45 protein-coding genes, 2 tRNA genes and 1 pseudogene are annotated in these 57,671 nt (G+C 70.2%); 22 read left to right on the forward strand and 26 right to left on the reverse strand.

Going from position 1 to position 57,671, the window contains the following annotated elements:
* Window positions 1-628: 628 nt before the first annotated feature.
* The 5 genes from ACWD12_RS29480 to ACWD12_RS29500 form a co-directional block, all read right to left on the reverse strand.
* Window positions 629-991, reverse strand: a complete 363-nt coding sequence (locus ACWD12_RS29480; protein WP_450102108.1) for a hypothetical protein — start codon at window positions 989-991, stop codon at window positions 629-631.
* Window positions 988-3,468 carry an AAA family ATPase gene (locus ACWD12_RS29485; RefSeq protein WP_450102109.1) on the reverse strand — a complete coding sequence of 827 codons (2,481 nt, stop codon included), beginning with the start codon at window positions 3,466-3,468 and terminating at the stop codon, window positions 988-990. Before ACWD12_RS29485 ends, ACWD12_RS29480 begins: the two co-directional genes overlap by 4 nt.
* A gap of 583 nt (window positions 3,469-4,051) precedes the next feature.
* The gene (locus tag ACWD12_RS29490; protein ID WP_450102110.1) at window positions 4,052-4,411 is read right to left on the reverse strand and encodes a hypothetical protein; all 360 of its coding nucleotides are present in this window, start codon (window positions 4,409-4,411) and stop codon (window positions 4,052-4,054) included.
* 354 nt (window positions 4,412-4,765) lie between these two features.
* Window positions 4,766-5,062 carry a hypothetical protein gene (locus tag ACWD12_RS29495; protein WP_450102111.1) on the reverse strand — a complete coding sequence of 99 codons (297 nt, stop codon included), beginning with the start codon at window positions 5,060-5,062 and terminating at the stop codon, window positions 4,766-4,768.
* Window positions 5,063-5,136: 74 nt separating this feature from the next.
* Window positions 5,137-5,397, reverse strand: a complete 261-nt coding sequence (locus ACWD12_RS29500; RefSeq protein WP_450102112.1) for a hypothetical protein — start codon at window positions 5,395-5,397, stop codon at window positions 5,137-5,139.
* A 228-nt stretch (window positions 5,398-5,625) separates the two neighbouring features.
* Here ACWD12_RS29500 and ACWD12_RS29505 point away from each other — a divergent pair, with 228 nt between their 5' ends.
* Genes ACWD12_RS29505 through ACWD12_RS29520 form a run of 4 tightly spaced genes read left to right on the forward strand, consistent with a single transcriptional unit; the run spans window position 5,626 to window position 13,907 of the window.
* Window positions 5,626-7,803, forward strand: coding sequence for a hypothetical protein (locus ACWD12_RS29505; protein WP_450102113.1), 2,178 nt, complete (start codon window positions 5,626-5,628; stop codon window positions 7,801-7,803).
* A gap of 17 nt (window positions 7,804-7,820) precedes the next feature.
* Complete coding sequence (locus ACWD12_RS29510) at window positions 7,821-9,443, forward strand: class I SAM-dependent DNA methyltransferase (RefSeq protein ID WP_450102212.1); 1,623 nt, start codon at window positions 7,821-7,823, stop codon at window positions 9,441-9,443.
* Window positions 9,436-10,650: a restriction endonuclease subunit S gene (locus tag ACWD12_RS29515; protein ID WP_450102114.1), complete on the forward strand. Its 1,215-nt coding sequence runs from the start codon at window positions 9,436-9,438 to the stop codon at window positions 10,648-10,650. The genes ACWD12_RS29510 and ACWD12_RS29515 overlap by 8 nt, the downstream gene beginning before the upstream one ends.
* On the forward strand, window positions 10,647-13,907 hold the full coding sequence (locus ACWD12_RS29520) for a type I restriction endonuclease subunit R (RefSeq protein WP_450102115.1): 3,261 nt from the start codon (window positions 10,647-10,649) through the stop codon (window positions 13,905-13,907). The genes ACWD12_RS29515 and ACWD12_RS29520 overlap by 4 nt, the downstream gene beginning before the upstream one ends.
* 71 nt (window positions 13,908-13,978) lie before the next feature.
* Here ACWD12_RS29520 and ACWD12_RS29525 read toward each other — a convergent pair whose 3' ends face one another.
* From ACWD12_RS29525 to ACWD12_RS29555, 7 genes are all read right to left on the reverse strand, one after another.
* Window positions 13,979-15,589: a hypothetical protein gene (locus ACWD12_RS29525; RefSeq protein ID WP_450102116.1), complete on the reverse strand. Its 1,611-nt coding sequence runs from the start codon at window positions 15,587-15,589 to the stop codon at window positions 13,979-13,981.
* A gap of 145 nt (window positions 15,590-15,734) precedes the next feature.
* Complete coding sequence (locus tag ACWD12_RS29530; protein WP_450102117.1) at window positions 15,735-16,529, reverse strand: phosphotransferase; 795 nt, start codon at window positions 16,527-16,529, stop codon at window positions 15,735-15,737.
* 19 nt (window positions 16,530-16,548) lie between these two features.
* Entirely contained in the window at window positions 16,549-17,445 is an 897-nt protein-coding gene (locus tag ACWD12_RS29535) for an aldo/keto reductase (protein ID WP_450102118.1), read from the reverse strand.
* Complete coding sequence (locus tag ACWD12_RS29540; RefSeq protein ID WP_450102119.1) at window positions 17,442-18,623, reverse strand: cupin domain-containing protein; 1,182 nt, start codon at window positions 18,621-18,623, stop codon at window positions 17,442-17,444. The genes ACWD12_RS29535 and ACWD12_RS29540 overlap by 4 nt, the downstream gene beginning before the upstream one ends.
* Window positions 18,624-18,654: 31 nt before the next feature.
* Window positions 18,655-18,792, reverse strand: coding sequence for a hypothetical protein (locus ACWD12_RS29545; RefSeq protein ID WP_450102120.1), 138 nt, complete (start codon window positions 18,790-18,792; stop codon window positions 18,655-18,657).
* Window positions 18,793-19,026: 234 nt separating this feature from the next.
* Window positions 19,027-19,518: an ATP-binding protein gene (locus tag ACWD12_RS29550; protein ID WP_450102121.1), complete on the reverse strand. Its 492-nt coding sequence runs from the start codon at window positions 19,516-19,518 to the stop codon at window positions 19,027-19,029.
* Window positions 19,519-19,524: 6 nt separating this feature from the next.
* Window positions 19,525-19,941: a hypothetical protein gene (locus ACWD12_RS29555; protein WP_450102122.1), complete on the reverse strand. Its 417-nt coding sequence runs from the start codon at window positions 19,939-19,941 to the stop codon at window positions 19,525-19,527.
* 171 nt (window positions 19,942-20,112) lie between these two features.
* Between ACWD12_RS29555 and ACWD12_RS29560 the strand changes: the two genes are divergently transcribed.
* The 5 genes from ACWD12_RS29560 (at window position 20,113) to ACWD12_RS29580 (ending at window position 27,050) form a co-directional block, all read left to right on the forward strand.
* A complete protein-coding gene (locus ACWD12_RS29560) occupies window positions 20,113-21,201 on the forward strand; it encodes a hypothetical protein (protein WP_450102123.1) in 1,089 nt (362 codons plus the stop codon).
* A gap of 14 nt (window positions 21,202-21,215) precedes the next feature.
* Window positions 21,216-21,884 (forward strand): YdcF family protein, encoded by a 669-nt coding sequence (locus tag ACWD12_RS29565; RefSeq protein ID WP_450102124.1) that lies wholly within the window; start codon window positions 21,216-21,218, stop codon window positions 21,882-21,884.
* Window positions 21,826-22,635, forward strand: a complete 810-nt coding sequence (locus ACWD12_RS29570; protein WP_450102125.1) for a WbqC family protein — start codon at window positions 21,826-21,828, stop codon at window positions 22,633-22,635. Before ACWD12_RS29565 ends, ACWD12_RS29570 begins: the two co-directional genes overlap by 59 nt.
* 654 nt (window positions 22,636-23,289) lie before the next feature.
* Window positions 23,290-24,222, forward strand: coding sequence for a replication-relaxation family protein (locus tag ACWD12_RS29575; protein WP_450102126.1), 933 nt, complete (start codon window positions 23,290-23,292; stop codon window positions 24,220-24,222).
* 1,106 nt (window positions 24,223-25,328) lie between these two features.
* The gene (locus ACWD12_RS29580) at window positions 25,329-27,050 is read left to right on the forward strand and encodes a tyrosine-type recombinase/integrase (RefSeq protein ID WP_450102127.1); all 1,722 of its coding nucleotides are present in this window, start codon (window positions 25,329-25,331) and stop codon (window positions 27,048-27,050) included.
* Between the two features lie 262 nt (window positions 27,051-27,312).
* On the opposite strand, the gene ACWD12_RS29585 is transcribed toward ACWD12_RS29580, so the two are convergent.
* A tRNA-Lys gene (locus ACWD12_RS29585) sits at window positions 27,313-27,386 on the reverse strand.
* 268 nt (window positions 27,387-27,654) lie between these two features.
* On the opposite strand from ACWD12_RS29585, the gene ACWD12_RS29590 reads away from it, so the two are divergent.
* From ACWD12_RS29590 to ACWD12_RS29610, 5 genes are all read left to right on the forward strand, one after another.
* Entirely contained in the window at window positions 27,655-29,397 is a 1,743-nt protein-coding gene (locus ACWD12_RS29590; RefSeq protein ID WP_450102128.1) for a hypothetical protein, read from the forward strand.
* Between the two features lie 108 nt (window positions 29,398-29,505).
* Window positions 29,506-30,894, forward strand: a complete 1,389-nt coding sequence (locus tag ACWD12_RS29595; RefSeq protein ID WP_450102129.1) for a hypothetical protein — start codon at window positions 29,506-29,508, stop codon at window positions 30,892-30,894.
* Window positions 30,891-32,432: a hypothetical protein gene (locus ACWD12_RS29600; RefSeq protein WP_450102130.1), complete on the forward strand. Its 1,542-nt coding sequence runs from the start codon at window positions 30,891-30,893 to the stop codon at window positions 32,430-32,432. The genes ACWD12_RS29595 and ACWD12_RS29600 overlap by 4 nt, the downstream gene beginning before the upstream one ends.
* Complete coding sequence (locus ACWD12_RS29605) at window positions 32,429-32,563, forward strand: hypothetical protein (RefSeq protein WP_450102131.1); 135 nt, start codon at window positions 32,429-32,431, stop codon at window positions 32,561-32,563. The genes ACWD12_RS29600 and ACWD12_RS29605 overlap by 4 nt, the downstream gene beginning before the upstream one ends.
* On the forward strand, window positions 32,560-33,891 hold the full coding sequence (locus tag ACWD12_RS29610; RefSeq protein WP_450102132.1) for an AAA family ATPase: 1,332 nt from the start codon (window positions 32,560-32,562) through the stop codon (window positions 33,889-33,891). Before ACWD12_RS29605 ends, ACWD12_RS29610 begins: the two co-directional genes overlap by 4 nt.
* A 6-nt stretch (window positions 33,892-33,897) precedes the next feature.
* On the opposite strand, the gene ACWD12_RS29615 is transcribed toward ACWD12_RS29610, so the two are convergent.
* Window positions 33,898-34,233 (reverse strand): hypothetical protein, encoded by a 336-nt coding sequence (locus ACWD12_RS29615; RefSeq protein WP_358349229.1) that lies wholly within the window; start codon window positions 34,231-34,233, stop codon window positions 33,898-33,900.
* 961 nt (window positions 34,234-35,194) lie between these two features.
* Window positions 35,195-35,341, reverse strand: coding sequence for a hypothetical protein (locus tag ACWD12_RS29620; protein WP_450102133.1), 147 nt, complete (start codon window positions 35,339-35,341; stop codon window positions 35,195-35,197).
* Between the two features lie 843 nt (window positions 35,342-36,184).
* Between ACWD12_RS29620 and ACWD12_RS29625 the strand changes: the two genes are divergently transcribed.
* Window positions 36,185-37,354, forward strand: coding sequence for a transcriptional regulator (locus ACWD12_RS29625; RefSeq protein WP_450102134.1), 1,170 nt, complete (start codon window positions 36,185-36,187; stop codon window positions 37,352-37,354).
* A gap of 379 nt (window positions 37,355-37,733) precedes the next feature.
* On the opposite strand, the pseudogene ACWD12_RS29630 reads toward ACWD12_RS29625, so the two are convergent.
* Window positions 37,734-38,375, reverse strand: a pseudogene (locus tag ACWD12_RS29630) (HAD family hydrolase); the annotation flags it as partial.
* Between the two features lie 391 nt (window positions 38,376-38,766).
* Here ACWD12_RS29630 and ACWD12_RS29635 point away from each other — a divergent pair.
* The 3 genes from ACWD12_RS29635 (at window position 38,767) to ACWD12_RS29645 (ending at window position 43,636) form a co-directional block, all read left to right on the forward strand.
* Window positions 38,767-39,942 (forward strand): phosphotransferase family protein, encoded by a 1,176-nt coding sequence (locus ACWD12_RS29635; RefSeq protein ID WP_358349238.1) that lies wholly within the window; start codon window positions 38,767-38,769, stop codon window positions 39,940-39,942.
* On the forward strand, window positions 39,939-41,093 hold the full coding sequence (locus tag ACWD12_RS29640; RefSeq protein WP_450102135.1) for a hypothetical protein: 1,155 nt from the start codon (window positions 39,939-39,941) through the stop codon (window positions 41,091-41,093). The genes ACWD12_RS29635 and ACWD12_RS29640 overlap by 4 nt, the downstream gene beginning before the upstream one ends.
* A gap of 242 nt (window positions 41,094-41,335) precedes the next feature.
* Complete coding sequence (locus ACWD12_RS29645; RefSeq protein WP_450102136.1) at window positions 41,336-43,636, forward strand: RelA/SpoT family protein; 2,301 nt, start codon at window positions 41,336-41,338, stop codon at window positions 43,634-43,636.
* Window positions 43,637-43,724: 88 nt separating this feature from the next.
* On the opposite strand, the gene ACWD12_RS29650 is transcribed toward ACWD12_RS29645, so the two are convergent.
* Entirely contained in the window at window positions 43,725-44,147 is a 423-nt protein-coding gene (locus ACWD12_RS29650) for a MarR family winged helix-turn-helix transcriptional regulator (protein ID WP_358349247.1), read from the reverse strand.
* Between the two features lie 243 nt (window positions 44,148-44,390).
* Window positions 44,391-45,257 (reverse strand): enoyl-CoA hydratase-related protein, encoded by an 867-nt coding sequence (locus ACWD12_RS29655; protein WP_358349250.1) that lies wholly within the window; start codon window positions 45,255-45,257, stop codon window positions 44,391-44,393.
* Window positions 45,258-45,467: 210 nt separating this feature from the next.
* Here ACWD12_RS29655 and ACWD12_RS29660 point away from each other — a divergent pair, with 210 nt between their 5' ends.
* Window positions 45,468-47,234: a class I adenylate-forming enzyme family protein gene (locus ACWD12_RS29660; RefSeq protein ID WP_450102137.1), complete on the forward strand. Its 1,767-nt coding sequence runs from the start codon at window positions 45,468-45,470 to the stop codon at window positions 47,232-47,234.
* A 164-nt stretch (window positions 47,235-47,398) separates the two neighbouring features.
* Here the strand turns inward: ACWD12_RS29660 and ACWD12_RS29665 are convergent, their stop codons facing one another.
* Entirely contained in the window at window positions 47,399-48,922 is a 1,524-nt protein-coding gene (locus ACWD12_RS29665) for a protein kinase domain-containing protein (protein WP_450102138.1), read from the reverse strand.
* A 201-nt stretch (window positions 48,923-49,123) separates the two neighbouring features.
* On the opposite strand from ACWD12_RS29665, the gene ACWD12_RS29670 reads away from it, so the two are divergent.
* Window positions 49,124-51,160: an FUSC family protein gene (locus ACWD12_RS29670; protein WP_450102139.1), complete on the forward strand. Its 2,037-nt coding sequence runs from the start codon at window positions 49,124-49,126 to the stop codon at window positions 51,158-51,160.
* A gap of 69 nt (window positions 51,161-51,229) precedes the next feature.
* A complete protein-coding gene (locus ACWD12_RS29675) occupies window positions 51,230-52,441 on the forward strand; it encodes an NUDIX hydrolase (protein WP_450102140.1) in 1,212 nt (403 codons plus the stop codon).
* On the opposite strand, the gene ACWD12_RS29680 is transcribed toward ACWD12_RS29675, so the two are convergent.
* Window positions 52,435-52,647: a hypothetical protein gene (locus tag ACWD12_RS29680; protein ID WP_358349262.1), complete on the reverse strand. Its 213-nt coding sequence runs from the start codon at window positions 52,645-52,647 to the stop codon at window positions 52,435-52,437. The two genes, ACWD12_RS29675 and ACWD12_RS29680, sit on opposite strands and share 7 nt — an antisense overlap.
* Before the next feature lie 179 nt (window positions 52,648-52,826).
* Here ACWD12_RS29680 and ACWD12_RS29685 point away from each other — a divergent pair, with 179 nt between their 5' ends.
* Window positions 52,827-53,075 carry a hypothetical protein gene (locus ACWD12_RS29685; RefSeq protein ID WP_358349264.1) on the forward strand — a complete coding sequence of 83 codons (249 nt, stop codon included), beginning with the start codon at window positions 52,827-52,829 and terminating at the stop codon, window positions 53,073-53,075.
* On the opposite strand, the gene ACWD12_RS29690 is transcribed toward ACWD12_RS29685, so the two are convergent.
* From ACWD12_RS29690 to ACWD12_RS29715, 6 genes are all read right to left on the reverse strand, one after another.
* Window positions 53,046-53,636 carry a VanZ family protein gene (locus tag ACWD12_RS29690; protein ID WP_450102141.1) on the reverse strand — a complete coding sequence of 197 codons (591 nt, stop codon included), beginning with the start codon at window positions 53,634-53,636 and terminating at the stop codon, window positions 53,046-53,048. The genes ACWD12_RS29685 and ACWD12_RS29690 overlap by 30 nt on opposite strands.
* A gap of 34 nt (window positions 53,637-53,670) precedes the next feature.
* Window positions 53,671-54,606, reverse strand: coding sequence for a hydroxymethylbilane synthase (gene hemC, locus ACWD12_RS29695; protein WP_358349269.1), 936 nt, complete (start codon window positions 54,604-54,606; stop codon window positions 53,671-53,673).
* A gap of 180 nt (window positions 54,607-54,786) precedes the next feature.
* A tRNA-His gene (locus ACWD12_RS29700) sits at window positions 54,787-54,862 on the reverse strand.
* A 118-nt stretch (window positions 54,863-54,980) separates the two neighbouring features.
* Window positions 54,981-55,592, reverse strand: coding sequence for an oligoribonuclease (gene orn / locus ACWD12_RS29705; RefSeq protein ID WP_450102142.1), 612 nt, complete (start codon window positions 55,590-55,592; stop codon window positions 54,981-54,983).
* A gap of 54 nt (window positions 55,593-55,646) precedes the next feature.
* Window positions 55,647-56,714: a GlxA family transcriptional regulator gene (locus tag ACWD12_RS29710; protein ID WP_450102213.1), complete on the reverse strand. Its 1,068-nt coding sequence runs from the start codon at window positions 56,712-56,714 to the stop codon at window positions 55,647-55,649.
* A gap of 637 nt (window positions 56,715-57,351) precedes the next feature.
* Complete coding sequence (locus ACWD12_RS29715) at window positions 57,352-57,660, reverse strand: hypothetical protein (RefSeq protein WP_450102143.1); 309 nt, start codon at window positions 57,658-57,660, stop codon at window positions 57,352-57,354.
* Window positions 57,661-57,671 lie beyond the last annotated feature (11 nt).

Below are 57,671 nucleotides of genomic sequence, written 5' to 3' on the forward strand. Positions count from 1 at the left end.
AACGTCACCCGCTCCCGCCTGGGCCGACTCGTACGCCAAGGACTCCTCGAACAACCCGGACGCGGCCAGTACAAGAAACGGACTTAACGCCCTCTGAAGCTCCCACTCTGCGGGATCGTGGCCGCTGAGACGGACAGCAAGGACGACTCGCAGCGCGGGTATGAAGATGCCGGCACCTGTCGCGGCCGGGTCGCCATAGCGCGTGTCGCTGGCCAAGCCCAAGTCGGAGAGCCAGCGCACCAACGCATGGCGCACATAAAGGTGGTCCGCACTGTGCTCGTCGATGTGAGTACGCGAGCACGGGCGCCGGCGCCCGTGCGCGTCTGGATGGTGCCTGAAGTGCGCGACCCTATCCCCAGGTATCCGGGCCGACAGCTGTGCGCCGCACCCGCCGAGGAGTTCTCCGCACCAGAAGGTGTGATGTCCGTACCTTCGCCGGAACTGCAAGGCGGAGTCGCGCTCTTGAGGCAGCAGCGCGGGCTCGTCCGATCCCGCGCTGCCGATGATGGCGGTTTGGACCTTGCGGTTGTCCAAGCTGTCGAAAGTGCGACGATTCATCGTTCCCCCCACAGACACGATGTCGACTGCTCGCAGGCAGCGGAACTATAGGTGCGTCTGACGCTGTGGGCTATGTGTTCAGGCAGCCCAGCAGGGCCACCACATCCGCATGCCAGGACTGCACCTGCTCCTTGCTCGGGCCGAGTTCGTAATGGTGGTAGTGGCAAGCAAGGCAGAGCGCGCCCCACACCGCCTTGGCGCGCTGAGCGGTACTCGCATCGACGCACACACGAAGGCCGAGGAATCGGGCCCGGGACCCACCGGCCGTCACCTCCACCGCCGCGGCGGACAGGGTTGCCGCGACCGCGGCTTCGAGTGCCGCGCGGAGCGCGAAGGCGGCCCCGCGGAAGCGGAGCGCGGCCGCCGTGCTCGAAGCATCGTCGTGGATCAACTGCTCCGCGGTCGCCAGCCACTGCTTCACCACGGGGTTCACTGCGCCTCCTCGGGCTTGCGGACGATCTCGGCCATGCGGGCGATCGCCGTGACGAACTGCTGCGGGAGCAACACGGCCGCCACCTGCCCGTGCGCCCCCTCCTGGCAGCGCTTCAGGTCGTCGATGGCATCGGCCCCGCAGCGGCGACGCAGCTCGGCGTAGACGTCGCCGGTACGCGTCGAGTTTCCGAACAGCCCCAAGGCAGCAAGCTCCATGAGCGCCGAACACCGCTCGATGGCCGCTGCGATGCCGGCCTCCGACGTCCCGGACCGATGCAGCCGCCGCCACGCCGCCTCCGCGAACGCCGTCTCCAGCACCACCCGGCACAGCGCAGGCAGCACATTCCGCGTCGTCGCGGTCGGGTTCTGCGACGAGGCCCACGCCCGGGCGTCGGCGATCGCCTGGGCGACCGGGTCCCCCACCTTGCGTACGTTGACGACGGAGCCTTCCGAGCGCACCACCTCCAGGACGGTCACCGGCAGCTCCTGTGCAGTGAACGCCCGCTGCAGCCGCGTGTCGTGGGTGAACACGACGACCTGCCTGGTCTCCCCGAGGGCATGCAGCACCTGGGCAAGGCCGTACACCTTCGCGGGATCCATGGACTGCACCGGGTCGTCGATGACGACGAACCCGAAGGGGCTCTCAACGGCGGTCGCCCGCGGCAAGAAGAGCGCGAGCGCGAGGGAGTGCAACTCGCCCTGGCTCATGACGCTCAGAGCCGAAGCCTCCTGGCCGTCGACCGCTACGTCCATGACGAGCTTGCGCACACTGGCCTTGTCGCTGCCGGCCAGGCGCACCGACCGGAGGTCGACGTTGCTCTGCTGCCGCAACTCCTCCCAGATCCGCTGGGACCGCTCCGCGAACGGCCGCAGCCGCTCCCCCCGCAGCTCGCCGGCCGCTTCCCGGAGCCATTTCCGGGCCGTCTTGAGGTCGCGCAGCCGCGGCTTACCGGCGTGCGCAGTACGGGCGCGGTGCAGCCAACCCGCGAGTCGTCCCGCGGCTCGTCGCCAGCTCTCGTCGAGCTCCGCCAGCTCCTGGGCGGCCTTCTCCCGCAATGCCTGGCACGCGCCCGCCAGGACCAGCGCGGCATCCTCGGCGCGGTCGGCGAGCTGCCGAGGATCGTTGAGTTCGCAGCACGCCGTCCAGTCGCGCCACGGCACGGCCAGCGCCGTGGGGACCCATTCCGGTCGCGGCGCGACCAGGTGACGGACCGTGTCGATCGCGGCGCGCAACTCGTCGCGCGCCTCGCGCGCGGCGGCGGCCTCCGACCGCAGAGTGTCGATGCGTTCGACGGTCCATTCCGCCCAGGTCTCCTCCAGTAGCCGATCTGAGCCGCAGGCGGGGCAGGAAACCTCCTCAGGGTGCCGGCGCCGGTGCTCCAGGGTCAGCGCCAGCAACTCGGCACGCTGGTGGGCCTCTTCGGCATCGGAGACACGAATGTCGTCCATTACCGCCGCCGCCTCGCGCAGCCGCGCGGCAGCGGATCCGACGACATCCAGGTCCGGACCCACGAGTGCCGAGGTGGCACGGAGCTCCCGCAGATGGTCGTCGTCGGCGTCCGGGAGGCCGTCGACCAGCGCCTCAAGCGTTGCGAAGTCGGGCCGCCCCGCAGGCGTGAGTGCCGTGACCGCGGTTGCAGCTCGGTGGTCGTTCAGCGTGGACATCAGCTCTACGAGCTCCGGAACCTCGCCCTCCGTCTCCTTCAGCGCGTTCGTGAGTGCCTTCTCCTCGGCCTGGAGCCGCCCGTCCGCGGCGTTAAGCCCGCCGAGTCCCAGAATGACCGCGACCGCGTCGTACATCTCGCTGGGCTTGCCGCCGATGACCCGTTCCAGGTCGGAGTACGACAGGAACGGCCGGTGGTCGGTCAAGGCCTGGTCCCAGCCGGCCTCTGCGAGAGGACGGCGTCCGTGGCCGGGACGACGGAACTCCGCCTGGGAGTTGGCGACATCGTCACCGTCCCAGGTGCGGGTGATGAGGCTCGACCGGCAGTCGCCGACCAGGCTGAGCTTGAGCTCTACCTTCGGGTCCCCACTGTGGTGCAGGTTGCGCCAGTTGCTCCGCCAGACCGCGCTGCGGTCCTCCCACCTGCTGCTCGTGCCGGTGAAGGCGGTCTCGACGGCCTCGGCGAAGCTGGACTTGCCGCAGCCGTTCCGCCCGACGACGAGCGTCACGCCCGGCGCGGGGCGGAGCCGGAGTCGGGCGGTAGGCCCGATGCCGCGGAAGCCCGTCACGGCGACCGAATCCACGTAGACACGAGGGGAGTTGCCTGCGGCACCCGCGCATTCGCCGACGGATTCAGCCAGCACGTCGGCAAGCAGCGCCTTGGTGGTGGGGGACAGCGTCGAGGACGCCAGGCGGGCGCGGATCAGCTCGGTCGGCGACGGGTCGCTCTCGGCCGATGACCGGCCGTGGCCGATCGCCGCCGACGGCTGTGAGTCCGCCGGCTGGTCGAGCTCCGCTCCAGGGTTGTCGGTCATGGCTGCCTCCCGCGCTCGGGGTTGTCGGCTTTTGTAGGGGCCACCGGTGTCCGGGAGGAGGCACGGGAGTGTGTTGCCCTCCGTTGCCCCGGTTCACCGGCCGGGAGCAACCTTACGAAGGAGTAGGGAAGTTGATGCGCTGTTTTATTGGTAACCTGGGTTATCAGGTCTATGGATTAACGGCGACGAAACCTCCGCGAGTACGGTTCTTTTCTGAGGGCGGCGTACGGGGGCTCACGCCTCACCGTGCAGCCACGGTATGGACGATCGCGAGCTCGCGACCGCTGTCGGCGTACGCGGAGCCGCCCACCCCAGCGGATCACCAGGTGCGCGCAGCAGGCCAGGTCGGCCGTACGACACCTCGACACGAATGACCGCCCGCTCTGTGTTCCAGGGAGCCGCAGTTCGAAGTCGCCGACGGTGTGGAGATCGCCGTCCGATCGGACGAGGTCAGGGTGAGGGACTCCGAAGAAGTACGCCCGTCCCCTTGCCGTGACCCCTGCGGCCTTCTTCGGCGCAGCAGCGACGGCCTCCACAGAAGCAAACGCCCCGGGAGCCCAACAGGGCCGCCGGGGCGCCACTTTCACTTGGGGCCGGCCTTGGCGGACTCCGCCCGGCGGCGCCGGTACGCCTCCAAGCCGCCGGCGGCCCACAGCGCCAAGAGGCCGAGAATGTCGGCTCCCGCTGCCCTGCCCGACACCGCGCGCAGGCCGAGCTTGGCCAGCGAATCTGCAGTCTCGTTCAATGGGTTCCCGGTGTGTGCCTTCTCGTGGACGAAGGTCAGGTTCGGCGTGTACTCGGCGACCATCTGCAGCTGGTGGAGCGACGGCGGGGAAGCGTTCGCGCGTACGCCCTTGGCGTAGCCGTGGGGCATGCGCGTGTCCCCCTCCTGCCAGGCATGTAGATGACGCAGGGCGTCGAGGCTGTCGACGCGTATCTCCACCGGTCTGCTCGGATGGGCCGCGAGCACCGGCTGAGTCCCCAATACACGGCCCGGAGTTTGGTTACGACAACGCGTGCGCCAGTGCGTGCGAGATGCGCGGGGTACAGGTGTGCGCGCAGCCCCGCGTGTCCGGTGGTGGCGACGTAGCCGATGGACACATGCCGTGCCCCCACGGACGCGTCGGTCGCCAGGACGATTGGCCCAGGTATGCCCGCAACCTGGTCGCTGACGTCCATGCCTTGCCGGGGTCGGACATGCGGTCGGCGTGTGCGGGCGAGCGGAGAGCGGTGGCCCATGTCGTATCTCCAAGTCTCGGGAGATTCTGCGCGTCCCGTGTCCGGGCGGGGTGCCGATTCAACCGACCTTGTCCCAGGTGTGACAGCCGTTCGTCTCGAAGTACTCGCCTTTGCGGACAGTGACGCGGGTCGGCCCCTGGACGTTGCCGTTGGCGATGATGGCGCCGAACTCCCCGGAGGCGTCCTTGAGCCGCGCCCAGTAGCAGTTGGGGAAGACTCCGCCGGCCGGGCCGGCCGTCTTGTATGTGCCGGCCTCCATCTCCTCGCCGACGAGGTACTGGCCCTCGCCCTGGACGGATCTCGCCGGACCGGACGCCGCCGGCGGTGCGCTTGCGGCAACGGTGGTCGCGGTCACCGCAGGCGGAGCTGGCGGAGTAGTCGCGATGGTCTGGGCGGGCGCCGGTGTCGTGGCACTTTCGGTCGGTGAGGTCACGGCGGCGGGTGACGTTGCCGCAGCGGCGTCGGCCGGACGTGCGTCGCGCCGTCGGCTTCGGACTTGCCGCTCGCGCCGATCGCCACCCCGATGATCAGAGCGACGACCGCGGTCAGACCGTGGGTGAGCCACGTCTTGCGGCGAGACGGCCGGCGCGTGGGCTGCGGTACGGCCGGGCCGGGTGAGCCGCCCAGGCTCGGGACGTTGCCGAATCCGTCCGGCCTGGGGGCGTCGGGTGCTGAGGGGAAGCCGGTCATGTCGTGGACCTCCGAGCGTCGTGGATCCCGCACCGGGCTGGCCGGTTGCGGCTGATGATGCTCAGGGTCACAAGTGAAGCGCTCTTCAGGGCTTCCCAAACCTGATAACCCGAGTTATCAGCATGACTATGAGATGAGTCGGAGGTGTTCGATATGGTTCGGTGATTGGTCCCGCGCAGGGTGCCCATGGGTGCCGCGGGTGAGATGGCAAAAGGGGGATGAGAGCCGGTGGGCACCGCACTTGACGCGCAATCCCTCATCCTGCCGGACCCGTCCGTGTGGCGGATCACATACGGAGAAATCGCCGCCCTCGCCCGTGTCCGCCGACCGGTGCCGACCACGTGGAGCCGTCGGCATGCCGACTTCCCACGCCCGGTCGCCCGCGAGGACGGGCGCCCGCTCTTCGACGCCCGGGAAGTCGTCGCCTGGTTGACGGCCACGGGGCACGGCAACGCCGAGCCCCGGCAGCTCAAGGCCGAGCTGGCCCTGCACACACTGTCCGCCTGGCGGAGACAGGGGTTGCCAGCTCCGGTCCTCGTCGGGGCGCTGACCGCGCTCGTCTGCCTGCGGCAGCAGCTTGATGCCCCCGTTTCCGGCCAGACCTGGGACGCCCTCATGGAGCGGGCCACGGAGCTCGACTCCGAGGACACCTTCCTGCTCGCCGAGCTGCGCGCGGTGCCCGATCCGGGGCACGCCGGTCTCGCGCTGGCTGCCCTCGCCGACGAGCTGACCGAATCCGCGTTCACCCCCGCTGAGGCGTTCGACTGGATCGTTGACGCTCGCCGGCGCCTCGGCTCGCACGAGCTCGCCGCCGATGAGCCGACGCCGGCCGTGGTCCGCACCCTTGCCGCGCTGTCGGGCGTCGACGTCCTGGACGACGCCGCCGTCATCGCCACTCCATACGCCCGCGCGGGCGACCTGCTCGCCGCGCTTCACTCAGCGGCGTTGGAGGACTCCGGCCACACATATCTCGCGGCGGATCCTGACCCGGACCGCGTGCGGCTGGTCCGCCGCCGGATGCTCGTACGGGGGGTGTACGAGTTTCACCTTGATGTGGCGGAGGGCGAGGAACTGACCGCCGACGACTGGGGCTACCCGAACGTGCTGGCGTGCGTACTGCCCTACGAAGCGGCAGAGACGCGTAGTCCGAGCGCCGTGTTGCGGCGCGTGGAGGGGCTTGCCGACTACCTCGACACCGGGTCCACGGCTGTCGTTCTGGGATCCGCGGACGCCCTGGTACAGGAACTGTCCGCACACTCCGAGGCCGACCGCCTGCGCCGCGGCTTCCTGCGCGACGGCTTGCTCAAGGCCGCGATCAGCCTGCCTGACGGGGTGTTTCCGTACCGCCCCGGATATCGGACCGCGGTCTGGGTGCTCTCGCGTACCCCCGAGGACAAGCGGGCGGGCCTTGTGTTCCTGGCTGACCTCTCGTCACGGCCTCTCACCGAGGCGGTGCTCGACGGCCTGGCCGAGGACGTTGCGATGTGGCGGGCGTCAGACTGGCGGGGGGACCGACGCCACGAACCCCGTAACGCGGTGATAGTTCCCGCCAAGAGCCTGGACGACCGTCCGGGTACGCCGTTTCTGCCGCAACACCGGTCGGCCGAGGCGCGGTACACCCGTCGTGTTGTCGAACGTCCCGTCCGCCTCAGCGAGTTGGAGCAACAGCTGACCGCGCTTCAGGACCGGTCCCGGCACCAGACCGACTTGCGGACCGCTGTAGGCGCCCTGGCGGTACTGCGCCCCGCGAGCGAGACGGTGAAGCGTACGAGCGTGCGGCGATTGATGAAGCAGGGACGGCTGCGCAAGCGGCCCGGTCATCGATTCGCGGCGGAGCACCTAACGGTCGACGGTCACTATCGAGTGATCACGCCGGACGAGATCCTTGGTGCGGTACGCCCAGGCGCCGTGCGCATCGACCGCGGAGTCCTGCTTACGGGGTATGGACACGCGCAATTCACCGAGCCCGGCGATGTCGTCGTCACCACCAGTCCGCGGTTCGGGGTGTACGTCGACGAGGAAGGCCTGTCTGTCGTCGCGGCGCCGGCGCGGATTCTTCGCGTCCACCCGGATGCCGATCCACCGCTGCGGCCAAGGGTGTTGGCCGCGCTTTTGCAGGCGGTCGGCGGCGAGCACGCGCGGACTCCCGGGGCGGTCAGGGCTTCTCGGGCGATCGAGGACTTGGTCATTCCCGACTTCGGCCGCGAGGAGGGCGAGCGGTTCGACGCCTGGCTCGCCGAGGTCGAACGGCGTGCGGTGCTCCTGAGGGAGCAGTCCACAGCGCTGGACGACCTGGCCCGGATCACCGCCGAGGGCATGGCCGACGGAACGCTGGCCATCCAGAAGCTTCTTGAACTCCCTGAACATCCCGCTGAACTACCCGAACCTCCCGGCATCAACGATTGAAGGAGACGGCTTACCTTATGCCTCCGCGCCAAAAGAAGCCCGCCGATCAGGCGGAGCTGTTCAGCGCCTCCACCGCCAAGGAGATCCAGGCCATCTTGTGGAAGGCCGCGGACAAGTTGCGCGGCTCCATCGACGCCGCGCAGTACAAGGAGTTCGTCCTCGGTCTGATCTTCCTGAAGTACGTCTCGGACGCCTTCGAGGAGCGCCGCGCCGAGCTTGCGAAGGAACTCGTCGAGAACGGCATCGCCGATGACCGCCTCGAAGAGTTCCTGGAAGACCGCGACGAGTACACGGGGGCGCACGTCTTTTGGGTCCCCGAGACCGCTCGCTGGTCGTGGGTCGCCGCGAACGCCAAGAGCCAGGGCGTCGGCAAGCTCCTCGACGAGGCGATGGACGCGGTTATGCGGGAAAACCCCTCGCTGACGGGCGTGTTGCCGAAGATCTTCAACCGCGACAACATCGACCAGAAGAAGCTGGGCGAACTCGTCGACTTGATCAGTGACGCCCGCTTCGGCGGCAGCGAAGGCAAGCCGGCACAGGACGTGCTGGGTGAGGTATACGAGTACTTCCTCGGCAACTTCGCGCGCGCGGAAGGCAAGCGAGGCGGTGAGTTCTACACGCCGCAGTCAGTCGTGCGCCTGATCGTCGAGATCCTGGAGCCGTACGAGGGCCGGGTGTACGACCCGGCGTGCGGTTCCGGCGGAATGTTCGTCCAGGCGGCAAAGTTCATCGAGGCCCACCGAGGCCGTGGCCACAAGTCCGACATCTCGGTGTACGGCCAGGAACTCAACGAGCGGACCTGGCGCCTGGGGAAGATGAACCTCGCCATCCACGGCATCGACGGCAACTTGGCGGCGCGATGGGGCGACACCTTCGCCGACGACAAACACCCGGACCTCAAGGCCGACTTCGTGATGGCCAACCCCCCGTTCAACATCAAGGACTGGGCCCGGAGCGAGGGCGACCCTCGGTGGCGATACGGAGTCCCACCCCGCAACAACGCCAACTACGCGTGGCTCCAGCACATGATCTCGAAGCTGGGGGAGCGGGGGACGGCGGGCATTGTCCTGGCCAACGGCTCGATGAGCTCGCAGTCGAGCGGGGAAGGCGAGATCCGACGGGCGCTGGTGGAAGCGGACTTGGTGGCGTGCATGGTGGCGCTACCGCCTCAGCTCTTCCGAACGACCCAGATCCCGGCATGCCTGTGGTTCCTCGCGAAAGACAAGTCCCCGCAAGGCGCGAAGCGCCTGAACGACCGACGCGGCGAAATCCTCTTCATCGATGCCCGGAACATGGGTGAGTTGGTCGATCGCACGGAGCGCGTGCTGACGGAGGCCGACCTCGCGAAGATCGCGGACACGTACCACGCGTGGCGGGGGACGGCTTCGGCGCGTGAGGCGGGGCTGGTTTACGAGGACGAAACCGGGTTTTGCTCCTCGGCGGACCTGGAGACGTTGCGGGAGCACGGGTACGCGCTGACGCCAGGCCGGTACGTGGGAAGCGCTGAGGCGGAGGAAGAGTCCCCGGAGGCCGTGACGGAGCGGATTGTCACGCTCACGGAGGAGCTGTACGTGTTGTTCGAGAAGTCAGCGCAGCTGGAGAAGACGGTTCGGGAGAATCTGGGGAGCACTGATGTCTGAGTGGACTTCCCACAAGCTGGCGGACCTCATCAACATCAAGCACGGTTTCGCGTTCAAGGGGGAATATTTCGGCGAGGATCCGGATGGCCCGATCATCGTAACGCCGGGAAACTTCGCCATTGGCGGTGGGTTCAAGGAAGGGAAGCCGAAGAGCTACTCGGGGGAGATCCCCGATGGGTTCACGCTTTCCGAGGGTGATCTAGTCATCACGATGACTGATCTGAGCAAGGCGGCCGATACGCTTGGATACGCGGGATTGATCCCGGGGGGGAAGACGTACCTTCACAATCAGCGTATCGGGAAAGTGTACATCCTGAAGCCGGAGAAAGTAGAAAAGAATTTCCTTCATTATGCACTTCGAACGAATACATACCGTCACCATGTTGTGGCCGGGGCGGCGGGGACTACGGTTAAACATACAAGTCCCACGCGGATCTATCAATATGTCCTCTCCTTGCCCCCTGTCTCGGAGCAGCGGGCGATTGCGGAAATGCTCGGGGCGCTGGATGACAAGATCGCCGTCAACGAGCGAATCGCGGCCACGTCCCGGGGACTCGCTCTTGCATTGCACTCTCAGGCGCTCCTAGTAGATGAAGTCCTTGAGTTTGAGGTGGACTCAGTCTGCAGTGAGCTGACCCGCGGTGTCGCTCCTGGGTATTCGGAGCTCCCGGACGACCTTGTAGTTCTCAACCAGAAGTGCATCCGCAACGGTCGCGTCAGTCTCGCCCCGGCGCGCCGCACGGTTCGTGAGAAAGTCAAGAGCCGGAAGCTCCTGCGCCGTAACGACGTTCTGGTCAATTCCACAGGCGTCGGGACACTGGGTCGAGTTGCACGCTGGAATTCTGAAAGCGAGGCAACAGTTGACTCGCACATCACGATCGTGCGCTTTGATGATTCGGTCGTCGACCCGGTCTGTGCCGGTTTCGCGATGCTCCGAGCTCAGCCTGAGATCGAAGCGATGGGCGAAGGCAGTACCGGCCAGACCGAACTTCGGCGAACTCAGCTTGGCCGGCTGGAGATCACGCTTCCTAGCGCGGTTCAGCAGCAGCACCTCCGCCCCAAACTCGACGCGCTGGAAGCGCGTTCTGATCAGGCGCTAGCAGAGTCCGAGGCCCTCACAGCCCTCCGAGACACCCTCCTACCACAGCTCATGTCCGGCCGTCTCCGCGTCAAGGACGCCGAGAAGTTTGTCGAGGAGCGCGTATGACGTACGGCCCAGATGGTGCGAACTACCGACCCTACGAGGCCGACTGGGAGCAGCTCGCACTGGACGAACTTGCTGAGCTCGCATGGGAGTCCCACCCCGGCAACGAGTTCGCGCCCGGCTCCGGTCACCGCAAGTCGTGGGACGACCTGATCCTCTATCCCGACCTCCGCGAGGCGATCGAAAGGCTGAACCCGGAGCTCCCCCCGGGCGCCGTCCAGGACGCCGTCGGCGTTGCGGTGACCCCAGCTTCGCTGGACACGTACGAGGAGAATCGCACCGCCCACACGTACCTCACCGCTGGCATCCGATCCGTCACATACACCGACGAGTTCGGGGCCGAGCACAACCCCACCATCCGCCTCGTCGACCTGGACGACCCCGATGCTAATGTCTACCGCGTCCTCAGCCAGGTGACCGTCATCGATGGCGAGAAGAATCGCCGCTTCGATGTCGTCCTGTACGTCAACGGCCTACCCCTCGCTGTACTGGAGCTGAAGCGCGCGGGTGACGAGGACGCCACGCTCCAGACTGCGCACTCGCAAATCACCCGCTACGTTGAGGAGTTCCCGACCGCCTTCCGCTATAACACGATCGTCCTGCTCTCCGACGGCATTACAGCCAAGTACGGCACGCCGTTCACCCCGTACGAGCACTTCGCCCCCTGGAACACCGACGAGTTCGGTGCGCGGGTCAGCCTGATTGACGCTGAAGGGATAGGCGACTCAGGGCAGAACCTGGCGCTGCACGGCCTGTTCACCCAGTGGCGATTCCTGAGCCTCATCCGCTCGTTCGTGAACTTCGTCCCGTCCAAGCGGATGAAGCGCATCGCCAAGCCGCACCAGTACCACGCGGTGACCCGCGCGGCCGAGGCCGTACGCGAGGCGTCCGCCACTGACGGCCGCGCCGGCGTCGTCTGGCACACCCAGGGCTCGGGCAAGTCCGAGGAGATGGTCCTCACCACCACCCTGGTGATGCGGGACCCCGCCCTGCTCAACCCGACCGTCGTCGTCATCACCGACCGTACGGACCTCGACGATCAGCTCTACTCCACCTTCCTGGAGAGCGAGATCCTCCCCGAGGCGCCCAAGCAGGTCCTCACGCGGGCCGAACTGCGTGAAGAGCTGGCTGCCAAGCGCGTCGGCGGCATCCTCTTCACCACACTGCAGAAGTTCGGGCGTACCAAGGAGGAGAAGGAGTCCGGCGCGGACCACCCGCTGCTCTCCGACCGCCGCAACATCGTGGTCGTCGTCGACGAGGCGCACCGCAGCCACTACGACAACCTGAACGGCTACGCCCGCCACCTGCGCGACGCACTCCCGCACGCCACGCTGCTCGCGTTCACCGGGACCCCCATCTCCGAGGCCGAGCGCAACACCCGCGACGTGTTCGGCAACGACATCGACGTTTATGACCTCAAGCGTGCGGCCGAGGACGGTGCGACCGTCAAGGTGTACCACGAGGGCCGCGTCATCCAGCTCGTGCTTGACCGCGATGTCGACCCGACAAAGATCGACGAGGAAGCCGACCGCATCACCGACGGACTCGACGACACCGAACGTCGGCGCGTCGAGCAGGCCGTCGCCACCATGAACGCGATGTACGGCGCACCCGCCCGGATAAGGGATCTCGCCACCGACCTGGTGGAGCACTGGGAGGCCCGTCGTACGGCGATGCGGCCGTTCGTCGGCGTCTCGGAGAACGAGGGCGGTGCCACGGGCAAGGCGATGATCGTGTGCGCGACACGGGAGATCTGCGTACGCGTCTACGACGCCCTCCGCGAGCTGCGCCCCGAGTGGCACAGCGACGAGATCGACACGGGCGCCATGAAGATCGTTTTCTCCTCCAACTCCCGCAAGGACGCGCCGCATCTACTCGCGCACGCTCTGACCGACAGCCGCCGCAAGTCGGTCATCAACCGTGCCAAGGACCCCGACGACGAATTGCAGCTGCTCATCGTCAACAACATGCTGCTGACCGGCTTCGACGCCCCGCCGATCCACACGATGTACCTGGACCGGCCGCTCAAGGGCGCGAACCTGATGCAGGCGCTGGCCCGCGTCAACCGCCGCTTCCGCGACAAGCAGGACGGGCTCCTGGTCGGCTACGCCCCCCTCACCGAGAACCTCCAGCGGGCGATCGCCGAATACACCGATGCCGACCAGCAGGACCGCACACTCGGCCAGGATCTCGACCGGGCGCTTGACGAGCTCCGCAACGAGTACGACATCCTCAACGACATCCTGCGCGGCTTCGACTGGCGTACCCGGCTGACGCAGCCCAGCAAGACCGTCTTCATCGACGCCGCCCTGAAGACCGCCAACTATCTGCGGGATCCGCGTACCGCGGGCAACGACCCCGAGAAGCTGGACGACCCGCGCCAGACGCTCGGCCGACGCTACCGCGAACACGCGCACCGCTTGGAGCGCTTCTACGCGCTGTGCGGCAGTGCGACGAACATCGACGAGCGCTTCCCCGACCACCCGACCTGGCGCCGGGACATCCAGTTCTTCGTCGAGGTCCGCGCCTACATGGCGAAGCTCGACGCGATGGATCGCGAAGCCCGCGGCCTGCCGGTTGCTCGCGATGTCGAGATGTACCTGGCACAACTGACGTCCTCGGTTGTCGAGACCAGCGGTGTGACAGATCTGTTCGCGGAGGCCGGGCTTGAAGTCGCCGACCTCACACACCTGAACGACGCCCTCGTCGCGCAGCTGCAGAGCAGCGAGACCCCGCACTTGGCGGCGGAGGCCCTGCGGCGCCTCATCGAGAAGAAGATGCGTGAGGTGACGCGCCACAACATCGTCCGCCGTACGACATTCTCCGAGCGGCTTCAGGACCTCATGGTGCAGTACATGCGCCAGCAGTACACGAGCGCCGAACTCATCGCGAAGCTCGTGGAGATGGCCAAGGAAGTCATGGAGGACACGCGCCGCGGTGAAAAGTTCGAACCGCCCCTTGACTGGCGCGAACTCGCGTTCTACGACGCAGTGGCCGACCACGGCACGGCGAAGTCGGTGATGGGCGACGAGGTGCTTGCCGGCATCGCGCGCGAGCTTGTCGTCGAGGTCCGCAGCAAGCTCAAGCCGGACTGGATCGCTCGCGAACCTGTCCGTGCCCGTCTGCGCAGCGCCATCAAGCGCCTTCTTGCCCGCCACAACTACCCGCCGGACCAGGCACCTGAGGCGATCGATCTGGTCCTCAAGCAGATGGAGCACTTCGCCAACGAGTGGTCGACCAACGGCGACCCGGGCCGCTGAGTCGATCTGTGGGGCGCGGTGACGTTTCCAGTGGGCCTTCCAAGCGATGGCCCACTGGAAAGCCGCTCGATTCAGCCGACAGGGCGACCGGCGCGCCGCCACTCGTCGAGGACCACCCAGAACTCGTGCGGCCATGACAGGGACAGCGGATCAAAGTCGAAGTCCGTGGTGCCCCCTGTCCGCCAGAGCTTGTCCGCCGTGATCAACTCGTCGCCGATTGCCCGGACCTCGGCCAACAGCCCGTGCACTGTGGGATGGTCGCGGGCTTCGGCGGCCTCGACCAAGGCCGGCCACGTCTCGTCGACGAGGAAGTCACGCAGCTCGCGCAGATGGTTGCCGGTGCGGGCGGCGACGGAGTCTGCGACATCGCTGCCGATCGCTTCGACGTGGGCAGCGACCTCGCCTACGCGATCGTGGTTCCAACCATGCTTCTCAACGAGGCGCTGCCAACTGCGCCAAGCGGATTCCGCCTGCTGCCGCGCGTGCCCCACGACGTCCTCGTGCGTCAGTCGTGGGATGCCGCCCCGTAGATCGACCTCCGGCGTCGAGTGCGCTTCCGCAGCCGCCTCGTCCCCGTACCTGATCCGATGCAGGACCTTGAGGGTGTGAAGGGACAGCCGGATCTCGTCGTCATCAGCGAGAGCGCACATGTCCGAGATGTCTTCGGATACGGCCGCACCATCGTCCTCGGCGATATGGTCGTCCAGGTTGTCGGCGAGCCAGTCGGCTGAGCCGCGTCCGCGGAGATCCTCAAGGATTTCCGCGATCTCGCCGTCGAGTCTGCGCATGACCTCGTTAGCCGAACTCTGGTGCTCCCGGCGCTCTGCCTCTTGTTTGGCCTGAGCGGTAGCATCCCGTTGCCGTTCACGAGCGACGCGCGCCGAAGGCAACCGCGTTTGCAAGGCACGTAGTTCCAGAGATTTGTCTGGATCCGCTGTATCCAGATGCTCGATGGCCTGCATGCGGTGCTTGCTTTGAACCAGCGGATCGGCCGCCACGACAGACAGCATCTTTATGCCTGCGGTGGGGTTGCGTTCGACCACAGCCATCGCGATGGCCAGACGGTCTGCGCTCGCGGCATCCGGGCTCATGACCAGCCGCGTCAGGAGATCGAGCACATACCCGGTCGCATCGGCATGCTCCACGAATGCAAGCCCGACTCTGACACGCAGGGCCATTGGGGCCGTCGAGTCGTCGAGGAACTCCAGCGCGACGAGGCGTCCCCAGCCATCCCGCACTGCGTCCGCCAACCACTGCCACTCGTTCTTCGGAAGCAGGGAGCGCGCTTCCGCATAGCCGGCGTCGGCGTCGCGGTGGACCAACTCATCGACCGCCCGGTGCCGGAACTCCATGGGCAGCCCCTTGGCCCCGGCGACATATCGCAGTCCGACCGTGTACTCCTCCGCCGTGAAGCGGGGCCTGTGCGTATCGAACCCGGCTGCGTCCGCAATGCGCTGCAGGCTCTCGCGCCATGGGCTGACGGTTTGCACGATGAACGATGCGGCCGCCGCCGCTGTACCTCCGCGGACGGCGCAGGCCCGCAGGGCGGCGACGCGGGCGGGCTCGTCGACCCCTGTGTCCGCGATGTGCGCCAGCCACTTGAGGAGCCCGTCATCAGGCCGCTTGTGACGTGCCAACACTGCGCTGTCTGGCAGCAGTTCAGGCGTCTCGATGTCCCCCACGATGCCTCCGCACGGTCGACTTCGGCGACATCCTAGTTGGCCGGACGGCGTTGCCGCCGGTGCGAATCGTTGCCCGCGCGTGACAGATGCACCCGCGCCGGATGGTCGGGCTGGACCAGACCCGATTTACAGACCCGTGGGGCGGTCACGTGGCCTGGAGTCGTTCGGCTTGGTACTGGAGGGGGTCAGCGAGGTCGAGGTGGTCGCCGCGGGCGACGGATTGCAGAAGCATCGTTGTGGCGATGATCTCGGCGATGCGGCCGATTTCGGTGTCGAGGATGGGGAATGCGGCGCGGATCTGGGCGGCAGTGTCGGGTTGGGTGAGGGTGTGGACGTGCAGCATGGCGGCGTCGAACCCGGCGGGGCCGAGGCCCCAGCCTTCCCAGTCGAAGATGAGCGGTCCCTGGAGGGTCAGGTTGGCCCAGTGCAGGTCGCCGTGCACGGCGACCTGATGCTTTAGGCGGGGCGCGGGCAGCCCGAGGAACTGCGGTACGGCGCGGTCGACCCATTCCTGCCGTACGGCGACGCGTTCGGTGGGAGCTTGCGCGAGCAGGTCGAGGCTGCCCGCGAGTGTCTTCCACCAGGTGTCGGGTAGCTCGATGGGCTCGTGGAGGGTGGGGGTGGGCGAGCACACCGGGTCGGTGGTGTACGGCGTCAGTTCGGCTCGGTAGGCCGTCTCGTTGTCCGTCCAGTCGGTGAGGTCGAGCAGTGGGGGCCGGGCGCCCGCGAGGTCGCCTAACGCTGTTTGGGCGTCGCGGGCGCCGTCCCAGTGTTTGCCGTGCGCTATGTCAGCGGGCACGGCGAGCACGCGCAGCCACACCTTGCGACCGTCGGGGAGGCAGCCGGGGCCGCTGAGTGTGCGGCCGAACCAGCCCCACACATGGCCGTCTTCCGGCTCGACATCGAGTGCGGCAGCGGCCCGGGCGTAGGTCGTGCGCATCGTTTGGGCGGCGTCGCGGTCAGGTGGCGGCGAGTACACGGGTGATCTCCTGGAGCCGTTCGCGCGGCAGGGGTGGCAGGTCGCGGGCGTGGGCCGCGTCGCGCCAGTGTGACGCAGTCGAGGCGGACAGGAGGACGTGCGTCACTCCTGGACAGGACAACACCACGTGCAGGGCCGCGGCCGCGCGGGTGAGGCCGGGCCGGATGTAGTCGGCAAGTTCTGGGGTGGCGAGGGTGGGGAGTTCGCCGCCGTGAAGGGGAGCTGAGGCCAGGACGGAGATGCCGACCGCTGCCGCGTCGACGACCGGGCCGCGATCCTCGAGGGCTTCGGCGAGGGGTTCGATGCGGACGAGGCTGATGGGGAGTTGGACAGCCGCAAAGTGGTGGTGTCTGCCTGTAGCCGCTTCCTCCGCGAGGGCAGTCAGGTCCGGGACGGTGAACACGTCGTCCGTGAATCCGGACCAGGTGGCGACGCCGTACCCGCCGATGCGGCTGGCGACGGCCTCGGCCTCCAAGGCGGTGAACGCGTCGAGGATCGCGGCGTGGGGATCGGGTGCGAGTTCGGGGTTGTGGAGGAGGACCAGGTCGATTCGGTCGCGGCCGAGTTCGGCCCGGTTGCGTTCCACCTGCCAGCGCACGTACTCGGCTGTGATGCTGTGTCCGGAGCGGGCGGCGTTGCCGTCGAGGGCCCCGGCCGCGATGGCGTCGACGCGGTGCACGCCTTCAGCGAACCCGACTTTCGTGCAGACCTGAACTTCGGGGCTGGCGGCAAGGAACGGGGCCAGTTGGGTCTGGGCTGTGCCGTGGGCGTAGTTCGGGGCGGTGTCGACGAACCGCACGCCGACCGCCTGGGCATGGGTGACGGCGTCGGGGATGCTGCAGCATCGGTAGGTCCCCAGGCCGAGTTCGGCTGTCATGGCTCCTCCAGCAGTTCGAGAGTGGCGGCTTGGCCGGCGACCAGTTCGGCGATGACGGCCGCGGCTTGGTCGGCCGGTATGCCGGCCAGTTCAGCGAGGCGGGTGATCGTGAGTACTTGGCCGTCCACAAGCGGCTGCAACAGCGCTGCGACGGCGGGGGCGAAGTCCCACGCGGTCCCGGCCGCGGCAAGGCTGACGGTGTCCGCCGTGACGTCCAGCCGGGCGCGGGCCGCGGTGAACCGGACACGGGCGGTGGCCGGAACCGAGCCAGGGACGAGGTGCGGAAGGGACGGGCGCATGCGGCCGGGATCGATGGTGTCCTTCGCGGCCGTGTATCGGTCGATCACGTCGTCGGTCAGCTCGGCCGCCACCGTGTCGCGGAACGCCTTGAGGTAGGCGTCTTGGTCGTCGCGGCCGGCGAGGCGCGGTAGGTCGGTGCGGAACTGGTGGTGCCGGCGTAACTGGTCGGCCACCCAGGTGAGGAGGTCTGCCCCGGTGTGGGTCTGGAAGCCGCAGGTGATGTGCAGGGAGCGGCGGCCCGGTTCGGTGGCCACCGCGTGCCACCAGCCGCGCGGCAGGTACAGCGCGTCGCCGGGGCGCATCACGAGTTCCGCGATCGGTGCGCCGGTAGGGGGCTCCGGGGTGTCGGTGTCGCGGTACGTGGGCGCATCGCGCGTGGGGCCGTAAATCCGCCAGCGCTTGGCACCGGCGAGTTGGACCGCGATCACGTCGTGGTCGTCCCAGTGGATGCCGAATCCCTCGTTCTGGGTGAACGACGCGTACACATTGACCTGGATACCGGTGCGGAGGAAGCGTTCCAGCTCGGCCGCGAAGTCGCCGACTGGCGCGTGTAGTTCGTCGGCGGCGTCCAGGACGAGGGTGGCGCCTTCGGCGAGGCGGGCGTGCAGCTCGGCCGGTTCAAGGCGGTGCCACACCACGTGGCGGCGCGTCACCACAGGCACGGTGTACCGGTACTGAGGCAGCGCCTCGCCGCCGGTGGACAGGCGGAGACGGGGCGGGTCGAGACGGTGGGTAGCCAGAATCGTGTTGAGCGCGTCCCAGGTGAGCATGCGGTGAGCGTTGGGGAATGCGCCTGGCAGAAGGCGGTGTTCGCGGTGGAGCGCCTGGGCGAGGAACACGTCCCCGCCCAGGCGCGCCGCGATGGACTCAGGAGTCATCGCGTCAGGTTCTCCGTCGGCTTGTCGCTCGTTAGTCGTTGCTGTCGGACTTACCGGTGCTGCCGCCGTCGGACGGCTGCGCGTCCCGGGCACGCGCGGCGACGATCTGGCGGCGGGCCCTCAGCAGGCCCCCGCAGTCCGGGGTGCCGGTCGCGGTCGTGTCGCTCATAGTGCGAATCTCCTTTGTCGGTGGTGCTCGATTCCTGCTCAGCGGTCGCCGCGCAAGGGGTGGTACGCCGCGCCCCGTCTGGCTGTCTTGGCTTCAGGGGGCGCGGAGTCATCGCCTCGCGCAGTTGGCAATCGATGCGGACGAGGACACCGGTGTCCGTACCTGTGGGGCCCTGCGCGGGCAGGTGTCGGGATTCGGCCGTCGCGACTGCTCTCACGGTGGACTCGACGCGGTTCAGGATCCTGAAGGCGAAGTGCAGTCCTGAGTAGGCCAAGGGAGCAGCATCGAGACGACCTTGCCGCCAGCGTTTCGCCACGCGATCTCGGTGACGCCATGGCACTCGTCGACGAGGGCGCGCACGAGCTGAAGACCTCGGCCGTTCTCCGCGGTCTCGTCCGCGTCGACCGGGCGCGGCATCAGGCCATGGCGATCTCCGACGGCAAGTCTGAGACCGTTGCGTCGCAACTCGAGCGATACGTCGATGCGGGACGAGCAGTCGCCGGTGTGGATCACGCTGTTGGTGACCAGCTCCGACGCCCCGAGCACGAGAGTCTGCACGACGTCCGTCGCGTCGACGCCCCACGCGGTAAGTTGCTCACGCACGCCATCCCGCGCGACCTTCACCTGTTCCGGCTCGGGAATCAGCGCCCAGAACACGCCGTGGATGAGATCGGACGAGCCGACGCCGTCAGGCCGCTTCACGCGCGGTGTCTCCGAGACAGCCATCGGAATTCAGCCCTCCGCATCCACGAGCGGCGAGCATAGGAACCCGCGCCCGGACCGCGCGTCGAGTCGTGGCACTTTTCCGCGGATCAGCATCAGCCGTATCCCCAGGCGCTGGATTCGCTGCGTGCGAGCCAACGCCAAAGGCTTGAAGCCAAGATGGGCGGTGGTGGGGGCCACCACCGCGTACGCGCCTGGTGTCCGAAGTGCGTCCGTCAAGCCTGCGAAGGCGGGCGATAGCTCCGCGTTCGTCACGGTGCAACGTTCCATGAAGATGCCGGAAAGCGAGAGTTCGTGGTGTGCGCAGTAGTCCACGAGCGATGCGCTGAGCGCATGCTGCCGCGCTTTCGATGCCTTGACCAGGCGCAGGAACCCATAGACCGCAGGACCCTGCGCCGGCCGCAGTTCGGTGATCGTGCCCGTCATGTCGGCTGCTCCTCTCTGCCGAGGCCGTGCGCGCCAACGCGCGTCCGAGCCGTCGTTGTGAGCTTGCTGCGACGCGAACGGGCGGGAAATGAAGTGGTGTTGCAGTAGCGTCGCAACTTCGCCCCACGACCCGTTGGCCGCGTGTTTCGATGGCGTCGGGAGGGAGGGGACGTGGCGCGCGTACAGCAGTGGACGGGACGGGAAGCGAGCGCGCTCAAAGCTGCACTCCGGCTCAGCGTCCGGAGCTTCGCTGCGCGTCTCGGCGTCTCAGCACGATCGGTCTCCTACTGGGACCGGCAAGGCGAACGCATCACGCTTCGTCCTGACACGCAGGCGATTCTCGACACAGCTCTGGCGAACGCGAGTCCAGACGTCCATTTCCGCTTTGAGCACCTGGTTTCCGGAAGCCGTGACCCGCAGACCCGGGTTCTGACTGTGGGGCCTCGGCTCTGGGAGTTCGAGACCTGGGCCGAGGACCTCGACCGCGCGGTCGGGGCCTTGAGCCGACAGAACTTCCCATCCGCTGAGGGACTGGTCCGCCGCTGGCTTCAGCGCTGGGACGCGCACTCGCTTGATGACCGCGGGCTCTATCTACTCGGTCGGACGTCTGCCCTGCTCGGCGACCTCCGTCGCGACCAGGGCGCAGTCGTCGGACCGCTGTCCGCAAAGCAGGCCTACGACCAGGCTCGCTCGCTCTACGCGCAACTGGACATCCCCCGCCGCGTCGCCCAGATCGACCTGTCCCTCGCGGTCATTGCTGAGATGGCCGGCCATCTCGACGCCTCCGCCCGACGGTACGAACTCCTGGCTACCGACGAGAGGCTGAGCGCTCGCGACCGGGCCCGCTCCCAGCTTTGGGTCGGCACCGCGCTCAGCAAGGCCAGCCACCATGAGTACGCTGGCGAAGTCATGCTCCGGGCCACCCGATCGTTCGAGGACCTGGACGAGCCCGAGGACTGGTCCGTCGCCCACCAGAAGCTCGCTCTCGCAGCCCGCGGCGCCGGGGACCTGTCGGGCGCCCTCCAGTACATCAACATCGCAAGGACGACGGGCGCGACCGACGCGCCCATGCAACGCGTACGTCTGGACACCGCCCACGGGCACGTCCTGCTCTCCGACCCAAAGACTCGAGACGAGGGATTCCAAGTACTCGATCGGGCTGCAAAGAGGGCCGCGTACTACGGGATGAGCCATCAGCTCCGCAGTATTGAGAGCATTCGCACGTCGTACGAGAACAACGGCGAGCAGGGACGAGAGTGACCAGGGAGCAGCCCGTGACCGACGAACAGACGACAATCACCGACAAGCAATGGCTCGCGGCACAGCTCATCTGGGACTACCACCAGATGGGTCACTCGATCCGACCGTGCGACGTCGCGATTGGCCTCGGGAGCCACGACCTCGGTGTCGCCGCCTTCGCTGCCAAGCTCTACCACCAGAGCCTGTTCAAGACCCTCGTATTCAGCGGCGGCAACAGCCCGACGACCGCCGGCCGCTTTCCCCGCGGCGAGGCGGTGCACTTTCGGGAACACGCCCTGGAACTCGGGGTGCCGGACGAGGCCATCGTGCTGGAGCCGCACGCCGGGAACACCGGTCAGAACATCTCCTTCTCCCGCGATGTCCTCGCGGAAGCTGGCATCAACCCGTCGTCCGTGTTGCTGATCTCCAAGCCGTACATGGAACGCCGCTCCTACGCCACGGCCCGCAAGGTCTGGCCCGAAGTCGACATCGTCTGCGCGTCGGAGCCGCTGGCCTTCGACGAGTACGTCGCGGCGATCGGCGACCGGAAGCTCGTCATCGACATGCTCGTGGGCGATCTACAGCGCGTGATCGAGTATCCCAAGCAGGGCTTCGCCATCGAGCAGGACGTCCCGGAGGACGTTTATGCCGCCTACCACTCCCTCCTCCACGGAGGCTTCGACAGCCGCGTCATGGGCAAGTGACCGTCAGCCGGGCAGGAGCGTCGCGATCCACCAGCCGAACTTCCTGCCCAGGCTGAGCACCCTCGGGAAGATCTTCGCGGCGGACGTGTGGGTCGTTCTCGACGACGTCCAGTTCGCCCGCCGCGACTACCAGCACAGGGCACGCTTGGGCTCCCTGAACGATCCGAGCCAGACGCGGTGGCTGACGTTGCCTACGCATCTCCCATTAGGGCGGTGCACCATGATCCAGGACGCATGCGTTGTCCAGCCGGACTATGCGGCAATCCGGTCCTACCGTGTGCTCCGTGACGACTATGGGCACTCGCCGCACTGGTCCATGGTTGAACACTGCCTCGAGCCTGTCTGGAACGAGCTCCACGGAACCAACTCCCTGGCCCGCGTAACCGAGTTGTCCACGCGCGTGCTCCTGAACGCCCTCGGATGGCGCGGCAGTGTTCTGCGCAGCAGCGCCATGTCGGCGCGACCAGGCCGGTCGCAGCGCCTCATGGACCTCGTGCAGGCCGTCGGCGCGCGCCGGTACCTGTGCGGCACCGGCGGGATCAGGTACCTGGACGTCGGCCTCTTCGAAGAGCACGGCATCACAGTGACAACGTGCAGTCCAGCTCCGTCGTCGTTCTGGGAGCACGGCCGCTACCTGTCCTCAATCCACTACCTGGCCAAGCACGGTCCAACCCGCCTCAAGCACGAATTTGCCGCGATCCGAAATCTGGGCACAGCCGGTCGACGGACGATCGCGTCAACCAACTCGTGATTGGATTCGGGACACGCCAGCTCATACGAGGGGCAGCACTGATCGCCGTTGCCGAACTGGGAACCTGACCCGGCTGCCACAGCGCTCTGTCCCTCCTGAACAAGATCGCCTTCCCTGGCATGTCAGATGGTAAAGACGCAGGTCAGAAACTGATCTGCCACTTGCTAGCCGCCTCATAGTCGGTTGTGAGTCGGTGCCGAACTGGTGCCCCACTCCCGCGTCGCCTGCGTGCGGACGGGTCCGCTCAGCGCCGCTTCTCCACTGCGCAGAAGGTCGTCGCGTGTTCGGCCATGCGCCGACCGGGATAGGCGGCGGGCTGGTGAGACTCAAGTACACGTGTCGCAGATTCCGCCAATTTCGTGCCCAGCTGTCGTTTCGGCCCTGCGAATCCTCCGTATGGGGTGAGGGCTTCTCCGCGGATGGAGGCGATCATGCGGTCGATACTGATGGGCGGACGGTGGGCTGGACGGTCGTGCGGACGGTGGGGTGGACGTCCTGATCGTCCGGGGGTGTGCGCGGCTGCGCTGCTGGTCAGCGCGCGATCAGGCGGACGGTGGTGTCCCGTACTGATTGGAGTAGTCGTTTCTGCCCTCCCCAATCTGTGCGGCGCTGGGCGGGCCGTGCGGGCCCGGTTTGCGTACCTGGCGGTGCTCAATGCCGGGTGACGAGGTGTCCTGGCGTCGCATCCAGGCCGTTGCTGCCCAGTTGACTGATCGCGACCGCCTGATTCTCCGGACGTTGTCCACGCACCGTGTGTTGACGACGCATCAGATCGCTGACTTGGCGTTCAGCAGCGGTATCACGGCGCGGCATCGGATGCAGACGCTTGTCAAGGTCGGTGTGGTCGACAGTTTCCGTCCGCGCGCGGACCGTGGTTCTCGTCCGCTGCACTTTGTGTTGACCGCGACCGGTGCGACGACGGTTGCCGTGGACACCGGTGAGGACGTGCGCTTGGCGGTGCGTCGTGCCCGGCGCGACCGCGCGTTGGGTGTGGCGTCCGCGTCGCGGTTGCAGCATCTGCTCGGGGTCAACGGCTTCCACACCGCGCTCGTCGCGGCGGCCCGCGGATCGCGCGATGAGGCCGCGGTCGTGCGGTGGCTGACCGAGCGCGAGCTGCGGCCGGATGGCGATCAGCACACGGCCGTGCGGCCGGACGCGGTGGGAGTCTGGCGCGAGAGCGACCGTGAATGTGCGTTCGCGCTGGAATTCGACACGGGCACCGAGCGGCTGGCTCGTCTCGCCGAGAAGATCGATGGCTACGTGGGCCTGTTCAACGGGATGAGCGACTACCCGTGGCTGTTCGCCGACTGGTTCGGTGAGCGGTCGGCGGTGGTGGTGTTCTGCTTCACCCGCGTGGGCAGGGAGCAGAACGCGCGAGCGGTGTTCCGCGGTGGGGGCGGTGACGTTCCGCTCGTGACGGGCGTCTGGGACGGCGAGGGATGGCCGGCCGAGGCGTTGTGGCTGCCGGTGGCGGGCGACGCGCCGTATCGCTTGCGGCTGGCCGGGCTCGGCGCGTACGGCCGCCGACAGCCCGCGTGGCAACCCATGCAGACGTGGGGCAGTCGCTGGTCGCGCGGGGGAGAGTGAAGCCAGGCAACGCGACGACGATGTTGCGGACCCGGCCCGCTCGGGCTGGCACGCGGTCGGGCCAGCCGGGTCCGCTTTGGGTGCTGGCGAGGCTCCGCGGCCAGCTCGGCCTGCGGGCCGGGAGCCGCGTCGACCGATCAACCGACGGCACTCCCGGGCACGTTCACTCGTCGCATCGCGCAACGTCGCGGTCGGTGGCCCCGTGGCGTCGGCAGGATCGCGGTGGGTGGTGTGGATTTCGCAAGGCGGCTGGTGACCGGCTCGCTGGTGGCTGGGGACTGGCTGGGAAGTGGCAGGCAACTGGCCAACCGTTCGGTCCTGTCCTGATGGTGGCCGCCTGTAGAGCTGCTGCACCCGTGGTGACGGCGAACCGGGTGGGAGCTGCGGTCTGGTCAAGGCGCGCGGGCGTGGTCGGCCGGGGCGTGTGCCGGGCGGCGCCGCGCCCGCCCCGGCGTCGGCGTGCCGGTGGGGCCGTGTCAGGGCGTGTCGCGGGCTGGCGGGCGGCGGGTGGGTTGTGGGGCGGGGCGGCGGTTTCGGGGGCGTGTCGCGGGCGCTGTCGGCCGCCGCGCCAGCCCGCCTGTTCGTGGCGCGCGAAACCTCTTTGGCGATTGGCGCTTTCGGAGCATGCGGCTGCAAGTCGCGCGTCCGGGCGTGACGGGATCGATACCTCCGGGGCTGTCGTTTCGGGGCGGCGGATCCTCCGCATTGGGTGCAGGGGCTTGACCCGGGGGCGGGTGCGGAGCGATCGATCGTCGTCGGGACCAGCGGATTCCGCCCGCCCGGGCGGTCCGCTGGCGTCGGTGACCCCGTGAATCCGCCTATCCCGTGTAGGAGTTGGTGTTTTCGTGTCCGGTATGACGTTCAAACGGTGCGGCTGCAAAGCCCCGCTGCTCCATCCCGACGGCAGCCCGGTTCGGGGTGCTGATGGTCGTGTCAAGCGTCGTGAGTTGGGTGCGGCGTGTCCGAAGCTGCGCCGTAAGTCTGGGGGTTGGTCGCCGACGCACGGAACGTGGTGGTGGCTGTTGCAAGTCCCGACGCCGCCCGGGGGGAAGCGGCGGCATCTGCGACAGGGCGGGCACCCCAGCGAGACGAAGGCGTCCGAGGCGATGGATGCGGTGGTGCGGTTGCTGGGGCTTGCGGACCTGGCGGATGACCCGTGGGACGCGCGTACCCGGATCGCGGACCTGGTGCAGAAGGCGATTCGGGCGAAGGAGCCGCTGCCGGACTATGAGGAGACCCGGCGTCGGGTGCGGTCGACCCGGCCGGTGGACGAGATCCTCACGGTGGAGCAGTGGCTGCGGGAGTGGCTTGCGGGGAAGAAGGACGTGCGGGCGACGACCCGCAGGTGCTACGAGTCGCACCTGCGGTTGTACCTGATCCCGTACCTGGGGAAGGTGCGGTTGGACCGGTTGCGGGTGGCGCACCTGAACGCGATGTTCCAGAAGATCGAAGAGCGCAACGAGGAGATTGCCGCGAACAACGCGCACCGCCATGCCGTGCAGGAGGCGGCGAAAGCCGCGTGGCATGCCCACGAGTCGGAGGCCGCGCGTACCGCGCGGGCGCGGTTGCGGGAACTGCCGCCCTTCGAGCGTGAGGTGGGTGCGGGGTCGCGGCAGCGGATCCGGGCGACGTTGCGGTCGGCGTTGTCGGATGCTGCCGCGCAGGAGCTGGTGACGGTGAATGTGGCGAAGCTGGTGAAGTTGGCGTCGGGGGCGAAGCCGCGGGCGTTGATGTGGACGCGGGAGCGGGAGGCGGCGTGGCGCAAGACGGGCGAGGTGCCGTCGCCCGTGATGGTGTGGACCGCGGAGCAGACCATGCGGTTCCTCGCCCGGGCGGCGAAGGCGAAGGACGTGTACCCGCTGTTCCACCTGGTGGCGATGACGGGGTTGCGGCGTGGGGAGGTGATCGGGCTGCGCTGGGTCGACTTGGACCTGGGGTACCAGGTCGCCGGGCGTACCGGGGTCGGGGTGCTGCATGTGCGCGAGCAGATCGTGCAGTTGGGCTGGGAGACCGTGACGGGCAAGCCGAAGTCCGACGCGGGGGAGCGTAGTGTCGCACTCGCGGCGGACACGGTGCACCTGCTGCGGGTGCACCGGAACCGGCAGAACGCCCGCCGGGGTACGGCGGGTACGCAGCGGAAGGACCCCGGGTACGTGTTCACCGACGACGACGGCGGACCGCTGCACCCTGCGAGGGTCACGGACCTCTTCCAGCAACTCACCCGCGAGGCCGACCTACCGCCGATCCGATTGCACGACCTGCGGCACGGCGCCGCCACGCATGCCCTCACCGCAGGGGTGGACGTGAAGATCGTGCAGGACATGCTCGGGCACTCGTCGTCCGTACTGACCCGCGACACGTACACGTCGGTTGCGGATGAGGCGAAGCACGCTGCCGCGGACGCGATCGCCGCGTTCTTGAGCGCGGCGGATTCGACGCGCAAGCGGCCCCGGCCGCTGCCCAAGCTGCAACTGCCCACTGCCGAACGCCTGTACGGGGAGGCAGGATCCTCGGCGTACGCGCGGCGGATCAACCTCGACCCCCGCGTCGAACCCCACGCAGGAACCGGCTGGGAACTCGCCGCGGAACGCGCGCACGCCGGCACCTGGCATGTCCTCCGCAACGGCGAGGTCGTCGGTGTCATCGAACGCCGGACGACCAGCACCGGCGCCAACACCCTCGGATGGCACGCGACCCGGCATGGCGCCGACGTCACCATCGGTGCCAACAACGCGGGGCTGTATCGGTCCCGCGACCTCGCCGCCGCGGCGATCATTCACGTCGAGACAGCAGTCCCGGACAACGTCCGCTCGCTGCGCCCGGCATGACGGTCATCGATATGCCGTGGGCCCCGTGACGTCGACGGGGCCACGGCATCGCGCTCACGTACATAGGCGGCGAGCTAGCGCTCCGGATTTCGGCCCGTCGAGGCCCGCGGCCTGGCACCTGGGGTCCACGGTCCGGGGCATTCGATCAAGGGAATCGACGGTGATCGAACGCTGGCTCCCACCACGCTCCCACCACAACATCAAAAACGACGAGGGCGTTCTCGGGAAACCGAGAACGCCCAGGTCGTGTACCGCTTGCTTGTGCGCCGCCAGGGACTCGAACCCCGGACCCGCTGATTAAGAGTCAGCTGCTCTAACCAACTGAGCTAGCGGCGCGTGTTGCGATGGGTAGACATTAGCAGGCGGATGGGGTGATCAAAAAATCGGGAGGTGGGGGATGAAGGGATAGGGAAGGGGTGGGGGCCAGGTCTTGGGGAGGACTCTTTGGAGGACGCGGGGAGGACGCCTCTTTCCGGACATGTGCAAAGTGGTCCCCGCGTGTAGCTCACGACGGGTACCGTCGGGATCACGGGCCGCCACGCTTTGCTTGGTTGTAGGTTGACGGTCCGAAACCGTGGGCCGCGCATCTCTGGGGAGGACGCCGATGGCCATGCGGCAGGGTGGCGGCTCCTCCATGCCGGGGAACGTGCGTCTCAAAGCGCTGCGCCACGCCAAGGGGTGGGTCTCACAGCAGCAGCTTGCAGATGCCTTCGAGAAGAAGGCGCTGGAATGCGGGTTGCGGCTCGCCGTGAGTGTGCGCCAGGTGCGGCGGTGGGAGAGTGCGGACCCGCCGTGGCCGACGCCGGACTACCAGAAGGTGCTGCAGGAGCTGTTCGGCTGCCAGTTGGCGGACCTGGGGTTCACGCCGCCGTGGCAGGCCGATCTTGATGCGGCGGGGCCGGCGCCTGGGGCGGGGTTGCCGCCGCAGCATCCGCGGGGGTACGTGTCGGGCCCGGTGAACGGGTCGGCGGATACGCCGAGGCCGCCTCCGCGGTCGGGAGGGTACCGGTTCACGCCGCGGGCGCAGCGGACGCCCGAGGACGGGCGGGAGCCTCCGGGGCCGCGGGTCTTACCGCGGGCGGCGCCGCCGCTGCCGGGCGGGATACCGGCCGCGCCGGGGCTCATGCCCGAGCCCGCGCATCATGTCGAGCCGAGGGCGGACTTCAACTCGCCAGGTGGGTCTCGCCGTTCGTCGGGCCTGATCCTGCCGGGGCAGGTCGGGCCGCACGGCGGACCGGTGGAGCATCCGCCGCCGCGGTCGGCGCGGCCCGATCGGCTGCGGTCCGCGACGCCGGCGTTGTTGCGGGCCGTCGACCGGGTCGAACGTGTGGGCGGTCTGCCGGACCTCACCGAGTCGGTGCCGGGCCCCGGGCGGGCCGGGCGGCTGGGGTCGCCGGTGGCGGACCAGTACGCGCGGCTGACCGCGTCGTACCGGCAGATGTACTGGGTCGCCCCTGCTCTGATGACGTACGACCCGGTGGTGAGCCATGTGCTGCTGGGCGACAAGTTGTTGAAGGCGCCGGGACCCGCGCGGCCGCGCCGTGTGCTGGCGGCTTCGGTGTCCGAGACGGCGCTGCTCGCGGGGCGTATCGCCTTCTTCGACCTGGGCAGCGAGCAGATAGCGCGGCGGTTCTACCAGTTGGCCGACCAGGCGGCGTACGAGGCGCAGGAACCGCTGCTGCGCCAGGCGGTGTTCGCGCACCAGGCGTTCATGCCGGCTTTCGCGGGACGGGCGGCCGAGGCACGGGCGATGATCGCGCGGGCGAACAACCCCGGTGCGCTTGCGGATGCGGGCGCCCCCGCGCTGATGCGGTCGTGGTTGTGTTCGGTGAACGCCGAGATCGAGTCCACGATCGGCGACAAGGACCTCGCGCTGCACCTGATGGACCGGGCCGAGGATCTGCTCTGCCATCCTGACGAGCACGAAGTCCCGGCCTGGCTGGACTTCTTCGACTCTTCGCGCCTGTGGGGTTTCCGGGGCGCGGCGGAGCTGGCCGCGAAGCGGTACGACGCCGCGCGCGACGCCCTGACCGACGCCCTCGGGGACCTCCCGGCCAACTCGGCGAAGCAGCAGGCCGTGACGTGTGCCGACCTCGCCCGGGTCGCCGCCGCCAGCGGCGACGTCGACGAGGCGAGCGGCATGTTGTCGCGGGCGCTCGACGCGTTGAGCAAGCAGTGGTACTCGCTTGCGATGGACCGGGTTTGGGACGTCCGGCGCGAACTGGAGCCGTTCAAGAACGCGCACTGCATCCGGCGCCTCGACCAAGAGCTTGTGGCGTGGCAGAAGGGGGGATCGCCGGTTCTCGAGGTGGTGGAGGAGGACGGGCTCCCGCCGGGCCTACTCTGAGAGTTCCACGCGGACTCCACCCCGGATGGCCTGCGTTGTCGCACACATGGGACACACTGTGGCGGGACCGCATCAGCCTCACGACGGTACGGAGCCGCAGACCACGACATGGGCACCACCGACTCACGACTCGACCTGCTGCGGGGGTCGTTGCCGACGCGCAACCACAATGCGCGCACGGTGGCGGCACTCGCCGCCAACCCCGGCTGTGCGCGACGCGGTGTGATGGACGCCGCCGGGATAGACAAGACCGTGCTGGCCACCCGCCTGGGGTTCCCGGTGGCGTACGGCCAGTCCCCCTTCGCGATCGTGCGCGGACACGCGTTCGAGGCGCTGGTGAAGGAGGACGCGGGCGCCGGTCTGCGCGCGCTGCTCCACGAGGCCCTCGGCGTCACGCCGGAGGACGTCGTCGAGGGCGACTACGCCGAGCTGGGGGGCGATCCGGCCGAGGACGCACCCGAAGGAGCCGCCCAACGCCCCGGGCGCGAAGAGCGTGTCGCGCGCACCCGGACCGCGCTCCGGCGTGCGCTGGAGACCGCGCGCCCCGGCCTGTGCGCGATCCTCGACCATCCGCTGCTGCCCCTGGACGTCGCCGGGACCCGCGCGTACCTGGAGCCGGACGCCATGGCGTGCCTGGTGGCCGGGCGGCTGCACGTCGTCGAGATCAAGTCCTTCTCGGTGATCGACGGCGTCGCGGACCCGGCCAAGCTCGCGTCGGCCGCCCGGCAGGCGGCGGTGTACGTGCTGGCCCTCCAGCAGACCGCGGCCCGTCTCGGCCACCCGCCCGAGGTCGTGTCCACCGACGTCGTGCTGGTCTGCCCGCGGGACTTCTCGAACCAGCCGACCGCGGCGCTGCTGGACATCCGCAAGGAGCTCGCGGTGACCCGCCGCCGCCTCGCCCGCCTCGCCCGGGTGGACGACCTGCTCGACACGCTGCCGCTCGGACTGACGTTCGATCTGGACGATGCGGCAGGGCAGGCGGCCGTGGCGCGGGCGGTGGGGGCGGTCCGCGCGGAGTACATCCCGGGCTGCCTCTCGACCTGCGAGCTTGCGCATTTCTGCAGGTCCGAGGCTCGCGCGTGTGAGGGCGCGCACGGATCCGGCGGGCTGGTGGGCACCCTCGGCACCGGGATCCGCGGCGAGCTGGGCGGGATAGAGGACATCGGGCGCGCACTGGATCTCGCCGACGGGAAGTGTGCGCCGGAGCGCGGCGAGGAGGAGATCGCGCGTCTGCTCCGGCGCGCGGAGGCCCTGCGGCGTGAGGTGCTGGCCGAGGCCGAGGCCGCGGCCGGCGCGGGCGCAGGAAACGAGGGAAGCGCAGGGAACGCAGGAAGCGCGTCAGGCACCGTGAACGTGTCAGGGACAGTGGGCTCAGCGGAGGCGGGCATGACCGGGGCGACAGGCGCCGACGGGGCGGCCCGGGCGGCCGGGGTGGTCGGCCAGGGCGGGACGGCCAAGGCGGGCGGGCTCGCCGGAGCGGTCGGAGGAGTCTCGTGAGCGCGGTCTCGGCGCTCGGCCGCCTCAGGGCCGCCGCCACCGGGTACGCGCAGCCCGCGGCGACCGTGCGCCACCGCCACCTGTCCGACCGGCCCGTGGTGTTCGTGCCGTACACGATGTCCGGCGAGGCGTTCGCGCCGCTCGCGGCCCTCGTCGGCGACGACCCGGCCGCGCCGCACCTGCTCGTGGTTCCCCAACCGCGCGACCGCCAACGCCGGTTCGCGCACGTCGCCGGGCTCGCGACGGTGCTCCTGCCCTACCTCACCGAGTACATCGACACGACGGAGACGGTCGAGCGGCGCAACGACGACGCGTACGAACGCGCGCTCGACGCACCGCAGATCATCGTCCCGTCGAGCGGCGGCATCGAGTACATGCGCCTGCTCGGGCGTTCGACGCGCTTCCGGCGCAGCGAGGGCGAGTACGCGGTGCACCCCGACGTCCCGCTGCTCGGCCGCTGGGCCACCTGGCTGGCCGACCGCGCGCGTACGCCGGGCTCCTGCGTCCTCCTGGCCCTCACCGACCTCCTGACGCAGACCTGGGCGACCGGCCAGAGCGATCTGGAGAACGGCGAACTCGCGGCGCTGATGGGGTGGATCGACCCCGAGCCCGGGCGTTCCGGGGCCGTGACGGCCCGGGAGGCGGAGGGGGCGCCGCCCGCGGGCCCGGCGTCCGCACCGGAGTTCGACCAGAAGCTCGCGCCGCTGATCGCCACGTACGACGCCGCCGAGCGTGCCGAGGACCCGCACGTGTCGGCGCGCGCGGAGGAACGCATCCGCGACGCGCTCGGTGCCGAGCTCATGCCGACCTGGCGGCGCGTGTGGCGTGGCCTGGAACTGCTGCGCGAACTCCCGGTCGGCACCTCGGTGGCGGGCCGCTGGGAGACGGACCGCATGTCGTACAGCCTCTTCGCGGCGGACCTGCAGAGCCCGGACTCGCGTCCTCAGCCGCGCGTGCCCGGTGCGGTCGCCGCGGCGCAGCAACTCCACCGGCGCGAGCAGGCGCAGGCCCGCCTGGAGAGCGAACAACTGCGCGACGACCCGCTGTTGATGGCGGGTGCGCGCCTGGTCGGTCAGGCCTTCCGCGGCCGGATCGTCTCGGTCGAGGCGGACCGCATGGTGACCGAACCGGGGAAGAAGCAGGCCCGGCCGCGACCGCTCATGGTGGTGCAGACGTCGGACGACCCGCTTCTGCCCCTGGACACCGAACTGGAGTGCGTCGAACGCCCCAAGGCCAAGGCCAAGTTGATCGCGGTCGCGGAAGGGCCGGGGGATACGCGTGAGGTACGCATCGAACTGACGGGCGGCATGGGGCGCGGCAAGACGCCGGAGGAGGGGAGCGTTCCCGAGCCAGGCGACCTGCTGTGCTGGACGGTGGCCGCCTCCGGTTTCCGGGGCGGCCCCAAGTGGCCGTCGGCGGAGGAGACTCCGTGGACCCACGGCGGTCCGCCGGAGCCGCGTCCGGCGCCTGCCGACGAGGGCGCGCCGAGGGAGCCGGACGAGGAGGAACTGGCCGCCGCGCAGGAGGAGTGGGCATGACCGCACGGGCGGGCGACACGAACGCGGGCAACGCGAACCCGGACGACACGAACCCGGGCGACACGAACGCGCGCAACGCGAACACCGGCAGCAAGACGGGCACAGGCAAGGCGAACGAGGCGGCGGCGTGAACGACATCTCCCAGGACCCCGGCAAGGCAGCGGGACGCGTCACCGCCGCCGTGCTCGCCGACCTCGCGTCCGGCCGCCACCGCGGCGTGGTCGTGGACTCCCCGCCCGGCGCCGGGAAGTCCACGCTGGTGGTGCGGGCCGCGGCGGAGATCGCCGGGCGCGGCGACCGGCTCATGATCGTCGCGCAGACCAACAACCAGGTCGACGACCTGCTGCTGCGCCTGGCCGAGGAGCACCCGAACCTCGTGCTCGGCCGCCTGTCGGCCGCCGACTACCGCCCCGGCGAGGACCTCGCGGCCACGCCCGTGCAGATCGCGGGCAAGGCCGGCGACCTCGACGGCTGCGAGATCGTGGTGTCGACGGCCGCCAAGTGGGCGCTGGTGGACGACCGGCGCTGGGCCTGGGCGATCGTGGACGAGGCGTACCAGATGCGGTCGGACGCGCTGCTCCTTGTCGCGCGGTTGTTCGACAAGGCGCTGTTCGTGGGCGACCCGGGCCAGTTGGACCCGTTCGCGACCGTCGACGCGGGGCAGTGGCACGGGCTGACGTACGACCCCTCGCAGAGCGCCGTGGCCGTCCTCCGCCGCCACAACCCCGACCTTCCGGTGCACCGGCTGCCGGTGTCATGGCGGCTGCCGGCGACCGCCGCGCCCCTCGTTTCGGAGGCGTTCTACCCGTTCACGCCGTTCCGCTCCGGCACCGAACGCGGGGAGCGCAGGCTGCACTTCGAGGCCGGCCACCGCAAGGACGCGTACGACGAAGTCGTCGACATCGCCGCGGACTCCGGCTGGGGCCTGCTGGAACTGCCGCCCGGGTTCACCCTCCCGTCGGACGACGAGACCGTACGCACCGTGGCCACCCTCGCCGCCCGCGTACTCGCCCGCCGCGGGACCGCCGTGTCGGAACGCGGCGAAAACCCCCTGGACGCGGGCCGGATCGCGGTCGGCGTCAGTCACCGAGAGCAGCGGTCGCGCGTCGAGGCGGCGCTGGTACGCCTGGATGCGCAGGTCCCGGGCGCCCGGAACATCGTGGTCGACACCGCAAACCGGCTCCAGGGACGGGAGTTCGACGTCACGGTCTTCCTCCACCCGTTGTCCGGGCGGCGCGACGCCACCGCGTTCCACCTGGAGACCGGGCGCCTGTGCGTGCTCGCGTCCCGGCACCGCCACGCGTGCCTCGTGGTCGCACGCGCCGGAATCCCCGAACTGCTGGACGCCCACCCGTCGTCCGAGCCGGTGCACCTCGGCCTGCCGGTGTCGTTCCCGGACGGCTGGGAGGCGAACCAGGCGGTCCTGGGCACCCTCGCGGACAACCGCGTGGAGTTGTGACGCGCGTCAGTCGCCGCGCTTGGCGATCAGCCGCTCGCCGTACTCGATCATCTTGACCGTGTACGCCTCGCTCCACCCCGTCCGACCCGCGATCTGCGCCGGTTCGAGCCGGTCGAACCGCCGCCGGTCGGCCAGCCGCGCCACCGCTATCGCCTGGTAGTCGACGGCACGGTCCGCGGCGGCCCGGAAGGCCTCCGTGAGCTGCGTGGCGCGGTCGAGCATGACCTCGGGGTCGGTGAGGTCGTCCAGGTCGAAGAACCGCTCTTCCTCGCGCTCGAACACGGCGGGTTCGAACAGCAGCCGCGCGGGACGAATGCGTGGCTTCGACGGCTCTGGCGGCATGACTTACTCCTCCTGCGTGTTCGCGGGCCCCCCGTCACAACGATGTGGGCATGCCCACTGGCGTTGCGACTACGCACACGACCGGCCGGTAACCGCGATCTTGCGGGGGCCGTACGTCCCGAACGCTCACGTCAATCATGCACGAGAGGGGCAAATCGCCGCTTGCGGTGATCGATTGCCGGGGTGACGCGTCGTGTCGGCGATGCACCCGCGGCGTCGACGCGCCGGAGCAGGCGACGTAGCGGACCGAGCAGGCGACGTACCCGCGGCAACGGAGCGGCCGCAGACATGCGACGGTTCCCCGACCTGACGGTGGTCGGGGAACCGGCTCGGGTTGTGGGGCACGGACGCTCGCCCGCGTCGCGTTCGCCTGCCCGCGACGTGACAGAGCCCGGCCTGCCGGGCCGGGTCCTGTCGCCGGGGATCGCGCTACGGAGGTCGCGCTTCCCGGATCGCGGCTGCCGACCACTGGGGGGTGGGACCGGCACAGGGATGCCGCGGGAGCGGGGCGTGTGGCGTGGCGGCGCCGGGAAGCCCCAGGGAAGTTCGGTGTGCGTCGGAAGTTCGGTGTGCGTCGGTCGAAGGTCCTTGCGGTACGAAGGTTTTGCCGACGTCGGCGCGTGGTTCACGGCCTGGCCGGCGGGGGGCGGCGGTTGGAGCGAATCGAGCGGACAAGCGACCGAAGTACGTGCGACAGGCTTTGCGGGTGCGGCGACTGCGGCCGGGTTCAGCCGCGTTCAAATGCGCGGTTGTCCCCGGCAGTCCACGTTCCGGCGGTCCACGCGGGCCGGACGGTCCACGGGTCCGCGCGGTCCACACGATCCGCGCGGTTCCGGTCGATCAAGTGGCAGGCAGTGCGCATGCTTCCGGTGGCGCAAGTGGTGCAGTACCGGCCGAGGCGAGTCGGACAAGGGGGAGCCGCTCAGTCAGGAACCTCGGCCGGTACGAATGTGGGGGTCTCTCAGGAGACCCGTGGCCGGGAGTCGGCGAGCATTCTCGCCGCCTCCGCTATGGCGGCCCGCACGTGGTGCAGCGCGGTGAGCCGCCCTTCGGGGCTGGGTGGGACCAGCCACACCAGCGGCCCGTCCTCGCAGTCCGCGGGGGGCACGGTGATCCACGCCCCGCGGCCGTGGTGGCGCGGGCCTACCGCGCGCTGCCGGGCCGCGGGCGTGGCTGTCGCAGGGGGGGACCAGGAACCCGATGCGGCGGTAGCGCCGGTCGGAGATCACCGGTCCCACCGCGACGCGGTGGGCGTACAGGGCTCCCAGGGCCTCGAATCCGAGCCGGTCCTCGACCTCGATGACATCGAAGGTCTCGCCGGCCGCGACAAGGCGCGGAGCGTGCGGGTTCCGGATCATGTCCTGCGGCACCACGGCCGTCCTGCTGCGGTTGACGTCGGCGTTCAACGGAGGCGTCCTCTCTCGTCGGTGCGTGGGCCGTGGTCCGAACCGTGGGTGTCGTTCCTGTCGTTCGTGTCGTTCCTGTCGTGCGGGTCCCCGTCGTGCTGGTGCCTGTCGTGCTGGTGCCTGTCGTGTCCGTGGTTCCTGTCGGAGCTTTCGAACCGACCGAACCTGCCGAATTGTTCGGGAAGTTCGTGTTCCGCGGTGCGATGGTTCCGGGTTCATCGTGAGCTTGTCGGGCAGTTCGTTCGCCGGACGGTGCGGGTGTGCCGTGTCCGGCACCAGGCCTGACGTTGTGTCAGGACGTCCTCCTGTGCGTCCTCCCGTCGTCCTGACATCGATGCAATCAGGTCGGCACCGTGTGTGACGAGGTCGCCGCCGGGGACTCCTGGAGGACTTGTGGAGGACTCTTGGCCCCTAAGGGGCCTCAACCAATAGCGGCACCGGTCCTCAGGCGGCCAGGATCGTGAACCAGCAGCCCTCCCCCTCCTTCTCCTTCCGCAGTCCGGCCCCGGCGACGGCGACGTCGCGGGTGTCGGTGCGGTGCGGGCATGCCCTTCATCACGATGCGCGTGGAGGACGCGGTGCAACGACGAAGCTTTCTTGCCGGTGCCGCCGGCGTGGCCGCAGGAGTAAGTGCGGGCACGCAGGGCCGCGCTGCGGCCGGCACCCGCGATCCCGGCCGCAAATCCGTCCACGGTTCGGGGGCCGCCGACCCCGCGGCGTACGCCCGGACCACCGCCCGCCTGCGCGAGGAGTACTGGACCCAGGAGCCGGCCCACCTGCTGCCCAAGGTGGCGCGGCACGTCCGCACGGGTGCCGGTCTCATGGCCGGCCGACCGGACGCGCGGCTTGCCGCCGCGGTGGCCGAATCGGCGCTGCTGGTCTCCCGCATAGCCTTCTTCGACCTGCAACTGGGCGAAAAGCAGGTCGAATCCTGGCAGGACCTCGCCCTCGCGGCGGCCGACACGGCCGGTGACGGGGCGCTCGGCGCCGCCGTGCTGGGCCACATGGCCTTCGCCCCGGCCTGGTCGGGGCGCGGCAGCGAGGCGCGCGGTCGTCTCGACGCCGCCCGCGACTGTGCGACGCGCGGCGACGCGGGGCCGGTCATCCACGCGTGGCTCGACGCCGTCGCGTCCGAGGCGGAGGTACGCCTCGGCAATCCCGGTGGCGCGTTCCCGCTGCTCGACCGGGCCGCGGACACCCTGCACCCGGCCCGGACCGCGACCGGTTCGTGGTCCGCGTCGGGACCGCCCGCGTGGCTGGACTGGTTCTCGGGGCCGCGCCTCGACGGATTCCGGGGCGCCGCGGAACTCGCGGCCGGGCGTACCGACCATGCGAAGGCCACGCTGCACCGTACGCTCGCGGGGCTCGCCCCCGACGCGGACAAGCAGCGCGCGGTCACGCTGGCGGACCTGGCGGCGGCGTCCGCGGCGGCCCGGGAGCCCGAGGACGCGTGCGGGCTCCTGCACCGCGTCCTGGGGCTCGTGGAGCGCCAGGGCTATGCGACCGCGGTGGACCGGGTGCGCACGGTACGCGCCGCCCTCTCCCCGTGGGCCGGGGAGCCCTTCGTCGCGGAACTGGACGACCGCCTGGCGGCCGGCCACGCCGAGTCCTCCGCGCGTCCGCGCCCTCGTCCCGAGCCGGTCCCAGACCTCCCGGACCTCCCGGACCTTTCCGACGTCGCCGATCTCCCCGGCCCCCCGGATCCGGCCGCCTGACGGCCGTTCCGAGGCGCGCACGGTCAGGGCTTCGCGGAACCCTCGATCCCGCCTGCTTCCACGGGGCCGGACACCTTTGCGGCGGGCCCCTTGCGTGGCGGACACGGCACGCTGCCTCCCCACGATCCGCCGTCGCCGCCGGCCCGGGACCCCCGATCCCGGACCGGCCGCCTTGCACTTCTCACTGCACGTTTTACTGCGTCTCGCTGCACGTCTCACCGCACGTCCGCACGGCTCACTGCGCGATTGACCGCGCCGTCGGCGTCCCCGGGGTGTCCTTCGCGCCGTCCGCGGTCTTCCGGCCGTTGCCACTGCCCTTGCCCTTGCCACTGCCATTGCCGTTGGCACCAGCGCCGGCACCGGTGCCCCTGCCGGTCAAGCGGCCTACCTCGCCCGGGAGTTCGTCGAGCGACGTGAGAAGGACGTCGGCCACCTCGCGCAGCTCGGTGTCGGCCGCGACGAGCATGCCCCACGGGCCGCGCTTGACGTGCGCGGTACGCAGGCCCGCGCGGTGCGCCGGGCGCACGTCGTTGTCGAGGCGGTCGCCGACGTACAGGATTTCGTCGGCCGGGTACGGGCAATCCTCGACCAGCCGCTCGAAGAACTCCGCGTCGGGCTTGACCACGCCCCAGTCGTCGGAGGTCGCGACGAGGTCGACGCCCAGGTCGAGGCCCCGCAGGATCGATCCGGCATTGACGGTCTGGTTTCCGGCGACGCCGAGCCACAGGCCCATGCCCTGCAGGGCTTTGAGGCAGGGCCGGACGTCCTGGTAGAGGTCGTCCTCCCCGAACCATTCCGGGCGCCCCGCGGCGGCCCGGGCGGCGCGTTCGGACTCCAGGTCGAAGCCGGGTCGAAACCGTTGGAAGGTTTCGCGGTAATCGAGGCCCTGGGCCAGCACCATGCCGAAGACCGCGGAGAAGGTGTGTCTGGGCACCCCCAGCCAATCGGCCCAGGTGCCGTACTCACGGCTCTCGTCGACCAGGGTCTCACCCACGTCGAACACCACCGCGTTGATCCTCATGCGACTGCTCCTGCTCCCGTCTCCGGCCCCTTTGGCGGACGCGATTCGGGCGACTCGGGCGACCCGGGTGGCGCGGGACCACCCAGACGGTATCGCGGTACGGGCCGCGGGGGACCGGCTTACCGTGCGTCCTGTTGGGGGGCACGTGGCGGACGGGTGACGGCGCGCGCCCGCGCGGCGGGGGAGTCCGGGGGCCGCGTACGCCGGAGCGCGCCGTTCCGGAACCGGCCCGGGACCGGCCCGGCAGCCCGCCGACCATTGATGACACGTGTCGCACGTGATAGAACCGGTTTCACTTTTGGGGCTCGCTCCCGGGCCTCACGGACCGTACCGGGCCCCGGGCAAACCCGAAGCACCCGTCGCAAACGCGGCACGGATACCGGAGGTTGTCGTGGCCGACTCCGATGAGGTCGCCCGCCCGCAGGTCAGCAACCGCGACCTGAACGAGGTGCACGACCGGCTCGTCTCGTGGCTCGCGGGACGCCTGCCGGACGGGGCCGACCCCCACGTCTCGGAGCTCAGCATCCCCGCGACCAACGGCATGTCCAGCGAGACACTGCTGTTCGACGCGACCTGGACCGAGGACGGCGCGACGCGCGCCGAGCGCTGCGTGGTCCGCATGCGCCCGGCGCTGGAGGCCAAGCCCGTCTTCCCGACGTACGACCTCGACAAGCAGTACCGCGTCATGACCCTCGTGGGCGAGCGCTGCGGCATCCCGGTGCCGAAGCTGCTGTGGAACGAGCCGGACGAGGCACCGCTCGGCGCTCCCTTCTTCGTGATGGGGCGGGCGGACGGCGCCGCACCGCCGGATGTCATGCCGTACACGATCGACAGCTGGCTGCTCAAGGCGGACCCGGCCGACCGCCGCCGCCTGCAGGAGGCGTCCGTCGCGATCGTCGCGGAGATCCACGGCATCGAGGCGACGCCCGAGGAGATCGCGTTCCTGCAGCTGGAGCAGCCCGGCGACTCCGCGCTGCGCCGCCACCTGAACGACCTCAAGGCGTTCTACGAGTGGGGCATCGAGGGGCGCCGCGTACCGCTGCTGGACCGGGCCTTCACCTGGCTGGAGGACAACTTCCCGGAGGACCCGGGCGCCGACGTCATCAGCTGGGGCGACGCGCGCATCGGCAACATCCTGTACGTCGACTTCGCGCCCACCGCCGTCCTCGACTGGGAGATGGCCGCGGTCGGCCCGCGCGAACTCGACCTCGCGTGGATGGTGTTCATCCACGACTTCTTCCAGGACATCGCCACGCGGTACGGCGGCCTGCCGGGCATCCCCGACCTGCTGCGCCGCGAGGACGTCTACGCCCAGTACGAGCGGCTCACCGGCCACACCCCCGTCAACACGCACTACTTCGAGGTGTACTCGGCGGTCCGGCACGGCGTCGTCATGGCCCGCATCGCGCACCGCCAGGAGTTCTTCGGCGAGCGCGTCATGCCGGAGGACCTGGACGAGACCGTCCTGCACCGGGCGCTCATCGAGAAGATGCTCGAAGGCACGTACTGGGACTCGCTCTCGGCCGCAACCGAGTCCGCCGGCACCACGGAGGAGACCGCCCAGTGAACCCGATAGGCCAGTTGATCGCCGCGGACGAGGGCTTCACCCACCAGGTCACCGAGACCTTCGGCTCGGTCGGCACCACCGACCCCTCGTGGACCGAGAAGGTCTGCGCGATGGCGGCGGCCCGCGACGGCAGCCTCCAACTCGGGTTCGGCCTGGGCAAGTACACGAACCGCAACGTCATGGACGGCTATGCGGGTGTGTCGCGCGGCGTCGAGCAGGTGACCGTACGCGCGTCCCGCCGCCTGTCGCCCGAGCCGACGCGCACCGAGATCGGACCGGTCAAGTACGAGGTCCTCGAACCGCTCAAGGTCGTCCGCTTCGTGCTGGAGCCGAACGACGCGCAGCCGATCGCCTTCGACTGGACCTTCGAGGCCGTCGTGCCGCCGGTGTGCGAGGAGCGCACGCACAACCGGCGCGCCTACCGCGTCGCCGCCGACCTGGTGCGCTACCACCAGACCGGGGTGGCGCACGGCTGGGTCGAGGTCGACGGCGAGCGCACCGAGATCACCCCGGACACCTGGGTCTCCACGCGCGACCACTCGTGGGGCACCCGCTACGACGTCGGTACGCCGGCCTCCGACCTGGAGCCGGCCGGCATGCCCGCCTCGGCGTCGTTCCGCATGATCTGGTCCCCGGTGCTGATGGAGCGCCCGGACGGCAGCCGGTACGCGCTGTTCCTGCACTACCAGATCACCACCGCACCCGGGTTCTCCCAGAAGCGCGTCACCGGCGGGGTCGAGCACCCGGACGGACGCGTGGAGGAGTGGGCCGACCTGGTGCCCGAGCTGTCGTACGACCCGGTCAACCGGCGGCTGCGGGGCGGCAAGGTGCACGCCACGATGGCCGACGGCTCGGCGCGTCCGCTGCAGATCGAGGTGGTCTCGGACACCGGCTTCCACCTCGGCGGCGGGCTGTACTTCGGGCTCGACGGTCACCACCACGGCGAGTGGCGCGGCGAGCTCCACGTCGAGGGCGACCGGGTCGCGGACTGCTCGACGCCGGAGCAGGCGCGGCGGCTGCACCAGATCCGCGACACGGTGATCCGCGTCACCGACCCGGTCGGCGGCGGTGTCGGATGGGGCAACTGCCAGCCGATCATCACGGGCGCGGACGCGTCGCTCGGCCTGACCGAGGAGACGTCCTTCATGTAGTCCGGCGGGTGTCCGAGCCCCATGCCGCGGCAGGGTATCGGCGCTGTTCAGACGGCCCGCGCGCGTCCGAACGGGCATCGGTTCGACGCGCGCGGGCCGCCTCCGCTCTTGCGGCCCTGGGAAGTTCACCCGCACGGGTGGTGGTGTGTGATCGGCGACATCCGCCGGACATGCCCCCCTGACTTGCCGGTAGCATGAACCACCGGGGCGATGCTCCGGTGTTCCAGTGCCGGAGGTGCGCCATGACGATCGGGGGGATCGACCCGCCCGTAGGCGCGGGCGCGCGAGATGTGACGCCCCGTCCGGTCGATGCGCGCCCCGACAAGCGCGGGGAAGCCTCGGCCACGAATCCCGACCGGGCGAGCCGTGCCGCCCGCCGCCCCGTGCAGCGGCTGAGCCTCGCCGCCGCGACGTTCCTCATCGGCGGCAACCGCAGACGCAGCCCCGAGGCACTCGAAACGCTGATCCCGCTGGTCCAGGTGCACCGTTCGCACCACCCGAAGGCGGACCTCGCACTGTTGCAACGCGCCTTCGTGGTCGCGGAGTTGTCGCACCGCGGCCAGATGCGCAAGAGCGGCGAGGCGTACATCACGCACCCGCTCGCCGTCGCGACCATCCTCGCCGAGCTGGGCGCGGACACCACCACGCTGGTGGCCGCCCTCCTGCACGACACCGTCGAAGACACCGACCTGACGCTGGACACCGTCCGGGAGTCCTTCGGCGACGACGTCGCGCACCTCGTCGACGGCGTCACGAAGCTGGAGAAGGTCGACTTCAACAACCGGCAGGAGGCCGAGGCCGAGACCATGCGCAAGATCCTCGTGGCCACCGGCCGCGACTTGCGCGTGACGGTCATCAAACTCGCCGACCGGCTGCACAACATGCGGACCATCCGGCACATGCGCCGGGCCAGTCAGATCCGCATCGCCGAGGTCACCCGCGACGTCTTCATCCCGCTCGCCGAGCGCCTGGGCATCCACGTCGTCAAGACCGAGCTGGAAGACATCGTCTTCGCGACGCTGAAACCCGACGAGCACGCCGGCATCGTGCGGGTGCTGGCCGAGCAGGCTGCCGAGCGCGACGAGGCCGCCGCGGCCCTCGCCGGGTCGGTACGCCGCGCGCTGCGCGACGCGGGCATCGACGCGCAGGTCACCCCGCGCTCCCGGCACCACGTCTCGGCCCGCCGCGTCCAGGTGCGCCGCGGCGACGCGCCGCTCGGGCCGTTCGACCTGTCGCGGCTCATGGTCGTCGTCGACGCGGACACCGACTGCTACGGCGCGCTCGGGGTCATGCACACCTGTTGGACGCCGCTCGCGGGGGAGTTCAAGGACTTCATCGCCACCCCCAAGTTCAACCTGTACCAGTCGCTGCACACCGCCATCTCGCTGCCCGGCGGCGAGGTCGTCGAGGTCCTGATCCGCACCCGGCGCATGCACCGCCTCGCCGAGTTCGGCGTCGTCGCGCACACCGCGGAGGACACCGACGGTTCCGACGGCCGGGGCCAGCTGGAGTGGCTGCACCGGCTGTTGACCTGGCAGGGCGGCATCCCCGACGCGACGGCCTTCTGGTCGCAGCTCACCGCCGACCTGTCGGCCGACCGCGAGCTGCTGGTGTTCACTCCTGGAGGCCGCCCGCTGACGCTGCCGGCCGGATCGACGTGCGTCGACGCCGCGTATGCGATCGGCGAGCAGACCGGCCACCGCTGTATCGGCGCACAGGTCAACGGCCGTCTTGTAGCCCTCTCCTCGGTGCTCGCGGACGGCGAGACGGTATCGATCATCACGGCCCCGCCTTCCGGCGCGGGCCCTTCTCGTGAGTGGCTCGGTTTCGTCCGCAGTCCGCTCGCGCGCGTGGCCATCCAGGGCTGGCTGGCCGAGCACCCCGACCCGGCGCCGGACGCCGCCGCGATGCCGACAAGGATGCCGCCGGGGATCCCCGCGGGGATGATCCCCGGGATGCCGGGGCGGCACGAGGCGCCGACCGACCAGTCCTTCGGCAACCTGGCCGCGTCGAGCGAGGCGGCCCCGGCGGTCCTCGCCGAACAGGACGCGGGCGAGACCCTGGTGTCGGTGCCCGGCTCGCCCGGTGCGCCGGTGCGCCTTGCCCGCTGTTGCACCCCGGTACCGCCCGACGAGCTCGCCGGCTTCGTGATCCGGGGCGGCACGGTCGCCGTGCACCAGCGCGACTGCGCGAACGTGCAGCAGATGATCCGGGCCGGGCGCGACATCGTGACGGCGGCGTGGCTGCCGCATCAGGCCGAGCGCGGTTACCGCGTCACGGTCCAACTCGAAGCGCTCGACCGGCCCAGGCTCCTGGCCGACGTCACCGCCGCGATCGACGCGGCGGGGGCGGACATCACGTCGGCGTCGATCGCGCCGCCGCAGCAGATGCGGGTGCGGCAGACGTACACGATCCGTCTGGCGGACCTGGCCAGCCTCCCGCGCCTGCTGAAGGCACTGCGGCGCGTGCAGGGTGTGTACGACGTCTATCGCGCGCGGCCGAGGATCCACCCGAGGGTCGCGGAGTCCCCGGGCGAGGTGTAGCGCCGACGAGGGACGGCTCCGGGCGAGGCACCGCCCTGGGCGGGGGCCGGAAAGCGCATCGGTGTTCGCCGCTCGCGGGCCGGGGCTCTTATGCCTCGGTGACGCCGACGCCGCGCAGTTGGTCGTTGAAGCGCGCGAGGTGGTCCGCGAGGACGTCCAGTTCCTCGGGCGGCCAGGTGGAGAAACGGTCCTCCAGGACGGCGATGGTACGTCGGCGCGCGTCGGCGAGGCGGTCGCGGCCGTCCTCGGTGAGCGTGATCAGGTGCGAGCGCCGGTTGGCCGGGTCGGTCGTACGGGCGATCGCGCCGGCTTCCTCGAGCGCGGTCAACTGCCGGCTGACGGTCGTCTTGTCGAGGCTGAGCTTGCAGGACAGTTCCTTGCCGGTCGACGTCCCGCGCTCCTCCAGGATCGCCAGGAGGTGGAACTCCGCCTGGGTGATGCCCGCCGCGTGCAGCGGGGGAGCCATCAGCCCGCGCAGCAGCCGCGTGGCGGCACCGACCTCACGCACCACGCGACGCCCCGCACTGTCTCTCACGGCCGTCTGCACTCGCTCGCCCACGTCGACACCCTCACCACCGACAACGCTGCCGAACACAGCGTGCCTTACAACGGTTGCTGAACACAACTGCGAGGGTCGAACGTGTGGGTGAACATACGCCGCGGCCCCGCCTGGCCCCGGCTCGGGCGTGTCCGGGGCCAGGCGGAGGAGCGGACGGGACGCATGCGGCGACCGGAGTTCCGGTCGCGCCCGGCGCTACTCGGCGGGCCAGCTGCGGAGGTGGTCGGGGAGGTCGCGGCTGACGGTGAGCCCGAAGTTCGGCGGGCGCTTCTCCAGGAACGCCAGGACGCCTTCCCGGGCGTCCTCCGACTGGCCGGCCCAGTGCAGCGCGCGCGACTCGAGCCGGTGCGCGGTCCAGGGGTCGGGTTCGGACTGCATGCCCCACAACAGCGCGCGGGTGACCGCGACGGCCACCGCGGGTGTGCGCTCCGCGATGCCGTGGGCGATCTCGTACGCGCGGTCGAGCAGGTCCTCCGGAGCGACGATCTCGCGTACGAGCCGGGCCTCGTGGGCCTCGGCGGCGTCGAACACGCGTCCCGTGAAGCACCATTCGAGCGCGCGGTCGATGCCGACGACCTTGGGCAGGAACCACGTCGAGCAGCCGTCGGGGGTGATGCCCCGGCGCGCGAAGACGAAGCCGAAGCGCGCGTCGGAGGAGGCGATCCGGATGTCCATCGGCAGTGTCATGGTCGCGCCGACGCCGACCGCCGGGCCGTTGACGGCGGCGATGAGCGGCTTCGTGGAACGGAAGAGCCGCATCACGAGTTTGCCGCCGTCGTCGCGGAAGTCCTCGGGGGCGGGTTCCGGTTCGCCCGTCACCGCGGCATGCGCGGTCGCGTCGAAGGTCTGCGCGCCCTGTTCGAGGTCGGCGCCCGCGCAGTACGCCCGGCCGCTGCCGGTGAAGACCACCACGCGGATGTCGTCGTCGGCGTCCGCCCGGTCCAGGGCGTCGGAGATCTCCGCGCGCATCCGGAACGTGTAGGCGTTCATCCGGTCCGGACGGTCCAGCCGAACGGTGAGGATCCCGTCCTTGGCTTCCGTGGCGATCTGCTCGTACTCCATAGGGCGGCTCCTCCGACGCGGGCGACCTGACGAACGCTCGCTCAACACCCTGCCGTGTCCCGTCGTGGCACGCCAGCCCTTGGAGCGAAACAGGCGGTTGCCGGGAAAACTGTTCTGGTACGCCGCCTGCCGGACTACTGTGGTGCCGCTCCACCCCGGGTCCCCGCAACGCGTGAACAGGCATGGCGTATGGCCAGGAGGTGCAGGCGAATGCTCGACCGCACGCAGGCATTGGCGGAACTGACCGCCCCGGACTCGGTGTTCGCCATCGTCGACAGTGATCGTGGCGGCGGTCGGTCCGGCGATCAGAGCAGCAACCACGGCAGCGGCCGGTGGCGGGAGTACGCCTCCGCGCCCGCGACGCTCCGCACGGTCTTCGAGGGGACGGCCGCCTTCGGGACCGCCGACGCGCTCGTCCACGAGACAGGCCGCATCAGCTACGACGAACAGCTGCGGTTGGTCGCCCATTTGGCGCGCCACCTCGCTGAGGAGTTGGGCGTGCGCAAGGGCGACCGGGTCGCCATCGCGATGCGCAACCACCCCGAGTGGGTCCTCGCGTTCTGGGCCACGCAGGTCCTGGGCGCCGTCGCCGTACCGCTCAACGCGTGGTGGACAGCCGACGAACTCGGGTACGCGCTGGCCGACTCCGGCACGTGTGTACTGGTCGCCGACGGCGAGCGCGCCGACCTGCTCGCGGCGGCGGAGGAGGACGTGGTCCCGACGAGTGTGCGTGCCGTCCTTGTCGCGCACCCGGAAGGCCCGATGCGGCCGGGCATGACCGACCTGTCGGCGGCGTTGACCCGATGGTCCGACCCCTGCCCGCTGCCCGCGGCCGAGATCGCACCGGACGACGACGCGACGATCATCTACACGTCGGGCACGACTGGCCGTTCCAAGGGCGCTGTCGGTACGCAGCGCAACCACACCACCAACCTGCACACCATCCAACTGCTCCAGGCCGTGCAGTTGGCCCGCGCGGGCGTACCACCGGAGATGCTGACCAAGGGCATGCCCGCGTTCTACGCCGCGGCGCCCGACATGCCCCGGCCGAGCGCGCTCCAGGTCTACCCCTTCTTCCACATCGCCGGACTCGTCGGCATGTACGCCGCCGCCGGCCAGGGCGCGAAGCTCTCCCTGATGCGCCGCTGGGACACCGAACGCGCCCTCCAGCTCATCGAATCGGAGCACGTCACGAGCGCGACGATGGTCCCCACGCTGCTGCGCCGCCTGCTGGAGTCCCCGGCGCGCGGAAAGTACGACCTGTCGTCCCTGCTCAGCCTCGGCGCCGGCGGCGCGCCGGTGCCCCCGGACCTGGTGGACGGCGTGGGCCGGATGTCCGGCCGCGCGGTGTCGCCGCTCAACGGCTACGGCACGACCGAGACGACCAGCGCCGTGGTGGCCAACTCGGGCGAGGAGTACTACGCGCACCCGGACAGCGTGGGCCGCCCGGTCCCGGTGGTCGACGTCGCGGTCGTCGACCCGGCGACCGGGCGCGAGGTGGCGCGGGGCGAGACCGGGGAGCTCCGCTTCCGGGGGCCGCACATCGCTCGCGGATACTGGAACAGGCCGGAGGAGAGCGCGAGTTGCTTCCCCGGCGGATGGTTCCGCACCGGTGACCTCGGGTACGTCGACGGCGACGGGCTGGTCTACGTGGTCGACCGGCTCAAGGACGTCATCATCCGGGGCGGCGAGAACGTCTACTCGGCGGAGGTCGAGGCGGTGCTCTTCGAGCACCCGGCGGTCGCGGACGTCGCGGTGGTGGGCGTACCGCACCGCCAACTGGGCGAGGAGGTCGCGGCGGTCGTCGAGACGCAGCCGGGAGCGGTGGTGTCCGCGGCGGAGTTGCGCGGGCACGTGGCGGGGCGGCTGGCGGCGTTCAAGGTCCCGACGATCGTGCGGTTCAGCGAACGGCCGCTGCCGCGCAACGCGGTGGGCAAAGTGCTGAAGCGCGAGCTGCGGGAGATGCTCACGTTGTGAGCCGGGCCGGGCGGGCCCTGCCTGAGCGACCTGAGCAGACCGACCCGACCCGAGCTGAGTCCACCCGGGCCGAAGTGAGTCCACTCGGGCCGAACGGAGTCGACCCGAGCCGAGCTGAGTCCACACGAGCCGAGCCGACTGCACCCGGCGGCGAGCGGGCCGGTTCAGCCGGTCCGCTGTGGGCGCGTCATGCGGCGTTCCCAGAAGGCCAGTTCCTCGAGCGCCTCGATGACATAGCGGTGATCGCCGTCAAGGGCCTCGGTCATGTCCAGGACCAGTTCTCGGAGCAGCCGGACCGCTTCGTCGGCGTCGCCCGACCGCCCGGTGTGCAGGGCCAGTTCGCGCCGTACCTTGAACGTGTCGATGTCGGTGGGTCCGTGGACGCGCACGTACGCGGGCACCAGTTCGCGCAGCAGCAGGGCCGCGGCGGTGGGGTCCCCGGCCTTGGCCGTCCAGTGCGCGAGGTTGCGGCGTACGCCCAGGGTGTCCGGGTGCTCGCGGCCGCGTACGCGCGTGTAGTCCGCGACGAGTTGGCGCAGCACTTTCACCGCGGTGTGGTGCTCGCCGGACCGCCCCAGGTGGTAGGCGAGGTCGTCGCGCACACCGAGCGTGCGTGGGTGGTCGTGGCCGAACACCCGGTTGTGCTCCGGCAGTAGCTCACGCAGCAGGGCGACCGACTCCTTCGGTGCGCGACCGGGGACCTCGGCCATGCGGCGGGCCAGTTCCTCGGCCTGCACGGGCACGGAGGGCACGCGTACCGGCGGGAGCGGCGGCACGGCCTCGATCAGGCGGCGTACCTCGGCGGCGCTCTGCGGGCGGTCGTCGGGATGCTTCGCGAGCAGCGCCAACACCATCTCGCACGCCTCGTCGGGGAGGTCGTCGCGGACCCGGGCGGGGGACTCGGCGGCTACGTGCACGTGCCGGAAGAGCAGGCTCGGTACGTCGCCGAATCCGAACGGCGGGAGTCCGGTGAGGAGTTCGTACAGCAGGCAGCCGGTCGAGTAGAGGTCGGAGCGGGCGTCGGCCGGCTGGCCGTTGGCCTGTTCCGGCGACATGTAGGCCGCGGTGCCGAGCACCGCGCCCGGCCGGGTGAGCGTGGCCCCGGCGGCCAGGGCCTTCATGGAGCGGGCGATGCCGAAGTCGAGGACCTTCAGCACGCCTTTGTCGCTGGCCATGATGTTCGCGGGCTTGATGTCGCGGTGCAGCACCTCGGCGTCGTGCGCGACCTCCAGCGCGTCGCACAACTGACGCGCCAGGTCGAGGACGCGCGCCAGCGGGAGGGGGGACTCGTCGGCGACGACCTTGGCGAGCGAGCGGCCGGGGACCAGTTCCATCGTGACGTACACGGCTTCGCGTACCGGCTCGTCGGGGGTGGCGGGCCCGTGGTGCGAGAGGGGACGCGCCGGGGCCGTCGGCGGCGTGTGCGGGTCGTCGGGATCGGCGGCCTGCAGCAGTCCGGTGCCGAAGTCGTACACGGTGACGATGTGGGGGCTCGACAGGGTGCCCGCGGTTCGCGCCTCGCGGGCGAAGCGGTCGGCCGCGCCGGGGATGCCGTACATGTCGCGCAGCAACTTGACCGCCACATACCGGTGCATGTGGGTGTCGCGGGCACGCCAGACCACGGCCATACCGCCGGAGCCGAGCTCCTCGATCAGCCGGTACCGGCCGGCGAGCCACCACTCACCCACGCGCCGCTCGCCTCCCCGTCTTGTTGTTTCCCGTCGTGATTGTCCCGCAGCGGGGGGCGTGGGGGGAGGACAGCGGGGTGACAGCGGGCAGACAGCGAGGGTGAATTCCCAAACGTTATGGAGAGTGCATGCGAAGCGCGCATTTTGATCGGATATAGGGTGATCACGGATCGACCCGCACCACGGTACGGAGGCAACCCGGTGGGCCACGCGGCAGGTGACGCCCACTGGTTCCTGCGCGCACTCGCCCCGCGCCGGGCACCGATTCCCTGGGCCGCGGCCGGGCGCGCGGCACTCGCGCTGGCCGGGCCGCTGGCGATCGGCGTGGCCGCCGACGAGGTGGCGTACGGCGTGCTGGCCTCGCTCGGCGCCCTCAACATGGTCGTGCTCGACCGCGACGAGGCGTACCGGCTCCGGATCATCCGCATGGTGCCCCCGCAACTCGCCGGAGCGCTCGGCATCGTGATGGGTCATCAGACGGCTGACCGGGGCTGGACGACGGTGCTCGTGCTGGTCGCGACCGCGTTCGTCTCCGGTGTCATCAGCCCCGTCGGCGGCATCGCGTCGTCGTGCGGGCTCATGCTGCTGCTCATGACGGTGGTCGGCACCGGGGTGCCGATGCCGGACCCGTGGTGGCTGCCGCCGGTGCTGCTGGTGACCGGCGGCGCGGGGGTCCTGCTGCTCGCGTTGGTGGCGTGGCCGTGGCGGCGCGGGCGCCCGGAGCGCGCCGCAGTCGCCGAGGTGTACTACGCGGCCGCCGACCGCTTGCGCGCCGCCGGGCGTCCCGGTCGGCCGCTGCCGGGCGCGGGGCACGACATCGGGGCGGCGATCGACCAGGCGTACGACGTCCTGGTGCGCCACCGGGCCGGCTCACCCGGGCGGGATCCGGCGACGCAGCACCTGATGATCCAGCTCAACGCGGTCAATCCGATCCTGGAGGCGATCGCCGCGCTGGTGCGCGAGGCGCCGGTGGACCCGAAGTTCGCGGAGGCCATCACGCGTCTGGGCGATGCCGTCGCGACGGGACGGGACGTCGCGGTGGAGCCGGGGTTCGTGCCCAGGACGCCCGCCGAGACGGCGATGCGGGCGGCGCTCCGGCACGCGGCCGGACGGCTGGCCCCGCCGCCCCCGGACGCGACGGGCGTGTTCGCGCACGACCCCGACTCCCTCGGGGTGCCGCACATGGCGTGGGGGCCGCGCGCGGGGCTGCGGAACATGGCGACGGTGGTGGCCAGTCGGGCGGCGTGGACGTACGGCGCGCGGCTGGCGCTGTGCATCGGGATCGCGTCGGTGCTCGTCCAGGTCGCCGATCTGCCGCGCTCGTACTGGGTGGCGCTGACCATCACGTTCGTGCTGAAGCCGGACTTCGGTTCGGTGTTCGTACGCGGGGTGCTGCGGGCGGCCGGCACGCTGGTCGGCGTCGCGGTCGCGGCCGCGCTGCTGACGTACGTCCCGCGCGGCTGGCCGGATGTCCCGGTCGTCGCGGTGCTCGGATTCCTGCTGCCGATCGCGACGTCGCGCAGCTACGGGATGCAGACGGCGGCGATCACCCCGCTGATGCTGCTGTTCACCGACCAACTCGGGCACGGGGGTGTCGGCGGGCTGGTTCCGGCGCGCACGCTCGACACGTTGCTGGGCTGCGCGATCGTGCTGGTGTTCGGCTACCTGTTGTGGCCGGACGGGCGGCGGACGCGGCTGCGGGAGATGGTGGCGGGGGCCGCGGAGGCGAACGGCGCGTACCTGCGGCTGCTGCTCGCGGAGGGGGAAGGGGGCCGGGCCGGGCGGTCGCGGGCGAGGCGGCGGGCGTACAACACGCTGACGGGGGCGCGCACCGCGTTCCAGCAGGCGTTGGCGGAACCACCGCCGACGTCGCGCCGGGCGGCGGCCTTCTGGCCGGTCCTGGTCGCGGTGGAGCGCATGACCGATTCGATCTCGGCCTCGTCGGCGTACGTCGACGGCGGCGCCCCGGTGCCGGACCAGGACACCGTGGACGCGGTCGCGGAGCGGATCGACGCTTTTGCCCGGGCAGTTGGCCAGGGACGACCGGTGGAGGCAGTGCCGGACAGGCAAGTTGACCCGCCGTCGGCAGTCTCCGCGGACAGCAGGGCCCTGCGGCACGGCGCGTCGGCGGACCACGTCACCACCGAGGGCTCCGCGCTGCTCAACGGCGTGCGCATGGATGTGGAGACCGCCTGCACGCTGTACGACCAGGCGCTCCCCGGCGCCCGGATGGGATGATCGGCGCGAGAACGCCGCCGCGGTCCTTTCGCCGCAAGGGCGTTGGTGTCCGTGCACGTGGAGGTCGCCTTGCCCGGTCCCGTCACCGTCGTCCACGCGAGCGACGAGCCGCCCGCCTCGTGGGACGCAAGCGTGTTCCTCGCCGGACCGAGCCCGCGCAGTGCCGACGTCGCCTCCTGGCGGCCGGCCGCGGTCGAGCTGATCCGGCGTCAGTGGGTGGGGCCCGGCGAGTTGGTGGTCTTCGTCCCCGAACCCGCCGACGGACGGCCGTGGGCCGACTACGACGATCAGCGCCTGTGGGAGCTGCGTTGGCTGGGCGTCGCGGACCAGGTGGTCTTCTGGGTGCCACGCGACCTCGCGACGCTGCCCGGGCTCACCACCAACGACGAGTGGGGCTGGACCAAGGACGGCGGGCGCGCCGTGTTCGGTTCGCCGCCGGGTGCGGCGAAGGTTCGCTATCAGCGCGAGTACGCGCGCGACCACGGCGTGCCGACGGCCGACAGCCTGGCGGAGACGCTGCGCATCGCGCTGGACCGGATCGGGGCGGGGGAGCGCCGGTCCGCGGGGGAGCGCGACGTACCGCTGCTGGTGTGGACGACGCCGGTCTTCCGGGCCTGGTACGCGGGCCTGCGCAAGGCCGGCAACACCCTGCTGGGGGCCCGACTCGTGTGGACCTTCCGGGTCGACGAGGGGCGGACCGTCGTGTACTCGGCCGTGCACGTCTCCGTCGCGATCGCGGCGGAGGGCGGGCGCGTGAAGGCCAATGAAGTGGTCCTGTCGCGGCCCGACATCAGTGCCGTGCTGCTCTATCGGCGTGCCCCGGACGTGCGGGACACCCGGCTGGTGCTGGTTCGCGAGTTCCGCGCGCCCGGCCTGGCGCGGGACGGCTACGTGCGCGAACTGCCGGGCGGTTCGGCGTCGTACGACGTCGCGCCGCAGGACCGCGCGCTGGCCGAGGTGCGCGAGGAGACCGGGCTCGGCCTAGCCGCCGAACGCCTGCGCGGGCACGGGGTCCGCCAGGTCGCGGCATCGTCGTCCGCTCATCGCGCCTGGCTCTACTCGGCCGAACTGACCGACCGGGAAATGGAGTTGCTGGGCGCCGACGGCTCAGCGCACGGCGAGGGCGGGGCGGGCGGGGAGGAGCGCACGTACGTCGAGGTCACGACGTACGGCGAACTCCTCGGCTCCGACGGGGTCGACTGGACCACCGTCGGAATGGTCGCCCAGATTCTCGCGGACCTGGGCGGCCCATCGGCGCCGGAGGACGGCGCGGGTCAGTAGGGCAGGCCGTCGCGGTGCGCGGCACTGCACGGGGTGTGGCGCTCGACCATGTAGGTCACGCCGTCGAACACCGTCAGGCGGCCGCCCATCGGGTCGCCTCCCGCCGGAACCTCCACGAGTGTGCGCGGGTGCAGTGCCGCGAGGTACGGCTCGCCGCACAGTCGGCATTGCGCGGGAATCGTACGGTTCGAGTGCGTCCTCTTCATGGCGTTACCCCCTCCGGGTGCGCTCGGCGCGACTGCGGAATCCGGTGACGTTCCGCGTCGGCCAGGTCTTGTTCACCTTGTGTTCATCTTGATGTCGACTGCAATACTCCATGTTCCCGACAGAAATGTCAACTCGGTTGGCCTACGCGGTGGGCCGATCGATATGACATCCTGACGTTGTGGATCAGAGCGAAGCCGCCGAAGACCTCGCCAAGGCGGCCAGGACGTACCGGCGCACCGAGAAGGCGCACGAGGAAGCCCGCCAGGCCCTCAAGCAGGCCGCGGTCGCCGCGGTCAAGGCGGGCGTCAAACAGTCCGAAGTGGTCAAGACGACCGGCTGGACGCGCGAGTACCTGCGCAGACTCCGCAAAGGCGGCGGGGCCGACGGCTCCGGTCCGTCAGCCGACGACGCCAAGCCGAAGAAGTAGCCGCGCCGCGATCCGGTCGCCGTACGAACGATCGAATTCGCGCCGCGCCACGTGTACGCGCGCGAGATACGCACCGACGGCGGCGCCGGCGGTGTTCATCAGCACGTCGTCGACCGACGAGACGCGGCCCATGTCGAGCACGTACTGCGCGGTCTCAAGCAGTCCCGAGACCACCGCGCCGAGGAGCGCAATGCGCGGCACACCCGCGAACCCGGGCCACCGCAGCGGCAGGAAGAAGCCGAGCGGCACGAACACCACCAGGTTCGCGCCGACTTGCACGAAGACGTCCACCGGCGTGCTCGTGAGCGTCGCCGCCAGGTCGCGCAACGGCACCGCGCTCACCGCGCGTTCGCCGTACGCGGGGGTCAGGATCATCCACATCCACGGCAGCGTGCCCGCCGCGATCCCCGCCTCCGCCGCGGTGAAGCGCAACGCCTCGGCGGGATCCCGTCCCTGACGGACCCTCAGCCGGACACCCAGCACGCAGGCCCCCGCAACGAGCGGAATGACCGCCCCCCACACCAGCAGGACCCCGCCCCACGACTCCCACACCTGACGCACGCGCTCGAACCTACCGCCACGGCCGCCGCCGCGCTCACGGGTGCGGGATGGCGTCGATCAACGCCCGCGCCCCCTGGTCGAGCAGCGTGTTGGCGGCCGCCTCGCCGACCCACTCCGGCGTGTGCATGAGGCCGTTCTCGAACGCCTCGATCACCACGTCGCCCGCCGGACTGAACACCGCGGCGTGCAGCGCGAGTCCATCCTCCTTCGGCGCGCAGTAGCCGGCGATCGGACTCGCGCAGTGCCCGCGCAGTACCCGCAGCATGGTCCGCTCCGCCGTCGCGCACGCGCGCGTCAGCGCGTGGTCGAGCCCGGACACCGCCTCGACCGACTCGGCGTCGTCGGACCGGCACTGCAACGCGAGCACGCCCGCGCCCACCGCCGGGATCATCGACGTCGTGGGCAGCGCCTCGGTGATCCGCTCGTGCAGCCCGATCCGGCGCAGGCCCGCCACGGCGAGCAGCAGCGCGTCGTACTCGCCCGCGTCCAGCTTGGCCAGCCGGGAGTTGGCGTTGCCGCGGACCGGAACCACCGTCAGATCCCGGCGCAGCGACTTGAGTTGCGCGGTGCGCCGGACCGAACTCGTACCGACGCGCGAACCCGCGGGCAGATCCCGCAGCTTGGTCCCGTCCGCGGTCACCACCGCATCGTGCACGTCGTCGCGCGGCAGGTACGCGGTGATCTCCAGCCCCTCGGGCACCGGTTCGTCCCCCGGCATGTCCTTGAGGCAGTGCACCACCATGTCCACCTCGCCCGCGAGTTGCGCCCGGTCGATCTCCTTGACGAAGACTCCCTTGCCGCCCAACTCCGCCAGGCTCCCGGCCCACCGGTCGCCGGATGTGGTGTACGGCACGATCTCGACCTCGCGCACGAACCACTGCGCGCGCATCAGCCCGGCCACATGCTCCGCCTGCGCCATCGCCATCGGCGAGGACCGCGTACCGATCCGGAGGACGCCACCACCACCCATCCCCCCAGGCTAGGCGCCGCCCACGCCCCCGCCCCGCCGCAATCCCCCACCCGCCCGCCGCACCACCCGAAAGCGTGAAGCCGCACCGAAGCGCGGGCGGGAGCGGGCGGCAGCGCACGAGAGCGGACGGGAAACGGTCAAGGCCCCGATCTGCGGGTGCAGATCGGGGCCTTGACGAGGTGGGGTGAGTGACGGGACTCGAACCCGCGACGTCCTGGACCACAACCAGGTGCTCTACCAACTGAGCTACACCCACCACGCGTCTTCCGGCCGTACGACCGGAGCAGCGAGAAAGAGTGTACAGGGGATCGAGGGGTGCTCGCTCCCGGGTTGTTCCGGGGAGACGCCGAGCTCAGCCGGAGGTCGGCCCGAGGTCAGCTGAGCGGGACCTGAGGGGCCGTGTAGCGGGCGGCGATCTGTTTGGCGGTGTCGGTGTCCGGGCCCGGCTGCGGCACGAAGATCGCCTCCCGGTAGTACTTCAGTTCGGTGATGCTGTCCTTGATGTCGGCCAGCGCGCGGTGGTTGCCGGTCTTCGGCGGCGACTGGAAATAGACGCGCGGGTACCAGCGACGGGCCAGCTCCTTGATGGAGGAGACGTCCACGATGCGGTAGTGGAGGTAGCCCTCCAGCGCGGCCATGTCGCGGGCCAGGAAGCCGCGGTCGGTGGCGACGGAGTTGCCGCACAAGGGGGCCTTGCGCCCCTCGCTGACGTGTTCGCGGACGTACCCGAGGACCATCGCCTCGGCCTCCGCCAGCGTCACCCCGTCGTCGAGGACGTCGAGCAGACCCGACGCGGTGTGCATCGCGCGCACCACGTCGGGCATGCCGTCCAGCGCCTCGGCGGGCGGGCGGATCACGACGTCGACCCCGTCGCCGAGGACGTTGAGCTCCGAGTCGGTGACGAGTGCGGCCACCTCGACAAGGGCGTCCCGGTTGAGGTCGAGTCCGGTCATCTCGCAGTCGATCCAGACCAAGCGGTCATTCATAGTGGATCAGCCTAGGCCCTGCGACCGTCGTCAGGGCCTCAGCGGCCTCGCGGCCTACGGCCGGCCCACCTCCACCTCGACGGCCACCGCGTCCGGCTCCCGGGTCCGGAAGGCGTCGCGGTACGCGGCGGGCGGGATTCCGAGCTGCTTGCGGAAGTGCCCGCGCAGCGCGACCGGGGACCGGAAGCCGCAGCGTCTGGCTATCTCCTCCACCTGCAACTCGGTGGTCTCCAGCATCCGCTGCGCCTGGAGGACGCGCTGGGTCAGGAGCCACTGCAGCGGGGCGCTGCCGGTCAGCGACCGGAAGCGGCGGTCGAACGTACGCCGGCTCATGTACGCCCGCGTCGCCAGCACCTCTATGTCGAACTTCTCGGACAGGTTCTCCAGTGCCCACGAGATCACCGTGGCCAGCGGATCGCCGCTGATCTCCTCCGGCAGCGACAGGTCCATGTACGCGGCCTGCCCGCCGACCCGGTGGGCCGGCACCACCAGCCGCCGCGCGAGCGCGTTCGCCGCGTCCGAGCCGTGGTCGATGCGCACCAGGTGGAGGCACAGGTCGATGCCCGCCGCGGTGCCGGCGCTGGTCAGCACGTCGCCGTCGTCCACGTACAGTTCGCGCGGGTCCACGCGGACCTTCGGGAACGACTTGGCGAGCGCGGGCGCGTACATCCAGTGCGTCGTCGCCGGCCGGTCGTCGAGCAACCCGGCCGCCGCGAGCACGAACGCCCCGCCGCACAGGCCGACCACGCGCGCGCCCTCGCGGTGCGCGCGACGGAGCGCGTCGAGCACCGGAGCGGGCGGCGTGCGCGACGGCGAGTGCCATGCCGGCACGATCACCGTGCCCGCGCGGTGCAGGCCGTCGAGGCCGTGCGGCGCGATGAGTTCGACGCCGCCGGTGGTGCGCAGCGGCCCGGGCTCGGCGGCACATACCAGTAATCGGTAGTTCGGGACTCCGGCGTCCCTGCGGTCCACGCCGAAGACCGAGATGGGGATCGAGCTCTCCAGGATCGGCGAGTTCGAGAACAGCAGGACCGCGATGGTCTCGGCCCGGCGCCTGCCGATCAGCCGCGCGGGCCATTCCGCGTACGACCCGGCCTCGTCCGGGACTTCGTCGTCGGACAGGCCGTCGACCGAGTTCGCCGTCCGGCCCGGTTCCGCGTCGGTCCCCACGACCGCCACGTCGCTCTCCCCGTAGTCGTCGTCCGGTACGGCGCCGGCGCCGGGGTCGAAGCCGACCATGTCGCCGTCCGCCGCGGTGTCCGCCGCTGTGCCCGGCGAGGTGTCCGAATCTGCTTCCCCCGTGCCCCCGTTCGCGCCGTATTCGTTTCTCGGCGCGGGGACCGGAGCCTGTCGTTCGCCGGTACGCGCCGCGGGTATCGACACGTCCGCGGACGCCGGCGAGGCCGCGGTGTCCTCCGCGGCCGCGGACTCGCGCCGACCCGCCTGTCGACCGTCGGTCCTGCTCATGGCTCCGATCGCCCCCTTCAGCCCTCCACGACACCCTCCGGTCGAGCACCGGCGAGGCGGGAGGGGTCGTTGATGGCGAGTCTCAGTAGTTCACACACGCCACTCAAGTCACCCAAGATCGGAACTTACTCTTTCTGGGCTTGTCTATGCATGGTGTTCTCCACGTGACGTTATGTAGATATGCCTGTTTGTGATGGCGGTCACACCACCCCTGACGACTCTTCGATGAGCAATGCCCGGGTTGCAAAGCGAATTTCGTGAATGAAATCTATGTCTGCTTGCTCACGGTGTGTTACGAATTTCGGAAGATCACCAGCCACGCGGCGGCGCTGGCGGCCAGAACTCCGGCTCCGGTGGCGAGCGCGGGCAACAGATCGACACGGCCGGCGAGTAGCCCCAGGACGGTGAAGAGCGCGCCCGCGGCGTACCAAGGCGCGATTTCGTCCAGCCCGACCGGCGACCGATCGGTGGGTTGGTCCGGGTCTCCGGTGTCCGGCAGGAGCGCTCGGGAGCGTGCCTGGGAGGGCGCCTGCGGGGCGTCCGGGGTGGCGTCACGGGCGCGGCGTCCGGATGGCCGATCGGGGGCCGTACGCGGCCGCACGGGCCGCGGGG

It is taken from the genome of Streptodolium elevatio (genome assembly GCF_053592165.1).

Coding starts and splice junctions, on each gene's coding strand:
- hemC (WP_358349269.1), bottom strand. CDS start 54,606: ATGGGTGGTGGTGGCGTCCTCCGGATCGGTACGCGGTCCTCGCCGATG.
- ACWD12_RS29555 (WP_450102122.1), bottom strand. CDS start 19,941: ATGACGGGCACGATCACCGAACTGCGGCCGGCGCAGGGTCCTGCGGTC.
- ACWD12_RS29655 (WP_358349250.1), bottom strand. CDS start 45,257: ATGGAGTACGAGCAGATCGCCACGGAAGCCAAGGACGGGATCCTCACC.
- ACWD12_RS29530 (WP_450102117.1), bottom strand. CDS start 16,529: ATGCGCACGACCTACGCCCGGGCCGCTGCCGCACTCGATGTCGAGCCG.
- ACWD12_RS29615 (WP_358349229.1), bottom strand. CDS start 34,233: ATGCCGCCAGAGCCGTCGAAGCCACGCATTCGTCCCGCGCGGCTGCTG.
- ACWD12_RS29515 (WP_450102114.1), top strand. CDS start 9,436: ATGTCTGAGTGGACTTCCCACAAGCTGGCGGACCTCATCAACATCAAG.
- ACWD12_RS29575 (WP_450102126.1), top strand. CDS start 23,290: ATGCCGGGTGACGAGGTGTCCTGGCGTCGCATCCAGGCCGTTGCTGCC.
- ACWD12_RS29520 (WP_450102115.1), top strand. CDS start 10,647: ATGACGTACGGCCCAGATGGTGCGAACTACCGACCCTACGAGGCCGAC.
- ACWD12_RS29580 (WP_450102127.1), top strand. CDS start 25,329: ATGGATGCGGTGGTGCGGTTGCTGGGGCTTGCGGACCTGGCGGATGAC.
- ACWD12_RS29595 (WP_450102129.1), top strand. CDS start 29,506: ATGGGCACCACCGACTCACGACTCGACCTGCTGCGGGGGTCGTTGCCG.
- ACWD12_RS29590 (WP_450102128.1), top strand. CDS start 27,655: ATGGCCATGCGGCAGGGTGGCGGCTCCTCCATGCCGGGGAACGTGCGT.
- ACWD12_RS29535 (WP_450102118.1), bottom strand. CDS start 17,445: ATGACAGCCGAACTCGGCCTGGGGACCTACCGATGCTGCAGCATCCCC.
- ACWD12_RS29680 (WP_358349262.1), bottom strand. CDS start 52,647: ATGAAGAGGACGCACTCGAACCGTACGATTCCCGCGCAATGCCGACTG.
- ACWD12_RS29645 (WP_450102136.1), top strand. CDS start 41,336: ATGACGATCGGGGGGATCGACCCGCCCGTAGGCGCGGGCGCGCGAGAT.
- ACWD12_RS29570 (WP_450102125.1), top strand. CDS start 21,826: ATGCCGCCTACCACTCCCTCCTCCACGGAGGCTTCGACAGCCGCGTCA.
- ACWD12_RS29625 (WP_450102134.1), top strand. CDS start 36,185: ATGCCCTTCATCACGATGCGCGTGGAGGACGCGGTGCAACGACGAAGC.
- ACWD12_RS29545 (WP_450102120.1), bottom strand. CDS start 18,792: ATGAGCGACACGACCGCGACCGGCACCCCGGACTGCGGGGGCCTGCTG.
- ACWD12_RS29605 (WP_450102131.1), top strand. CDS start 32,429: ATGACCGCACGGGCGGGCGACACGAACGCGGGCAACGCGAACCCGGAC.
- ACWD12_RS29660 (WP_450102137.1), top strand. CDS start 45,468: ATGCTCGACCGCACGCAGGCATTGGCGGAACTGACCGCCCCGGACTCG.
- orn (WP_450102142.1), bottom strand. CDS start 55,592: ATGAATGACCGCTTGGTCTGGATCGACTGCGAGATGACCGGACTCGAC.
- ACWD12_RS29550 (WP_450102121.1), bottom strand. CDS start 19,518: ATGGCTGTCTCGGAGACACCGCGCGTGAAGCGGCCTGACGGCGTCGGC.
- ACWD12_RS29540 (WP_450102119.1), bottom strand. CDS start 18,623: ATGACTCCTGAGTCCATCGCGGCGCGCCTGGGCGGGGACGTGTTCCTC.
- ACWD12_RS29500 (WP_450102112.1), bottom strand. CDS start 5,397: ATGACCGGCTTCCCCTCAGCACCCGACGCCCCCAGGCCGGACGGATTC.
- ACWD12_RS29485 (WP_450102109.1), bottom strand. CDS start 3,468: ATGACCGACAACCCTGGAGCGGAGCTCGACCAGCCGGCGGACTCACAG.
- ACWD12_RS29510 (WP_450102212.1), top strand. CDS start 7,821: ATGCCTCCGCGCCAAAAGAAGCCCGCCGATCAGGCGGAGCTGTTCAGC.